This is a genomic window from Lysinibacillus sp. UBA5990, from assembly GCF_002429815.1.
In the GTDB taxonomy this organism is placed as follows: Bacteria; Bacillota; Bacilli; order Bacillales_A; family Planococcaceae; genus Lysinibacillus; species Lysinibacillus fusiformis.
The window spans coordinates 1-57,671 of record NZ_DJAY01000003.1; the positions used below are offsets into that span (position 1 = coordinate 1).

Below are 57,671 nucleotides of genomic sequence, written 5' to 3' on the forward strand. Positions count from 1 at the left end.
CCTGTGAGAGTAGGACGTCGCTAGGCGCAAAAAGTCGCTACTGATACACTCAGTAGTGGCTTTTTTTCTGTCTAAAATTCCAAAAAGTAGATAAAAAAGGAGGCATTTCTTTGAATGAAATGCCTCCTTACTATTTTAAACAGTTGCTGCTCGTAGTTCGATACGACGAATTTTCCCAGATGTTGTTTTTGGTAACTCATTGATAAAGACAATACTACGAGGATATTTATAAGGCGCTGTCAGTGCTTTTACATGCTCCTGTAGCTCCTTGATTAGTTCTTCTTCATTGTGTCCCTTATAGCCATCCCGTAAGATTACGTAGGCTTTGACAATATGTCCTCTAATTTCATCTGGAGCAGCCACAACCGCACACTCTTGTACAGCATCATGTTTGTTTAAGGCATCTTCCACTTCAAATGGGCCAATAGTGTAACCAGATGAGATAATAATATCGTCGCCCCGACCTTCAAACCAGAAGTAACCATCTTCATCACATTTTGCTTGATCCCCTGTAATGTACCATTCACCTCGGAATGCCGCTTGTGTGCGCTCAGGCTCACGATAATACTCTTTAAACAAGGCTGGTGATGATTTGTGTATGGCAATATCGCCAACCTCGCCAACAGGTGCCTCATTGCCTTCATTGTCGATAATACGGACAATATTACCTGGAGTTGGGACACCCATGGAACCAGGTCGTAGCTCCGTATTTTCCAAAGTACCAATGAGTAATGTATTTTCAGTTTGACCATAACCATCGCGGACTTTTAGACCAAAGTGATTGTTAAATGTTTCAATGACCGGTCTATTTAATGGCTCACCAGCAGAGACAGCGCTACGAAGAGATGATAGATTATAGTCATTTAAATTCTCAAGTTTCGCCATAATACGATATTCAGTTGGTGTGCAGCAAAGAACATTAACTTTTTCATTCTGCAACAGCTGAAGATATGTTTTTGCATCAAACCCACCATGATAAACAAAAGCAGTTGCTCCCAACATAATGGTAGAGAGGAACGGACTCCAAATCCATTTTTGCCAGCCTGGAGCTGCAGTTGCCCATACTAAGTCTCCTTCACGTACACAAAGCCACTGTGCAGCCGCTGTTCGAATATGCGCGTAGCCCCAGCCATGAGAATGAACGACACCTTTAGGCTTGCCTGTTGTTCCAGAAGTATAAGAAAGGAACGCCATGTCATCACGTTTAGTAGCAACAGCAGTAAATGTATTTGGCTGAGAGCTAGCCAATTCATTTAAAGAAGACCAATCTCCTGTAGCTGTTCCGATGACCATTTTGTTTTTTAAAGCATCTACAGAAGGCGAAATTTTGTCTACTTCATTAGTGAATACTTCATATGCGATAACAGCACTAGCAGAAGAATGCTCCATACGATACTCTAAATCACTTGCACGTAACATTTCTGAACAGGAAATAGGAACAATACCCGCTTTTAAACAGCCTAGGAAGACAAAATAGGCCTCTGGTAGACGAGGAATAATAACTAATACACGATCACCTTTTTGAAGCCCTTTCTTCGTAAAGGCATTAGCGTATTGATTCATTTTTTGAACAAGTTCTACGTAAGTAACGGTTTGTCTCTCTTCTTGTGTATTTAACCAACGTATGGCTTGGCGTTCACTATCTTGCGAAAACTTTTCTAATTCCTCTGTGATGTTATAAACATCCGGTGCAATTAAATCCTCTATTACCATTTGAACATTCCTCCCCCTAAAATGATAGAAAATTCATAAAACTATTTTTATTTTAACAATTGCAATAATATACAGCAAGAATATTTAATACACAAAATAGAAATTTTAGATTTAATAGAGAACTATTATGGTTTCTAAGTAAAATTCAAGAAGGCCTCGACAAAAAAATATAATATTTTACACAAATGTGTTGCATTATTTCGAATGCTTGCTATAATAATAAATGTACTTAAGAGGTCATCTAAGATCGATTTGAATAATATTGTTCCGAAGTAGCTCAGTTGGTAGTAGCACCTGACTGTTAATCAGGTTGTCGCAGGTTCGAGTCCTGCCTTCGGAGCCATTTTTTTGCTCATTTTTAAGATGGTTTTATACATAAAAAAATGTAGAAAAGTGTTGCAAGAATGTAGAAATAGTGTTATTATAATTCTTGTCTTGTTTAAGACATAAGTTTGGCCCCTTGGTCAAGTGGTTAAGACACCGCCCTTTCACGGCGGTAACACGGGTTCGAATCCCGTAGGGGTCACCATTTAAAATACATCATCATGATGTACAGGCTTTAAGAAGAAAATAAACTGTGATATAACACACCTGTTTCTATGGAGGATTAGCTCAGCTGGGAGAGCATCTGCCTTACAAGCAGAGGGTCGGCGGTTCGAGCCCGTCATCCTCCACCATTATTCTTGTGTTATTTCGGAGGGGTAGCGAAGTGGCTAAACGCGGCGGACTGTAAATCCGCTCCTTAGGGTTCGGCGGTTCGAATCCGTCCCCCTCCACCAGTTTTATAAATGATTGGGGTATAGCCAAGCGGTAAGGCAACGGATTTTGATTCCGTCATGCCTAGGTTCGAATCCTAGTACCCCAGCCATTTTTCTTTTATGAGCCATTAGCTCAGTTGGTAGAGCATCTGACTTTTAATCAGAGGGTCGAAGGTTCGAGTCCTTCATGGCTCACTTTTATAGAATAAAATATATTCAAAAGTGATATAATAAATACAGATAACTAATCTCTTACTGAAAACAGTAGGAGATTTTTTTATGCTATTTGTAATTGAATAAATATGCACATTTATGTTGAGTTGAGCCAAGTAGTAAGTAGGCTTTACAATAGTCTTATAACTTTTAGGGGGTATAAAAACATGAATAAACTTAATATTTCTATTATTGGAGTACCAACAGATTACGGACAAACACGCCGAGGTGTAGATATGGGACCAAGTGCTATTCGTTATGCAGGCGTTGTTGAACGTTTAGCCAGTATTGGACATGAGGTACAAGATCAAGGGGATATTCGTGTTAGTCAAAAGCATGCAAACGCGGCAGTAGATGAAAAGTTATTGAATTTAGAGGAAGTAGTAGAAGTTAGTACGGCTTTAGCTAATAGCGTACATGATGTAGTCGAACAAAAAAAATTCCCACTTGTATTTGGTGGAGACCATAGTATTGCTATTGGGACACTTGCAGGATTAGGAGAACATTATAAAAATCTAGGTGTTATTTGGTATGATGCACATGCAGATTTAAATACACCTGAAACTACACCTTCAGGCAACATACATGGAATGCCTTTAGCAGTTAGTATTGGGCTTGGACATGAACGTTTAGTTCAAATTCGTAATAATGTGCCAAAAATTAAGCCAGAAAACGTTATTATTATCGGAGCTCGTTCTGTAGATCCAGGTGAGCGTGATTTGATTCGTGAACAAGGAATTAAAGTGTACACTATGCATGAAATTGACCGACTTGGCATGACGCGTGTTATGGAAGATGCACTTGCCTATTTAAAAGAGCGCAATGTTGATGGATTACACCTATCGCTTGATTTAGATGGACTTGACCCTCTTTATACACCAGGGGTTGGAACACCAGTGCCAGGCGGAATTACGTATCGAGAAAGTCATTTAGCGATGGAAATGTTACAAGAATCTGGAATGTTAACTTCAGCAGAGTTTGTAGAAGTTAATCCGATATTAGACGAGAAAAATACAACAGCAAATGTAGCTGTTGCTTTAATGGGATCATTATTTGGAGAAACTTTAGTTTAAAGAAAAATTTTCAAAAAATTGCCTGTAGCCACATTGCATAAAAATCTTTTGCTATAATTGAAATAAAACGAAACTTTTCTTATCGGTGGGTCGTATAGTATAAGACAGTTGTAAAGGTGGAGAAGTCAACACAATGGATGCGTTAGTAAATAAGAGAATAAAACAAGTGCTTAAAGGCGATCAAAACGCATTTGCCGATATTGTGAGTCTCTATCAGCACAAACTGTACCAAGTATGCTATCGAATGTTAGGTAACAAACAAGAATCTGAAGATATTGCTCAGGAAGCTTTTGTTCGGGCATATATGAATTTGCATACTTTTGATCAGAAAAGAAAGTTTTCGACGTGGCTTTATCGCATAGCGACAAACCTCTGTATAGATCGTATTCGGAAAAAGAAACCGGATTATTATTTAGATGCAGAAGTAGCTGGTACAGAAGGGCTTGATATGTATTCACAAATCGCAGCAGACGACCAGCTACCAGAGGAGCAGTTAGAGCAAATGGAGCTGCAAGATCGCATTCAATACGAAATTGGACGTTTGCCGGATAAATACCGTTCGGTTATAGTATTGAAATATATAGAAGAGTTATCGTTGCAAGAGATTAGCGAGATTTTAGATATGCCGCTTGGAACGGTGAAAACGAGAATTCACCGCGGACGTGAGGCATTACGTAAGCAGTTAAACAATCTGTAGGAGGGGGAGCGTCATGAATACTTGTCCAGAGCATATTATTGATTATATGCATGATTATTTAGACGGTGACATTAGTCGTGAGCATGAGCAAGAGTTAAAGCAACACTTGCATACATGTAATGATTGTAAACAGTTGATGCATGAATTGAGTGAAACAATCGCCTTTGTGAAGAGTGCTTCCCATATTACAGCGCCTCCGGATTTTGAAGCAGCAGTAATGGCTCGTTTACCAAAACCAAAAAGTCGAGTAGGCATACAAAAGTGGATACGCCGACATCCATTTTTTGTGGCAGCAGCAGTATTTTGTTTATTTATGAGTGCTACCTTGCTCGGTAGCTTTATGGATGACCAGCATTTCTCTGTGACCAAGCAGCCCAATTTAGTTGTGGATGGTCAAACGGTTATCGTACCTGAAGGAGAAGTTGTAAAGGGCGATATTGTGGTGAAAAATGGCGATTTGGTTGTTGAAGGAGAAGTTGATGGTAACGTCACAGTCATAAACGGGCAATACATGGCATCTACAGCGGTAGTTTCAGGAAGAATTGAAGAAATTGACGAAGTATTTGAATGGTTATGGTATACAATTAAAAACTCAGTAAAATCAGCCATGACATTTGATGAAAAGGAAGAAACTAAATAACACTCTATACGTCCTAAAAAATAGTGCACGTGAGAGGCTGAAAGGTCTACTCTTCTGAGTAGACTTTTTATTTGAAAAAAGTTACATTTGATAAGAATGTGCTATACTTGAATGTGTATGGATTCGTAATGAAAAGTGGGGGATGCCACGTGCAAATTATTGAACATTTCACAGATTTAACGCCTGTGAATATTGTTATTAACTTCATCGATGTACTGCTAGTTTGGTACGTCGTTTATAAGGTCTTAACCCTCATTAAAGGTACGAAGGCTGTCCAATTACTTAAGGGAATTTTCGTCATTATTATTGCACGAATTGCAACAGACCTTTTAGGGTTACAAACGTTAGGCTGGATGTTACAGCAGGTCATTGAATTTGGTTTCTTGGCTATTATTATTATTTTCCAGCCTGAAATCAGACGAGGCTTAGAACAAATTGGTAGAGGTAAACTTTTCCAACGATCGTCTAGTCAAGAAGACGAGGAGCAAACAAGGCTTATAGAGGCTATGAAAAAATCTGTAAGTTATATGGCTAAACGTCGAATAGGTGCGTTAATTTCAATTGAAAAAGAAACAGGTCTTAACGAATATATTGAAACAGGTATAGGTCTAAATGCTGAAATTTCTTCAGAATTGCTAATTAATATCTTTATACCGAATACGCCACTACATGATGGGGCGGTTATTATGCAAAGAGATAAAGTTACAGCAGCAGCTTGTTATTTACCTCTATCTGAAAGTCCATTTATTTCAAAAGAGTTAGGGACACGCCACCGTGCTGCACTTGGCTTAAGTGAAGTTACGGATGCGATTACAATCGTTGTCTCAGAAGAAACAGGCGCTATTAGTATTACGTTGAATGGTAATCTCCATCGTAATCTTTCTCTAGAGGAGTTCGAGACACTATTACGAAAAATGTGGTTCGGATCAGCACAAGAGTCAAATGCAGCCTCTAAGTTAACTTGGAGGGGGAAAAAGAATGGATAAAATGATGGATAGCCCTTGGGTATTAAGAATCATCGCACTATTTTTAGCATTTTTGCTTTTTTTCTCAGTTCGTACCGAGCTATCTCCAATCAATACAACAACCACTACTGAACAGACTGATATTATTCGTGATGTGCCAGTAGATGTTTATTATGATAATGAGAATCTGATTGTAACAGGTTTACCTGAAACAGTAGATGTTAAGATAAAAGGGCCAATGCCTGTTGTTATAAAAACAAGAGCGACAAAGGATTTCTCCGTATTTGTTGATTTAAGTAATCTATTGATTGGCGAGCATGATGTAAAGCTACAATACGAAAATATTTCTGATAAGCTAAAGGTTACATTAGACCCTGCAACTATTCATGTAAATATTGAGGAAAAGGTCACAAAAGAGTTCCGAGTGGACCCTGAAATGAATACTCGACTAATCGAAGAAGGGTATATTTTGAAGGATATGGTAGCTGATCCACCGACTGTTTACGTGACAGGTGCAAAAAGTGCTATTGAAAGCATCAGCTATGTAAAAGCAACTGTTGCTGGAGAGCCAGGCTTGAAGCAATCCTTCTCACAGGACGCGGCAGTAAAAGTATTAGATCGAGACTTAAATAAGCTTGATGTGACAATTGAACCTGATACTGTTAATGTTCAAGTAGATATTGGGGAATATAGTCGGGAACTCCCAGTTGTTATGAGAGAAACAGGGCAAGCCTTGGAAGATATAACGATCAATTCTTTAACATTTACGCCAAAAATGATTAAAGTATATGGCAGAAAATCGATTATTGATGGTTTAACAGAAATTCCAATAACAGTGGACCTGTCAAAAATTACAGAGTCAAAAACTTATGAAATTGATGTAAAATTACCAGATGGTGTGACAAAAATATCTGATAAAAAAATAAAAGTGAAGGCAGATATTACACAAGTGGAGAAACAAGAAGAGCAGAAAACACCAGCTTCTACAGAGGAAACGCCACCTCCAACTGAAGAAACTGATGTGAAGGATGACAGTACAACTACTGATAAAAATACGCCAACCGAAGAAACGGAAGATATTGATTCTTAAACAATATCTGACTATAATTTTATTTTGATTCTAAATCAAAAATCCAACCGGAGTTTGTTTTGGTGGATAGATCGTAATATATTCACCCAACAAACTAACTGAGTGGAGTATTAAAAATTACCAATGAATGAATAAAAGCAGACTTTTCCAAAAGTAAGCGGACAAGTGTCTATTGATGAATATGACACAGTCTTGCATTGAAGGAGAGAATAAGTAGAATGGGTAAATATTTTGGAACAGATGGCGTCCGTGGCGTCGCCAATAGTGAACTAACACCGGAATTTGCATTTAAACTTGGCCGTATAGGTGGCTATGTTTTAACGAAGGATGCAACTGACCGTCCTAAGGTTTTAATTGGTCGTGACACACGTATTTCAGGCGAGATGCTAGAAGGTGCACTTGTTGCTGGTCTTTTATCTATTGGGGTAGAAGTAATGCGTCTTGGAATTATTTCAACACCTGGTGTGGCATACCTTACTCGCATTATGAGCGCAGATGCAGGCGTCATGATTTCAGCTTCGCATAACCCAGTAGCAGACAACGGCATTAAATTCTTCGGTCCAGATGGCTTTAAGCTAACAGATGCACAAGAAGAGGAAATTGAAGTTTTACTTGATGCTCAAGACGATACTTTACCACGTCCAATAGGAGCAGATTTAGGATCTGTAAGTGACTATTTCGAAGGCGGACAAAAGTATATTCAATACTTAAAACAAACAGTTGATGAAGAATTTGATGGTATCCATGTAGCATTAGACTGTGCACATGGTGCTACCTCCTCATTAGCGACGCATCTTTTTGCGGATCTAGAGGCTGACATTTCTACAATGGGTGCTTCTCCAACTGGTCTAAATATTAATGATGGTGTAGGTTCAACGCATCCTGAGGGACTAGCTAAGTTTGTATTGGAAAAGAATGCAGATGTTGGTCTAGCATTTGATGGGGACGGTGACCGTTTAATTGCTGTAGATGAGAACGGTAAAATTGTTGACGGCGATCAAATTATGTTTATTATTGGAAAGTATTTAAATGCAGTTGGTCGTTTAAAGAAGCAAACAATTGTTTCAACTGTTATGAGCAATATGGGCTTCTATAAGGCTGTCGAAGATAACGGTATGCAAAGTATACAAACGGCAGTAGGAGATCGTTATGTTGTAGAGGAAATGCGTGCTAATGATTACAATTTAGGTGGCGAACAATCAGGGCATATTGTTTTCTTAGATTTTAATACAACAGGCGATGGTCTACTAACAGGTATTCAGCTTGTCGACATTATGAAAGCAACAGGTAAGAAGCTGTCAGAGCTTGCTGCTGAAATGAAAATCTATCCTCAGCGTCTTGTCAATGTTCGTGTAACAGACAAGCATGCGGTGACTGAAAATACGAACGTGGCGACTGTGATTGCAGAGGTAGAAGCTGAAATGGCAGGAAATGGCCGTGTATTAGTACGTCCTTCAGGTACTGAGCCGCTTGTCCGTGTAATGGTGGAAGCTGCTACAGAAACAGATTGTGCACGTTTTGTTGAGCGTATTGCAGATGTTGTACGTGCAGAAATGGGCTTAACAGAATAGTAAATATAGAAACTTAACTCGATTTCCGTTTTTAGGAAATCGAGTTTTTCTTGTTTGAAAAGGATGTTTGAAATAGAAAAGATGGGGAACAGTAAAAAGGAGTCACAATAACAAGGAGTGTTTGATGGATATGGCTAAAATTGCTACAGTTATTACCGATATGTTCGAGGATAGTGAATTTACAAGTCCTAAAGAAGCTTTAGAAGCGGCTGGACATCAGCTAGTAACAATTGATACAGAGGCAGGAAAAGAAGTAAAAGGAAAACATGGGGAAACAGTAAAAATTGATAAAGGCATTGATGAGGTAAAAGCGACTGATTTTGATGCACTGTTTATACCTGGTGGTTTTTCTCCAGATATTTTACGCGCCGATGATCGTGTAGTGTCGTTTGTGAAATCCTTTATGGATGACATGAAACCAACCTTTGCCATTTGTCATGGACCGCAGCTACTAATTACGGCAAAAACACTAAATGGTCGTGACGCCACGGGTTATAAATCCATTCAAGTAGATTTAGAAAATGCAGGGGCAAAATTCCACGATGAAGAAGTATTCGTCTGTCAAAAGCAACTAGTAACAAGTAGAACACCAGATGACCTACCTGCCTTTAATAGAGAAATAGTAAATTTATTAGCTAGTAAATAATAAAAAGGGCACAAGCAGTTTTGGCTTGTGCCTTTTGCTATCTTTTGTATAATGCGATGAGCTCATTTGTGATTTGACCAAGGTTGATGTCCCTTCTGCGATATCCTCAAAGCCTATATTCTTAAGTCGTTTGACAATTTTATATCCATAAATTTCGCCACGACTAATGATTTCTAAAACAATTCACTCTAAAAAGCCTTTGAGCATTTCGCTCAAATTCTCCACAAATTCACCCCCGCCAACCAAAACAATTAGTACTAAGTAATGCTAAGTAGTGTGTTTGTCAAGGTTTTACAACCACTAGCAATTGTTCGTCTACATATTTGTCACGAAAAAGCAAGGGTACTAGGTATTTTTTATAACGAAAGTTTGACGGATAGCATATGATTGAGTATGATGGAGAAGTTGAAGACGAGGTCCGACCTTGTTCTTTAACGAACGCAAAAGGAGGAAAGAGAGCGTAAAATCGGAGAACAATTATAGCGCCTGAGCTGAAGAAATTGGACGAAATGGATCTTCAGCAGACGAGGTGGAGGTTTATCGAAAATTCGGCGGATACCTCCCGATCGACATACCCGATTGTCATTTTTCATTTTGAAAGCATTTGAGCGATTGAATGTACAGGAAGTGGAAAAGGTATCGTAAAGCAATAGATGAATAGAAGAAAACTTCACATATCGAATGCCCATTCAGATGGCTGAATGATTTGATTGCATGAACAGGAATGCTTTATTTTATATAAAAATAAAGCATGCTTGGCCATTCAATGATTTCGATAGATGAGGTCTACTTTGACATTGCGTTAAATTGACAATATCGGAGGACGAGAATTTATGTGTGGAATTGTAGGATATATTGGTGAATCAGATGCAAAGGAAATTTTATTAAAAGGTTTAGAGAAACTAGAATACCGTGGTTATGATTCAGCAGGTATTGCAGTCCGTAATGAGGAAGGCGTAACTGTTTTTAAAGAAAAAGGACGTATCGCAGATTTACGAGGGGCGGTAGATGAAGATGTTGCTGCGAAAATTGGTATTGGTCATACACGTTGGGCTACACATGGAGTACCAAATCGTTTAAATGCTCATCCGCATCAAAGTGCATCAGGGCGTTTTACGCTTGTGCATAATGGGGTCATTGAAAACTATCATCTATTACAAAAAACATATTTAAAAGGCATTCCAATGAAATCTGATACAGATACAGAGGTTATCGTGCAATTAGTAGAGTTGTTTGTAAAAGAAGGTTTAAACACAGCAGATGCTTTCCGTAAAACGTTATCTTTACTACATGGTTCATATGCGCTTGCACTATTAGATGCAGAAGCCGCTGATACAATCTTTGTAGCGAAAAATAAATCTCCACTTTTAGTTGGAATTGGTGAAGGCTTCAATGTTGTTGCTTCGGATGCAATGGCTATGCTACAAGTGACAGATCAATATGTAGAGCTTCACGACAAAGAGGTTGTAATTGTACACAAGGCTAGCGTTGAAATTACAAAACTAGATGGTTCTGTAGTTGAACGTGCACCATATACAGCAGAGCTTGATATGAGCGATATTGAAAAGGGGACATATCCTCATTATATGTTAAAAGAAATGGATGAGCAGCCTACAGTCATTCGCAAAATTATTCAAGCGTATGAGGGTGAAAATGGCGATCTAACAATAGATACAGAAATCTTAGAAGCATTGCGAGCTGCAGATCGTTTATATATTATTGCGGCGGGCACAAGCTATCATGCAGGTCTCATCGGTAAACAGTATTTCGAAAAAATGGCTGGTATCCCTGTAGAAGTTCATATCTCTAGTGAATTTGGCTATAATATGCCATTACTTTCAGAAAGACCTTTATTTATCTTTATTACACAATCAGGTGAAACAGCAGATAGCCGTCAGGTACTGGTGAAAATTAAAGAGCTTGGCTACCCAACATTAACGATTACAAATGTTCCTGGCTCAACTCTATCACGAGAAGCTGATCACACATTGTTATTACATGCAGGTCCGGAAATTGCGGTAGCTTCTACAAAAGCATATGTGGCGCAAGTAGCTGTCCTTTCTTTAGCAGCCTATGTAACAGCAAAAGCAAATGGCACAGGCTTAGAATTTGATTTAAAACAAGAGCTTGCGATTGCCGCAAACGGTATCCAAACAATTATTGACTCAAAAGATGTATTAGAAGACATCGCAGAAGACTACTTAAAAATCGCGCGTAACGCATTCTTCATTGGCCGTAATATGGACTTCTACGTGAGCCTTGAAGGGGCCTTAAAACTAAAAGAAATCTCTTACATCCAAGCAGAAGGCTTTGCTGGCGGTGAGCTTAAACATGGAACAATTGCTTTAATTGAAGAAGGTACACCAGTATTTGCACTTGTTACACAAGCATCAGTTGGGCTAAACATCCGTGGTAATGTGAAAGAAGTTGCTGCGCGTGGTGCATATCCATGTATTATTGCGATGGCTGGTATCGATGAGGATGGAGACCGTTTAGTCATTCCACACGTTCACGAATTACTAACGCCACTTGTTTCAGTAGTGCCATTACAGTTAATCAGCTACTATGCTGCACTTCACCGTCGTTGTGATGTGGATAAACCACGTAACTTAGCTAAATCGGTGACAGTTGAGTAATTATTCATTCGGGAAAAAAAATTCTGTTGAATTACAATAAAGATGTATACTAGACAAAAAAGTTGTATACTTTACAATAAAGTCTTATACTGGACAAAAAAGTTGTATACTGATTTCTTAAACAGAATACATGAGTGATTATAACTATGAAATACAAACCTTGGTACAGTGTGTTGCTGTATCAAGGTTTTTTTTACGGTTATTATTATGGGACACAAAATATATATACAATTACTCTGAAGAGATTGATCATACAACCTCATTCAATAATCGGGCCATATTATTGAATAACATTCTTTTATGAAAGGTTACCTTACAATGATTAAAAACCTCCCAAAACCACGCTTAATAGGAACCAGAACTATATAATTAAACCCATATGTGTTCATACACTCCAAACATCATGTGGCGGAGAACGTATTAAATAGAGCATTTACATCGAAAAAGCCCAATGAAAAATGGTGTACAGATGTCACAGAGTTTAAGTATGGAAATGGGAAAAAAGCTTATTTAAGTGCAATTATCGATTTATATGATGGTTCAATTGTGAGTTATGTGTTCGGTCATTCGAATAATAATTCCCTTGTTTTCAAAACAATAAAATCAGCTATTCAATCATTACAATCAGGCGAACAGCCATTAATACATAGTGATCGAGGTTTTCAATATACATCAAAGGAATTTAAGCGAATTGTGGAAACTGCCAATATGACACAGAGTATGTCCCGTATTGGTCGATGTATTGATAACGGACCAATTGAATCATTTTGGGGCACATTGAAGTGTGAGAAATATTATTTACATAAGTACGATTCATATAAGAGTTAAAACTAGCGATTGATGATTATATTCATTTTTATAATTACTATCGTTATCAGAAAAGATTAAGCGGCTTGAGTCCGTTAGAATTCAGGACAAGCCGCTTAATACATTTTTTATTATTTCCACTGTCTACTTGACGGGGTGCAGTTCAGAATGCTCTCCTGGTCCTTTTCTTATTTATCTATTTTGAGTAAAGCCTTTTCCATTTGACTCTCATTTTTGTACCCAATATACATCATTAAAGCATTTAATGGGCTAATTAAAAGTTTTTATTGATAATGATACCCTTCTATTCCTATTTGAGATACGTCATAACCATTTAGTTATATACCTTATGTGAAAAATATATTTCAGTAATGAACGGATGTAACATACTATTAATGACATATTAAAAATAATAACGCGGAGGCTTTTATTATGATTAAAGTTCTGTTAGGCATTACTTCTGTTACTCTCATTTGGGGATATACATGGGTTACAATGAAAATAGCCATAAGTGACATACCCCCATTTTTATTTACCTCTTTGCGTTTATTAATAGGGGCGATTGCTTTATTTATCATCCTCCTAGTACAAAGAAAAAGGCTCTCTATAGGTAAAGGTAATTTTAAAACCTATCTGGTAATGAGCTTATTAATGCCTTTAGGCTATATGGGAATAATGACTTATGGTATGCAATTTGTAGATTCAGGGAAATCTTCTGTTTTGGTGTACACAATGCCTATATTTGTCACCATTATTAGTCATTTTAAATTAAATGATAAAATTAATATGTATAAAATGATTGGATTGATATTTGGTCTAATCGGCCTTTTATTTATTTTAGGAATAGAATTTATTAATTTCGATAAAAAAGTAGTATTTGGAGAGTTATTATTATTAATTTCGGCTTTTAGTTGGGCATCAGCAAATGTTTATAACAAACTAAACTCCAAAAATAAAGACATCATTCATATGACTGCCTGGCAACTTATTATGGGAGCAATATTTTTATTCATTCTCTCTTTAATATTAGAACCAAACCCTTCAATCCAGTGGTCTAATGAAGCAATTTTATCAACATTATTTAATGGTTTATTTTCTACTGCCTTTACATTTGTAGTTTGGTATTGGGTACTAAATAAAATGGATGCTTCGAAAGCATCTATGGCATTAATGTTTGTTCCTATTTTAGGTCTTATATTCGGATGGCTACAACTTGGGGAGAAGATAACATTTAATATTATTATCGGAGCATTTTTTATATGTACTAGCATTTTTATGAATACCTATAGGTTTAAAAGAACTTCAATAAAAAAACTAAAAAAAGTGTCTTGAAAATGTTAGCTATCACCACACATTACTAATATATATATAAATTCTTACTTTTAAAATTTCAATTCGAATTGAAGAAGGGAAAGATAAATGGGTAGATAAAGTGAAAACAAGAACTAAAAATCGCTTAATTCAAGAGCTAAAGGGAGATGTTAATATGAAAGGTGTTATAGTAAAAAAAGCAGGTGGTCCAAATCAACTTGAACTTGTTGACCTACCAAATCCCCAACCTGGAGAGGGAGAATTGCTTATAAGAGTTCATGCAGCAGCGGTAAATCGCACAGATATATTAACGCGTGAAGGGAAAATGGGATATTTAACAAATCCTATCTTAGGCATTGAAATTGCTGGTACAGTGGTCCAAGTCAACGGTGAGAGTTCATTTTCTATAGGTGATAGGGTAATGGGTCTCGTCAACGGCGGTGGTTACGGTGAGTATGTAGCCATGCCAGCTAATCGGGCTATGAAAATTCCTAAGTCTTTATCGTTTGAAGAAGCGGCCGCTATTCCTGAAGTATTCCTAACTGCTTACCAAACGTTATTTTGGATCGGTAAGCTTCAAAAACAAGAAACCGTCCTAATTCATGCAGGTGCAAGTGGAGTTGGGACAGCAGCTATTCAACTGGCAAAAAAACTTTGCGACGCGAAGATTATCGTTACTGCTGGTTCTAAAAGAAAGCTTGCCTTCTGCCAAGAACTTGGTGCTGATGTACTTATAAATTACAAGGAGCAGTCATTCGACGAAGAGATACTAAAAGCCACTAATGGTAGGGGTGTAGACTTGATTTTAGACTTTATCGGCGCTGATTATTGGGAGAAAAACCTCGCAAGCATTAAAGTAGAAGGTCGGTGGGTCCTTATTGGTATACTGGGCGGAAGTGAATTGGAAAAGATAGACCTATTTACCTTGATGTCAAAGTGCATCCAATTAACAGGGACATTACTAACCCCAAGAAGTGATGAATACAAAGCTCTTTTAACCCATGACTTTGCTGAAATCGTAACACCTTATTTAGAACGCGGAGAAATAAGGCCTATTATTGACACGACGTTTTCTATCGAAACGGTAGGAAAAGCTCACACGCATATGGAAGAGAATCAGAATATTGGGAAAATTATACTTAAAGTTAAGGAGTAACTTTCCAAGGTTTGGGAGCAAAAAAAATTTGACAAACAAACCATTTACAAATCTAAGGCTCGCGGAGGAAAAAATGACCTGGGGAGGTACAGAAGTACCCTCCAGTTATTTTGCAGCCGGAGAAAACACAAATTTCCGCGAAACAAGAACCACAACCGGAGGTCGTCGCATGGAACATTGGCCTATGTATAAGTGTGCTCCCTTCGGTAAAACTAATTCCCTCAATCCGATCAAGTTTGATGCGGATTTTAACTGCTTTTTCGAAGTGAAAATCGAGCGTGAATAGAGTGAGGGAGCGGAGACTCGCTGCCAATCGAACCTTGGAATAACGGAGCCGTCCCCGGGGTCTTGTGGGGTTCCTTTGCCTGATTACAAGGAAAGGTCTAAATAGGAATCTGTGGAAAGGTGTTCAAAGAAGAAAACGCGTGGGTTTCCACGCGTTTTCTTCTTAACTTGATTTCCTTCGTTAAAACCCTTTCCTGTTTGTTGCATTTTTACTTTTTAGTTAATATCTTGATCAGAAAAAGTTTCAGATTTATGAAATTGATTCATGATGTTTATAAATTCTTTTGTAGCAGGTGTTACTTCATCAAATGAGTGTGCAATTATACCGATATCACGAGTTATCTTTGGATTAATATCTTTTACGAGTAAATTATGAGCTACAGAAGAAAGTGTAAAGTTTGAAGTAACACCTATACCTAAATTATTTTTCACCATAGTAATTAAAGTTTCGACATTTTGGACTGTTAGATTCTCTTTAAAATCAATATTATTTTTTTGAAACATGTTTGATATGGCGGTTTCGTGTCCTCCTTTGCAAAAAATAATTTCATTACAATATTTTTCTAGGTCAATAATTTTTTCTTGACTTAATTGATGATTATGAGGAAGTATTGCGACCATATAATCACGGTATAGTATTTCAAATTCATATGGATCAAAGGGAGATATACTAATCCCTATATCAACAGTTCGATCCTTCACCCATTCTTTTATTTGATTTGAGGTTCCTTCTGCTAATTCTATATTTACAAGTGGATATTTCGACATGAATAATGAGATGGGCTCAGGTAGAATATTTGTTGATGCAGCAGGAACAGAGCCAATTTTAACCTTACCACTGAGAAGTTTATTTTCCCGATTAGCAACTTGATATATTTTATTCCCAATACCTTTCAATTGTCTCGCTAATATAAGAATTTCTTTTCCCACTTCAGTGAGCGTTAGTCCATTTTTCTTATCCCTATTAAACAATTTAATATTCAGGGATTCCTCTAAATTTTTTACCGCCTTACTGACTGCTGGCTGTGAAATAAATAACTCTTTAGACGCCTCTGTAATATTCATTTTTTCTGCGACTTTCAAAAATATTTGAAGGTTATTCAAATTTATATTCATAACCAATTAGTTATACCTCCTATGTTAAGAGAATATCCCTTTAAATAGATATATAATGGTGTTTATGTGTGGCTTGATTTAAATTGCTAAGGTATTTAATTTTTGCACACAATAATATCATGAGCATGTCCCGTAAAGGTACGCCCGCTGATAATGCCCCCAACTTGACGTCCAAAAAGACTTCTTCCTTGTCTTTTACAATAGCGAGTATTTATTATTTTTAGTAAGTGAATACGACGTCAAAAAATGATAGTTCGCACAGATTATGCACTCCACCTGATTTCAACTGGAGCTAGATGAAGATACCGAAGAAATGAAGCTTACTTTGAATATGGATTTTCCTACCAAAATCCATATCCAATTCCACACCTCTACGTAGCGAAAGACTGCCTAAGCAGTCTTCTCACAAGTTTATCCTACATATGTTAGTTTTTCGTTGTTTTTAAACACTTCATCAATTGTACCGCCACCAAGACATACCTCGCCGTCATATAAAACAACTGCTTGTCCCGGTGTAATGGCACGAACCGGTTCTTCAAATGTAATATGTGTACGGCCATCTTCTAAAATCTCGACTTCAACCGGAGTATCTGTTTGACGATAACGGAATTTCGCTGTGCAAAAAAATTTACGAGGTAATTTTTTTGTCGAAGTATAGCTCATTTTCACTGCTGTTAATGAAGTAGAATACAATGCATCATGGTGAAAACCTTGGCCAACAAGCAATACATTACGCTCTAGGTCTTTTCCAAGAACAAACCATGGCTCACCGTCGCCACCAATACCAAGCCCGTGACGTTGACCAAGTGTATAGTACATTAGCCCGTCATGTTGTCCCATTACCACGCCGTCCATTGTCTCCATTTTTCCAGGTTGTGCTGGTAGGAATTTACTTAGGAACTCTTTAAAGTTACGTTCGCCAATGAAGCAAATGCCTGTTGAATCTTTCTTTTTCGCTGTTGCAAGACCTGCCTCTTCAGCAATTTTACGCACTTCTTTTTTCTCAATATCACCAATTGGGAACATAACATGTTTAAGCTGCTCCTGTGTTAATTGATTTAGGAAATACGTTTGGTCTTTATTTTCATCGACACCACGAAACATTAATACTTCGCCATCACCACTCCGTTCAATACGTGCATAGTGGCCCGTTGCCAGATAATCAGCACCAAGACTCATCGCATGTTCGAGGAAAGCTTTAAACTTAATTTCCTTATTGCACATAACGTCTGGATTTGGTGTGCGGCCTGCTTTATATTCTTCTAAAAAGTATGTGAAAACTTTATCCCAGTATTGCTTTTCAAAATTAACTGCATAATATGGAATACCAATTTGGTTACACACTTTAATAACATCATCATAGTCTTCTGTAGCTGTACAAACACCATTTTCGTCTGTATCATCCCAGTTTTTCATAAAAATCCCGATTACTTCATAGCCTTGTTGTTTTAACAGGTACGCAGCAACCGAAGAATCCACCCCACCCGACATGCCAACAACGACACGTATTTGCGAGGGGTCTTTTGTTTCTTTCATTAAGGTCACCTTTTCTTTTCTTAATTCACCAATCTTTTCACAATAGCTTTTTTCCACTGCCTGTTTTATATCTTCTTCTGTCAAGCCTTAACCGAAGCTAAAACGAATTCAATTACGTAATTTTTCAGCACCATGTCCACACATTGCCATCAAGACAAGTAACGGGCCAATCGAAGCTTCTGTGCACGACGATCCACTTGATGCACAATTACCCGCCATATTAAGATTTACTAAAAACGATTCAACACATCCTGCAAAGCTTACATTGAATGCATGCGGCTACACATTTGCGTATCACTATTAACGTGGAATGTAAGTGCTTCTTCTAAGCTTATACTTCCCGTGAATCTATTTCCTTTTCTCTACGCAATTTATCCGGTGTTACATCATTTCCTAGTGAATCGAGTACAGTCATTTTTGAAAAAGTTTCGCGAACTTGTCCGCGAATTTCGCGTAAGTAGTCTTTGCGTAATACTTGTTGCTCAATCCGTTCAGCACTTGTCAAACCTTCTTCACGCTGTTTTTTCGCTAATTCATTAATACGCCCTAAGTTATTTATCATCTTATTTCATCTCTATTCTCTTCATTAATTTTGCTTATAATTTATAGCATGAGTCACTTTTAAAGGTTTTGGTGCAAAAATATCTAAACAACAGCAATTGACCTCTAAAACATGGACATTATATTCTGTTCCTACTTTTTTACAATAAACAATAATAAAATGACATATTTCCTGTACTCAACAGAAAATATGTCACTTACCCTTTATATGCTGAGTCTTTTCTTCTCATCACCTACAGTTGTTTTACCACTATGACCATTATATAAAACAACGTCCTCTGGCAATGATAGAATCAAATTTAAACTTTGCATCAGGTCCTGTTCATTTCCACCTTCATATTCAGCGGTTCCAATACTACCTTTAAAGATTGTATCACCAACAAACGCTACATTATCCTGTGCATTATAATACATAACTTGATCCATTGCATGACCGGGTGTATGTGTCATCGTTACTTTAAAATTCGAATTAGCTGACAGTTCAAACGTTTCACCTGATTGTACATAGCGCACATCATCAACTATGATATGTCTATTGCATAAAGCTGATAAGTTCATTCTCGCATTTTGCACATATTCCCGCCCGAGTTCGTGCATATAAACAGGGATATTTAATTTATTTCTAATTTTATCGACTGCACCTATGTGATCAAAATGTCCATGTGTTAATAATATTTTTTCGATATGATAACCATTGGATTCTATCACATGTAATATTTTCTCTGCTTCTGCACCGGGATCAAATAAAAACCCATGTTTCGTATCCTGATCAATATATAAAAATGCATTTGCATAAAATACATCTTTTACTGTTAATTGATGTACAACGCTTCGATTATTAATTACATCCATCAATACCACAGCTCATTCCTGATAAATCATTATTCTGACTATCATCCTGCATTGCTTGTTTTAACGCCGTTTTAAATGTTTCGACATTCTGAGCACCACTCAAATTGATTTCTCCATTAATCAAGAAGTAAGGTACACCTCGGACTCCCATTACATATGCCTGCTTTTCATCTTTACGTACATCACTTTCAAATTCATCGGAATTCAAGACTTTTTCTACTTCATTTTCATCTAGTCCATTTTTTACAGCAATTTCTTTTAGTACATTTTTATCGCTCAACTCTAAATTATCAGTGAAATAGGCTTTGAATAAATCTTTTGCAATCGTTTTATTTCCCTGTTTTTCTGCATAATGTGTTAAGCGATGAGCATCCATTGTGTTTGTATATCGTGTAGTATAATATTTGAAATCAATACCTTCTCCTTTACCATACTGCTCTATTTGTCTAATTCTTTCTGCCGCCGCACTATTAGATAGACCATATTTTTTTGCGAAACGATCTTCTGTATTGGATACGACTTCGTAACTAGCGTCAGGGTCTAATTCGAAACTTCTCATTTCAATATTTACTTGATCATTAATTCCTAGCTCATTCATTGCTTTTTCCAATCTTGCTTCTCCAATATAACAGTAGGGACATGCATAATCTGACCATATTTCAATTTTCATTACTAGTTCCTCTTTTCCGATTTTTAGTATTATCTCAAAATTTATAGCTTCGTTTCGATAAAGTTTGCTAACTCATGTATCAGTTGCTCATTGCGTTTATAGTACGTCCACTTTCCGATGCGTCTTGCTTCGACCAGACCTGCACGCTGTAAAGTTGATAAATATTGAGATGTAGTAGACTGATTCATCTCAAGCTTATCTCTAATCAGGCTTACACAGACCCCTATTTCATCCATTTCCTCTATCGCTTGTCGCTTTGTATCAAAATGCGTTGTAGGATCTTTTAACCAGTATAAAATCTTCAGTCTCGCTTCATTAGATAATGCTTTAAATAAATCTACCTGATCAAATTGAATTTTCGTCACGACTTCACCTCACTATCATTTATATACATATCATCATATCACGATATTACGATATGTAAATATATAAGCTCACGATTTTTTGCATGGTGTTATCAAATTTTTTTACCTCATTTATTATTTCTTTAGCTAAAGCATTAACAATTGATCAGAAAGACTTCAGTATTAAAACCATTCAAAAACACCCCTCGATCTCTCGAGAGGATTTTTGAATTTACTGCTTGTTGGAGCTATTTTGATAGCAGCTCTTTATGTCGGTTTAAATCAAAGTTGAACTGTTTTGAAAAAGTCGCACCATTTTGAAGAAAGTTTAACCGTTTTAAGCCTATCAAAAATAGAGATTAATAAAGGTACTTTCTATTTTCCAAAGTCCTCAGGATTTGCGGAAGAATTTACTGACAGCGAAAAGCAGATTCTACAATTGCTAGCTAATGGGTATAAGCGTAAGGAGGTTGCTTCCATTGTTTTTACAAGCGAACGTACAGTTTCAAATCATATTCAGCATATATTCGACAAATTGAATGTGTCATCTTCGTTAGAAGCAGTAACTCAAGCGATTTAGTTAGGGTATATACAGCCTAATTATGAAGAATAGTATTTAACTTTCTTCAATTAAACTAGCAACTAAAAACTCTTATATGATCAAACTTTATTTCAAATCAACAATAAAAGTAATAGAGATGGAACCATACACTATTACTATAAATAATTGAGAAATACTCTATCTTCCAATGATAATGAAAATTAAAAGCAAAACCCCACAATAAAGGCGCTTTATGCTATATTGAGGATTTTTTAATTCCTAAGTATATAACTTTTTTGTAACATTTATATGGATATCTTATACCACAAAAAGAATTTTAGTATACATCTTTTTTGTAACATTTTATTATATCTAATAATAAAAATGCGTCATATAGCTTTTTAAAGTATAAGACTTTTTTGTAACTTAACAAATTCAGCTTATGACATTCAAAGGCTGTATAAGCTGAAATAAATAATATCGAAATTAAAACTCGATCCATTAACCATGGGTCGAGTTTTTTTACAATTATCGTAAATGAAATTTTAAAGAGTTTTGTAAATGTTTTCTAAAAATATTGTAGTCAGTTTCATGAATATAATAGTTAATTACTTTATATTTGGTTTGTTCTAAAAGACAAGATATTAGGGCAGCTGAAGGAAACCAGCTCATACCGTACAAATCATCGCTGTATCAATGGTTTTTTTAAATAATTCGTAAGTGTAGAAGCAAGGGGACCCAGCTCTTTCATAGCCATTGACAGCCGTATAGTGGACTGTAATTCCATAAATATCTTCAATAAAAATCCCCATTAGATAATACCTAACAGGGAAGATAGTAACTGATCACTTATGTGTAGTTACAGCTTTATTCTTTTGTTGTAGTGCTTCGTTTTTTTCGGCGAAGCGGTCGTTGTGGGAAGAAACGCCCGCCATTTTTGCTTCTGTAGGGTCCATGTATAATTTGGCGCTATTTACAGCGAGGACCGCATCATTAAATGCGCCTGCAATCAGTCTTATTTTCCCTTCGTTCGTTATAATATCGCCTGCGCCAAAGATGCCTGGCATACTTGTGCACATTTTTGGTGTAACGGAAATGCCCCATTCTTCAGAAGCTAAGCCCCAATCCATAATGGCGCCACCAAAGTTTCGGTCAAATCCGTGATTGACAAGCACTTCGTCTACTTCAATGTTTGTTGTATCATCTGAATGAACATGCTGTAATGTGACATGCTCGATTTTATTACCATTACCATGTAAACGAGAAACCGTATAGGGAACAAAGGTTGTGACGATAGACTTCATGCGCGTTACAGAAGATTCAAAGGCACTAAAGTCATCACGTCTATGCACGACATACACTTCTTTGGCGATAGGAGCCATTTCAATAGCCCAATCTACAGCTGAGTCGCCTCCACCAGAGATGAGTACACGTTTATCTTTAAATCTATTTATGTTCGTTACTGTATAATGAAGGTTGTTTAGTTCATAACGGTCAGCGCCTTCTACCGTTAATTTCTGAATGCGTGTAATGCCTCGTCCTGTAGCTATAATAATCGTTTTTGTATAATGTTTCTCGCCTGTTTTTGCTGTTAAGACGAAAATGCCATCATCGCGTTTTTGCATGCCAACAATCTCTTGGCCAAAGACGAATGTTGGATTAAATGTCGTCGCTTGCTTGATTAAGGAATGAATGATTTCTTCACATCGAACAGGCTCAATACCACCGACATCCCAAACTAATTTCTCGGGGTAGGTACGCATAAATCCACCTAGTTCATGCTTTACTTCGATAATTTTTGTTTTCATTTCACGCATGCCACTGTAAAAGGCTGCATACATGCCTGCTGGGCCTCCACCGATAATAATTACATCATAAATCTCTTGTTGCATTTAAGGCACCAACCTTTCAACTAAATAATCAAGGAATAGTGGAGAGCCAACTAAACCTTCACCTACAACGTAATCAGCTGTTTTTAATGGGTAAACATTGCCTGCCTTTACGGCATCCATTCCTTGCCACATTGGGCTATTCTCTAAATCCTTCATGGATTGTTCACTACTATAATTTTGCATTTGCCGTTGTTCGACAAAAATATGGTCTGCGTCAATCTCAGGTAAAACTTCTAAGGAAATAGGCGTGAACCAATCATGATTATCCTTCAGCTTAGTTGGAATACTTAATCCAAGTTGTGTATATAACATGTCACTACCAGGACTACCCTTTTCAGTGCCTAACACACGATATTGATTTTGTTCTACACGCAATACAAGAATTTTTTCGTCACCTATAGCCTGATGTAGTTTCTCTTTCGTATCTTCTATTTTTTCTCTAAACTTCTGTAGAGCCAGTTCTGCTTCTTTTTCTTTATTAAACAGTTCACCAAGCACAGGAACGTATTCATCTATTGCAACATCGGCTTCAACAGCTACCGTAGGGGCAATTTTACTTAATGCATCATATTTTTTAGCATCAATAGCTGCGCCTTGAGCAATAATGACATCTGGTGCTGCTTGAAGAATAACTTCTAAATTGTCTTCATATTGCACAGTTGGAATAATTTTAACATGGTTGTCATCGAATAATTTAAAGCGATATTCAGGTTCAATTTCTTCAACAACTGTCACCATTTGAGGCGTTACACCGATTTCAATTAGGTTTTCAGCATAGTTAGAACTAAGAACTAGTATATTTTTAGGTTCGGTAGGGATAGTGACATCACCGTAGGCATCTTTTACAACACGTGTTGTTGGCTCGCTTTTTTCTTTTGGATCCTTTGCTTCATTTCCGCTTTCTTTGTTAGTACTTGAGCAAGCAACTAAAGCTAAAGCAACTAGTATAAGAAGTATATAGGGCGTCATTTTTTTCATGGATTATTGCTCCTTTTTATTTGATAATGATTATCACTATCAAATAATAACAGGTAATGTTAAACCCTACTATGGCGTAAAGTGCCTTAAAAATTGGATTATTGTGTTCTAGATCAAACACTCCCTAAAATCGCTTGATCAATCTGTTGCATAATTTCCCTTTTGCCAAATACACTACAATTGTTAATCCATAAACCAGTATCCACATAAAAAACACGGTTATTTTTCACCGCATCTAAATTTGCCCATTGCTCACTATTTTGTAAAGTAGCTAGGCTTAAGTCGGCGGTATAATAGTCCATTATGCGTTTTTCAATAAATAAATATGTAGGATTGGCAGCCACTAATTGTTGTAAGGAACACATGTTGAAACTGTTTGCATTTGCGCGCAATACTTTAGGCATTTGCAAGCCCAGCTCCTGATATAAAAGGATAGCCGAGTCACTAGAAGATTCACCCAAATAGCGGTAACCTAGCTCCTCTACACGTAAGTATAGGACAGTAGCATCTTTTACTATATGATGTTGTATTTTACTTTTTAGAACCTCTACATATGTTGTAAGTTCGCGAATGATTTGTGCAGCTTCCTTCTCTTTATGAAACAATTTACCAAAATAACGGATGAGTGAATGTAAATCATAGGTTAGTCCACTGATAACAGGGGCGATAGTTTGGAACTGCTGTTTTGTCTCCTCTGTTAAGTCGACACCGATAATTAAATCGGGTTGTTGTTGTACAATTATGTCCTGCTGAATCACATATTGAGGCATTTCTAAAATGGTTGTACCAACTTCCTGAAAAAGTAGTTGTTGATACTTTGGAGTTAGGGAGTTAGTCACAGTAACACAATTAGGTACAACACCTAATGCAATCGCAATTTCTGCATGTGCAGGTGAGAGAAAGCAAACATGATATTCACTAACGGTCTTTTTGTATTGTTTAGGTGGGCGACCAACAATACGTTTAAATTGTCGGCTAAAGTTTTGCACATCATCAAAGCCCACTTTTTACGCGATATTTTGTGATAAATTCTCTGTGGTTAATAGCATTTCCTGTGCGCGGAAAATACGATAACTAATTAAATAAGCTATCGGTGTCTTATCATATAACTCAATGAATTTTCTTGAATAATACCATGGACTATATCCGGCGATAGCTGCCAATTCATCTCTTGTCATCATTTGATTATATTTTTTTTGCATATAAATAACGGTATGTTTAATTCTTTGTTCCAGGGTGTATTCATCTATTGGTCTCTCTTGTTGTAATTCTTTCAACAAGCTGTATAAAATAAATTGTTTAATAGTAATATGGAGATGATCTGTATTTACAGCGAGCGATATACGAATATCTGCGATGACCGTTTCAGGCACTCGGTGAATATAGTAACCATTTGTTGTATCGATAGACCAATTACAGGTTGATTTGATTTCTGTATCATATAGCTCAAAGCTAATTAAATAACCTGAAAAATCAAGTCTATTTGTATGTGTAAGTTGGATAACGGCATCATTTTCAAGGGCGATTAAATGCCCAAATACAATATGCTCATTGTGACCATTAATAGATAGAGTGGTTTGGCCATCCGTAATCAATAAGAGAGCCGCACGATCAAGATGTATCGTCGATTTTTGAAATAATGATTTGTCTAAATCATTTATTTCTGTGCAATGTGCCAGCCAATTAGGATTAGAATCAAGCATTTATGTACTCCTTTAGTTTGTTGTGATAAAAGTATACTACGGAATGTCACAACAAACGTCATAAAACGGTAAGAGCAAAATGAATACCATAAAAATTATGACGAAAACACCTCTGTGTTAAGGAGGTGTTTAGAAGGAGCGTTTACATATCAGGCTCTTTCTTGGAAAATGCCTGAAGCATTTTTTTTATATCTTCAACTAAAGGCGGAGGTGCTTTTTGTACAGAGCCTGTATCAAATGGAGGCTGTGGATCATATTCCAGTATTAACTGAACTCCCATACTAAGATCGTCACCAAATTCCCATGCAACTAGTTGCAGAGCCATATCAATGCCAGAAGAGACGCCAGCTGCTGTGACCATTTTGCTTTGGCGCACAACTCTTTCATCTGTTGGAATAGTGCCAAGTGATTGTAGGATGTCAAAGGAACCCCAGTGACTAGTTGCCTTCATCCCTTTTAATAGACCAGCTGCACTTAAAATAAGAGAGCCATTGCACACGGATGTTGTCCATCTGGTTGTTTGGTGTATGTTACGAATCCAATTGAGCGTTGTTTCATCATTCATAGGATTTTTGAAGTTAGGTGGACTACAGCCAGGAACAATAAGAATATCGGCAGAAGTTATGTCAGAAAAGCTATAGTCTGCATGCAAAAAGCCCATTTTTGAATCTAGTTTAATCGTTCCTTTATCTTTTGCAACAAATTTCACATGACATTGCTGTGTAGCTGCAAATACTTCGTATGGACCAATTGCGTCCAAAGCTGTAATCCCATCGTAAAGTAAAATTGCGATTTCCAATACTATCTCTCCTTAATAACATAATAAGACCGAACCGTCCGGTCCGTAAAATAATCTTATACGCAAATGCATCTGTTTTCAACAATATAATTATTACATTTTAGTGAAAACCAAGAGGTATTGTAATTTAAACCTCTTGGTTCTTTGGTGAGTACTGTTGTAAAAGGTATGTGATCTGTTCAATACTATGATTCATATGATCATTATTTAAAGCTAAACGACTAGACATGACAGCACCCTCTAAAGTAGAGAATAAGAAAGATGCTAGGGAATAAGCATTTATATGCTGGCTAAATTCTTTGGCTCGAATTCCTTCTTCAATGATTGATTGTAAAAAAAGTAGGGTTTCTTTATGTGCATTAGCTGCTAACTCATGTAGTTCTGGGAATCCATCATCACTTTCAATAGCTGTATTCAGTAGCGGGCATCCACCATCGACTGGTGGGGTATGAACTGCATCTTGATAAACTTCAAACATAGCAATTATTTTATCTGTCGCCGTTATTTTAGACTTTATTGCTTCAAAATAATGATCCCAAATAATCTTCATAGAATAGGTGAAGGAAGCCAGGGCTATGTCATTTTTATTTTCAAAACGTCTATAAATGGCACCTTTAGGTAATGCCGTAGCAGTCATAATATCTTGAATAGAAGTTTGGTTGTAACCTTTTTTATTAAATAAACTTAGAGAAGTTTGGATAATAAGATCACGTATTTGATCTTCTTTATTCATTGAATTTCCTCCATTTGCACAATGATAGCTTAAATTTAAAGTATGTCTTACTTACATTTAAAGTATTTTTATAAATTTAATCCAAATCTTTTTAGTTCAATGAAAATTCCTTCCAAGCTCTTTCCTTTTTCTGTTAGGGTATATTCTACGCGAGGGGGGACCTCAGGGAATACCTTTCTTTCTAATATTCCTTGATCCTCCAACACTTTAAGGCGGAGGGAAAGTGTTTTCGGGCTAATACCATCCATTGATTTCAATAGGTCACTAAAGCGCATCGTTCCTTCTATAAGCAGATCACGAATTATCAAAAATGTCCATTTAGTCCCAATCACCTCCAGCGTTTTAGCAATGGGACAAGTCTCACCTGGAGCTCCTTTGGTCAACACGACTGGCTCTATCACACTCATCAGAAACAGCCTCCTAAAATTTTTTTGTCTAATTCACCTTATATTATCACATTAGTATACTTCCAGAAACTTTATGAAATAAATATCACTACTTCCGAAAATGAAGTAACTATATATATAATATTGTTGGTTTTATTATTTCATTACTAGATTGAGGAGGTAATCAAATATAGTGAGACTTCAACGCAATATGAACCATCTACATGTGTAGATCTTATAATAAGTACTTTTATTATCAGTACCCATTATGAATTAATGCTTGATATACACATGCAAGAGAAATTGAATTTTAAATTTACTATTTGGAAATATAGGAGGTAAAAACATGTTAAAAGATAAAAAGGTTGTCATTATTGGTGGGAGCTCTGGGATTGGCTTGGAATCAGCGAAACAACTATTAGCCCAAGGTGCTGAAGTAATCATTGCAAGCCGATCTGAAGATAAATTACGGAATGCAAAAGAGCAATTGGGGGTGAATGCTATAGCTTACACACTAGATACAACAGAAGAACAGCAAGTAGTGTCTTTCTTTGAAAAAGTCGGTCCGTTCGATCATCTCGTAGTAAGCGCAGCAGAAACATCCGGTGGCTCATTCCTCCAAACAAGTACAGCTCAAGCTCGACAATTGTTTGAAAATAAGTTTTGGGGACAATATTATGCAGCTAAATACGGCGCGTTGAAAATTTTACCAAACGGGTCCATTACTTTGTTTTCTGGGGTCGTAGCCTATAAGTCTATGGTTGGTTCAGCAACTCTAGGTGCAGTCAATGCAGCTGTTTCGAATCTAGGACAAACTTTGGCATTAGAACTTGCTCCAATCCGAGTGAATATTGTTTCACCCGGTATCATTGATACACCTTCTCGTAATAAAATGCCAGAAGCAATACGGGATAATTTTTATGCTTCTGTTGAAAATAAACTTCCAGTAAAACGTATAGGAAGGGCTGAAGATGTTGCACAAAGCGTATTATACTTGCTACAAAATAGTTTCGTGACCGGAACCATTCTTCATGTAGAAGGAGGACACATTCTAGCATAATCAGTAACTAAAAGAAAAATTGGATTAAACATACCTCAAAAAAATTCGTTCGTTTTTTGATAGATAAGAATAATCCATTTTGAAAGAACAGTAGTGAAAGTGGATTATGCTCTAATGGATTTAAGTTACTAAGTTACTAATCCTTAGAGAGTCAATTGTTTTCAGATTTTAAGAATCATAATATAGAAAGCTTATTAATAAAAGGGTTCATTTGAAACCTGATTTAAAAGTATTAAAGATATTAGGATATTTGATTATGGAACTATATCATTTAACTTGTTATTAAAATATTCAGTTACTAATAATCATATTAAAAGGGGAAAGCTTCAATTTCATAAACAAAAGGTCTAGGAGATTAAATAAATGTAGCTAAGGGACAATAAGCTTTAATTAAGAGCCAAATATAAGGAATGCTATTGATATGCAGGATTTTTTTCTATTTTGAACAATATATCGAAATATTTATATGTAATTTTTGGTATAATTACATATAAATATATTAAGGAGTGTGCTCTATGAAAAAACTACTTATCATAACGAGTTATTTAGGCTTTTTTATATTAGGAGGTTTAACCTTCACCTATCTTTCAACGACAGAGGCAGCAAGCAGTTTGAAAAAGATCAATGTTTCTCAAGATACGATTCATTACTATGTAGATAAGGTTGAGAAAAAGCCAAAAGAGGGTCAATCTGGCTTTATTTATGAAGGAACTACTTATGTGCCGATGCGTTTTATTGCTGAGTCCTTAGGGAAAAAGGTGACATGGGATGGTAAATCAAAATCCGTTTATATTGGTGAGGCTCCAACCTTCATCTCTTTAAAAGATGTAAAGCCTATTGGGAGTGATGAAGATCATTTCTTCCATAACCCAAGCTCTATCGTTATTAGTACTGGAGAAAAGTTTGAACAATCCTATCAACTAGGTGGCTATCACGGCGGTGGGGCTGTACAAGATCATACAGTTGAATACATGGCTAATGGAAATTATAAATCATTTGAAACATACCTAGCGCCTGTTAAAAAGCTAGCGGCAGGTTCTTTCGGCATAGGCTATATGAAAATTTACGCAGATAATAAATTGATTTATGATAGCGGATCGATAAAAGATAAGATAAAGGTTAATGTAAATTTAGAAGGTGCTTCAAAAGTGAAGTTTGAAATTGAAGGCAGTGGTTTAGGTATAGTGGATCCTAAATTTACTCGATAAGCTTAACATTAAAAGGCGATGACAAGAACGAGTGTCATCGTCTTATTTAATGGGATGAAATAACTATTCAGACATAATTAAAGTCAATACATTTTTGTAAATTTTTTCACATTTACGTATAAAATAGTTGGTTTGTTTATGGTATAATTTCAAACGTTGTAGGTAAGGAAGTAGAAAAAGGGAGAGAAAATCTTATGATGAAAAAGATAATGAAACGTACAAGCGCTATTTTGCTTGGGGCTTCATTGATGCTGACAACGGTTGTACCTGTGATCCATGCGGAGGAGCAGTCACTACCTTTAACACCATCAATTAGCGAGTGGGCAATAGAAACATTAAATGAGGGAGAAAAATACGGAATCTTTCCAATGGAATGGTATTTCGATGGTTTCCTTCAAGAAATTTCGGTAGATAAAGTAAATGAATTATTAGCTTTAACTGAAAAGAAAATTGCTTCTCTAGGTTTAGATGAAAACAAACAATTTAAACCAGTGAGTGTGAAGAATGATAACACACGAGGGGATATTGTAAAACGTTTATATAATATTGTAGCTCGTTATGATTTACCGGTTGGTAAAGATCCTATTCAATTTATGAAAGAGCATCATATATTACAAGGCTCAGCAAACGGATTACAGTTGGAGAGCAAGGCAACGACTCAACAGGCTGTAATATTGGCTGTGCGTTTCATTCAGAGTACATATGCGCTAGCAGAGCAAGGATCGAACGGAGTAGCTTGGGTTGTTCAGGATGAGGATACACTTGTATACTTACTAGGTTCCATTCATCTAGGAACACCCGATTTATATCCATTCAATAACAAACTAGTAAAGGCATTCAATGAATCGGATGCACTATTAGTAGAGGCGAATATCCTGGATGCGGAAGCACTCGAATACTATGCAGAAAAAGCAATGTATACAGATGGCAAAACATTAAAAGATAATGTTGCACCAGAAACATATGCAAAGTTAGAACAAGTCGCAAAGCTTTACAATCTTCCAATGGAGGAACTAACAGTACAAAAGCCATGGATGCTTTCTAGTGCATTATCAATGCTGGCAATGGACGATTCCTTTGGAATGACGCCACAAGAAATGACAATGCACGGGATTGATATATACTTTTTATTGAACGCACAGTTGCAGCAAAAGCCAGTGATTGAATTAGAAGGTACAAGAGCGCAGGTAGATATGTTTGATGCATTGTCACCAGAGGCACAGGAGCAGTCATTAGTCGCTGTGCTGGATAATATCATCAATCCATCTGAAGAAAATCAATCCGAAATTCTTCAAGAATGGTTTACAAGCTGGCAGCAAGGGAATGTGGAAGAATTCGCAAAAAGCTTCCAAGCAATGGAGGGACCATCATCTGAGTTCAATGAAATGCTTTTCGGCTTACGTGACGAGCAAATGGCCAAGAAAATCATGAATGTTCTTGAAGAGAAAAAAGGGAAGTACTTTGTTGTAGTGGGATCAGGACATTTCCTAGTAGATAAAAACATTCGCTATCATTTGGAGCAAAACGGATACGATGTAAAGCCGTTTTATCAATAAAAATATAAAGGCAACCCAAAGCTATGAAATTAGCTAGGGTTGTCATTTTTAGTTGCACCACAATCATCGCTAGCTATCATTATCTTAAGATATACTTTTTTAAAAAAATAACTACCGTAATCAGCGGAAATATGAAGGAACAGAAATTTCTAGACCCAATGATGTCACTGCTTATTGCTGTCTACAAGCTAAAAACAGATGGTTTAGACGTCCTATAATGGACCTCTCTAATGCCATTTGTTTTCATTTTGAGGTTTTTAATTGAATTACATAACAAGGAAGTTCTAAAAAAGATGAACCATTTCTAGTAGTCATTTGTTTATAAAGTAGAACAGTCAGAAAGGAGTGACTCAGATTGACAGAACGAGAATTATTTGATTCATACAATAAGGATGTATACCGTACCTGTTACTACATGCTAAGAAATGCACAAGATGCGGAAGATCTCTGCCATGATGTATTTGTCACCGTGTTCCGTCAAGATTGGAAAAGCATTCAGCATACACGTGCTTGGATTATGCGCATTGCGATGAACCAATGCTTAAACTTGTTAAAAAGAAAGCAAGCTCAATTGAAAAAACAAGGTCAGGTTCAACTTCTACATGAGCAGAATACGGCATTGGTTAAGTCTGTAGACACAATTGTAATGGAGAAGGTAGCTGGGGAGGAATGGGAGGAATTGCTCAAGCAGTTGCCAGAAAAGCTTATGGCCGTTGTTACTCTTCGTTTTATCGGTGAATTGTCGTTAGTAGAAATCGCAGAAACGTTAAAAATTCCTGTAGGTACAGTAAAGTCGAGGCTGCATAAAGCATTAAAAATAATGCGCAAAAAATTGGAACAAAATCAACATCTATGGTTGAAGGGAGAGAATCAATTTGGAACGCACTGAACAGAAGCTGAAAAAAGGTATGAAGGCAGATCATAATATGGTGTATCCTGATTTCGAACAAATGTGGAGCTCTATTGAACAAGATGAGTTAAAGATTACCGAAGGTGAAACGATTGAAAAACGGCCCCGCAGAAGAAAGAAATTCGCTTTGGTGGCTGGACTAGCTGTCGCGCTAATGGCCACGCCAGTTTATGCAGCCCTGAATTATGATTGGTCAAACATTCTTTCATATAGAGCTGGTATTCAATCGGCATTAGCGCAAGGCTTAGGCCAGACAATTGAGCAATCTATTACGAAGGATGGGTTTACATTAACCGTACACACGGCGTTTATAGATGATAATAGAACCTTCCTGTTATATAGTTTGAAACCTGAAGCATCTTGGGATGGGGAGGAAATAGGCTTTGAATTTACCGGACTTAAAGATGCGAAGGGTAACTTTATTGAAGGGAATTATACACATTATTGGAATGAAGAGCTTGGTGTCTTCCAAGGATATTTTGAAACAGATTGGGTTGTAGAAGGCCAGATGGCAGATGTGGAGTTTACAATGGAGAATATGCAGTTCATCAGCAATGAGAAACATTTTATCAGCTATAATCCAAATGACTTGACTACGCAAGTGTTCCCATATCAAAAGGGTGGGATTGGCACCGTGACTATCCAATCTTTTGAACAAGATGAGGGTAAAGTATTGCTTAAATCAGCAGTTACGCTTACAGATTCAAAAGTACGGAATACAGGGATATTTATTGAGGCGATTAATGATAGAAAAAATTCTATTGAAAATGGGAAAAGATCTTTCTTGGGAAATCAAGGACCAAAAGGAGAATATTATAGTCAGCAACTATTCGAGTCTGATGCCTTACACCAAGAAGGTACTAAATTCCAAATTTCTTATAATCGAGTACTAGAAACAAAAGAGAGTGATTGGAGTATAAAACTAAATTTAAATAAAAAACAATTGGAAAATGCGTCATTTAAGCAAGTACTAGATATCCCAATTGACAATGTGCCTGGTGGAACTAAAATCCATGAAATGACGGTTACACCGACCCAAGTTCGATTGATTCTTACTCAAGAAAAATACGAGACTTTTCCATATAGGGATTATCAACTGGATGTGGGCGGAACTTTACTGACTGGTTATATGTCGGGTAAAGGTGGAAATCCTAATGAAACAGAGCTTCGCTTTGAAATGAATGGACTAAATGCAGCTTCTTTGGAAAATCAATCTGTAACTTTCGTTGCTAAGCACCGTGTTGAAGGTTTATACGGAGACGACAATTCAACCCGTTTAACGAACATATCAGCAAAGCCTCAAAGTGTAACATCTAATATTGCAGGGTATCCGATCTCATGGACTTATTACATGAAGGACAATAACCTTTATGTGGAATCATTAAGCTCTGATCCAGGATTTGCTGGAGTCAATCAAACATATTATTTAGAAGGCAAAGAAGAGATCTATGGAACGCCTGAATTTATGGGTATGCTTGAAAATAATAAAAGAATGGATGTTTATGAGAATTTTGACAAGAAGGAGCTTGAAATTCTCGTTTATAATTATCTAATTAACAAGCCAAATGATGAGTTACGTATGCCACTTATATCTGGAAAATAATAAACACAAAAAATAAATAAATCATCCCATCTATTGTATTCTTCAATTTTCAAATAGATGGGGTTTTTGTTTTTCTCGTAACAATTAAAACATTGCTTTACATACTAAAGAAGTCTATAATATAGTTTAGTTAACTTAAATAAATTATTTTATAGGAGAATGGTTCCATGAACCCTAACGAAAAAGCACATAAGCCCTTTGCTTATAAACTTGGAGTAGGCATTATTATTTTTTCTCTGTCACTATGGCTAATCCCAGTCATTACACCATTCACACCTATTCCTACGAAAGTAAAAGCAGGTATTATTCCAGGCAGCATTATTGTAGCTGAAATCTTATTTTGGTTGGGCGCTTTACTTGTCGGGAAAGAAGTAGCTAACAAATTTAAAAGCTATCTTAATCCTAAAAAATGGCGTGAAAAAGGTGATACTCAAAAAAATGAAGACTAACAATGTAGCAGAGCTAATTAATCATACAATTGAAGATATTTGGATTGTTCTTGAGAAAATGGAAAGAGACTATAGTAAGTTCAATTTAAATAATCAGCAAGCGGTCTTTTTGGCATTAGTGATTCGCCATCCTTCCATTTCACCATCAGAAATAGCTGAAAAAATGACGATTACCAAAAGTGCCGTGAGCCAGCAGATAGCAAAGCTTGAAAAGGATGGCTATATTATAAAAAGGCAGCATGTCGATGATAAGCGTGGCTATTCGATTGAATTAGGTGAGAAAGGTTTGCTGTATAAACAGGAAGGTGAAGCGTTTAATCAAGAAATCACTAAAAAATATCAAGCACATCTATCGGATGAGGAATTGGTGAATGTGCTAGAGGTACTAGAAAAATTAAAAAATGTACTTTTATAAAATTTTCGAAATAATTTGACATTTATTTCGTTTTGTCTTATAGTATCCCTTAACATAAAAGGGGGAATACATATGACAATGAACTTTGTCCAAACGTACACAACAAAACATCATCATAGTCAGTAGTCTTGCTATCTTTATTAATTAATTAATATTGAATAGGAAGACTATTTCTCATGTAATCGTATAAATAAAGCTGATGGAGAGCTTTATCGTATACGGTTTTTTTATTTGTCAAAAAATAAGGAGGCAAAAGTGATGAAAAAAATGGATTACCAAAATGTACGTGGTACACAAGATTATTTACCTGAGCAGGAGGTTACTCGTCGTGCTATTCGGCGCACTTTAGAAGACACGTTTATGGCTTATGGCTGTAAGCCGATAGAGACACCAATTCTTAATTATACGGAGTTGATGGCTTCTAAATATGCTGGTGGTGCTGAAATTTTACAGGAAATGTATACACTTAGGGATAGAGGTGAGCGTGATTTAGCGTTACGCTATGACTTAACAATTCCATTTGCAAAGATAGTAGCGATGAATCCCTCTATTACTATGCCATTTAAACGTTATGAAATTGGTAAAGTGTTTCGAGATGGGCCCATTAAGGCGGGACGTTTTCGTGAATTTACACAATGTGATGTAGATATTGTTGGGGTGACGTCACAAGCTGCTGAAGCGGAACTAATGATGATGGCGATAGATGCATTTGCTAAGCTTAATCTTCAGATTAACATCCAATATAATAATCGTAAGCTTTTAGTTGGTTTACTGCAATTATTTGAAGTAGAGCAGCAACAAATGAATCATGTTATTTTAATTTTAGATAAAATCGAAAAAATAGACCAAAAAACAATGCTATCAGAATTGAAGGAATTGGGAATTTCTGAAAACAGCATGACTAAAATAAAGCAATTTCTAGAGGCGCGACCTCAAATAAATATGGCCTATTTTAATGAGTTCGCTAATCAAAACATCATTTTGCAGCAAGGTATACAGGAATTAGTGGAGCTAACAGCTTATTTAAATGTACTTGGATTAAATGAGAAATGTACGTTCAATCCATTTTTAGCACGAGGGCTTGAAATTTATACAGGAACAATTTATGAAATCTTCTTAGCAGATGGAACCATTCGTTCGAGTATTGGGAGTGGGGGACGTTATGATCAGGCGATTGGTGGCCTTTTGGGGTCTAAGGAGCAATTGTATGCCACTGTGGGAATTTCTTTTGGATTAGACGTCATTTATACAGCCTTGGAGGTTATAGGGAGAATCGAGCAAAACGCTCCGATTGTGGATATTTATATTATTCCCCTTGGAACAGAAAAGTCGGCGCTGAAGTTGGCAGCAACATTGCGGCAACATGAATATAAGGTAGAAGTTGAGCTTAGTGGGAAAAAAGTAAAAAAAGCAATGGAGAAAGCGAATCGGGAAAATACACCAAAGGTTATAGTCCTAGGAGAAGATGAGGTCACGCAAAATATATATAAAATAAAAAATATGCAAAGTGGTAAGGAAGAAGTAATTGCATTTAAATTTTAAATTGAAAAGGCATGTAGTCATTCATTTGGCTATATGCTTTTATTTTTATTTCACAAAAAGGTAAATTTTACTTGCATATTTGCATCGATGTGTATATATTGTGTATAAAGTATATATACAATATTTAAAAAGAGGTATTTGCATGCAAATTATTATTTCGAACAGTTCTAAAGAGCCTATTTATGAGCAGATATATGCACAAATTAAAAAGCTAATTTTAACAGGGCAATTACAAGAGGGGCAGCCATTACCTTCCATGCGCCAACTTGCCAAAGATTTAGAGATTAGTGTCATTACAACGAAAAGGGCATATGAAGAGCTTGAAAAAAATGGATTTATTTATTCTATTGTTGGGAAAGGATCATTTATCTCTGAACAAAATTCAGAAATGATGAAGGAAAGAAAAATGAAGGCCATTGAGGAAAAATTGTTGGTGGCGATTCAAAATGCGAAGGAAATGGATATTAGTTTAGCAGAGTTAAAGGCTATGCTTACTTTATTGTATACGGAGGATGAATAAATGGAAAATGTTATTGAATTACAGCATATACAAAAGTCCTTTAATGGTTTTCAAATAAAGGATTTTTCTATCCATGTTAAAAAAGGGTTTGTCACAGGGTTTATTGGAGGGAATGGTGCAGGAAAATCAACGACCATTAAAATGATTATGAATTTATTGCAGCAGGATAGTGGGACTATTTCTATTTTCGGTAAAAGTTATAAGAAACATGAAAAAGAAATTAAAGAACGTATCGGTTTTGTTTATGATGAGAATATCTTTTATGAAAATATCACACTCAAGGATATGAAAAGGATTATTAAACCTGCCTATAGAAGATGGGATGACAAGGCATTTCAGCATTATGTGGAACAGTTTGAGCTGCCCTTGAACAAAAATATGAAGACCTTTTCGAAAGGGATGAAGATGAAAGCATCCTTAGCCATCGCGTTAGCACATCACGCTGAATTAATCATCATGGATGAACCAACGTCGGGGCTCGACCCTATTTTTCGCAGAGAATTACTCAATATTTTACATGAGTTAATGCAAGATGGAGACAAAACTATATTTTTCTCCACACATATTACGACAGATTTAGATCGCATCGCAGATTATATAACGTTTATTCATAATGGCGAGCATATTTTCACAAAGGAGTTTTATAAAATTCAAGAGGAATACGCTATTGTTAAAGGAACCTTGGATTTATTAGATCGTGAAACGGAGCAGGAATTCGTCGCCCTTCGTAAAACAAACAGAGGCTTTGAAGCATTAACAGCCAATAAACATCGAGCAGCTACTATATTTGGCGATACAGTGGTGGTTGAAAAGCCTACGCTTGAAGACATTATGTATTATACAAAGAAAGGGTGGTAAGGATATGTTGAACCTTATTTTAAAAGATATTTTAATTCAAAAAAACATCCTACTATTCTACATAGCAACTATTATTCTTTATTTAATGGTCAATGTTCCGTCGGTATATATAGTATTTATATATAGTATCGTTTTTGTTTTAAGTGCTTTTTCGAATGATGAAAAAGATAATGCAAATATTTTACTTAATTCATTACCGTATACAAGAAAAGAAATTGTTAGTTCAAAATATATTGGAGCTTTAATTTTTACAGGGCTCTTTATGTTCCTTACGTATTTGTTCGACTTTCTTTTAAATGGGAATCAGGTAGCTATATTATGGAAGGAAATAGTACTGATTATGGGCCTCGTTATGATTGTCATTTCGTTTATTTTACCGATGTCCTATAAATTCAAAACAAAGTATTTAACTATTGCTATCATGGGATTATTTGGAGTTTATATGGTAATCATCAATTATTTTGTCCCTAACTTAAATAAACAAATAAGAACCGTTGTACAAAATTTCATGACTGTACAGGAATTACAACTATACCTTATTATCTCATTACTAATCGTTGTACTCTATATAGGCTCATGGATACTCTCAGTAAGGATTTATAAGCGCAAGGCGTTTTAAAAGAAAACGGCCGGCCCCATATAAGGTGGGACTCGAGCCGTTTTTGTCATTTGAAAGCTAACTTCCATACAAGCATGTTGATGAAAAAAAGCACTATGAAATAAATAGTAGGTCCGAATGCCATTTGACTGGCAATAAAATAGTGTAGACCTGCCAAAATAGCTATAGGGATAAACAATAAAAAAGTTTTCCAGCCTTGAGCATCCCCAACCTCATCATATGGTTTGGTAAAAGGTATTTTATTGCTCATCGTTACGAAACAAAACAGTGTATATATCCAGCTTGTCACTAAAACTACTAGTAGGTCTGGGATAATTCGAATACCGTATATATAGCTAAAGACCAAACTTAGTACTAAAAATAATGGGATATACAATTTGATTAAAAATGCCTTTAAACTGCCTTTTTGTAAATTCGTATAATCTTTTAATGGAAGTATTTTGTATATCCACGCCGCTTTAAATTTAGCCGAATGACCAAGTAAAAGTACAGCAGCTGGAATAATCATCATACTAAAATAAATATTTAAGTAGCTCATACTAGTAGCGTAATCAATTTTTTCGGATCCGCTAAAGGTAAATATAAAAATAAATGGGATAATAAATGAAAAACCTAAAGAAGGGTAAACTTTGAGCTTAAACTCACGTTCTTGCTTCATCATAAGAGAGGCGAAACGAAAAAATGCTCTTTCTTCATGTGTTCTACATAGCAGCGTTAATAAAAGTACCTTCAGTCGATTGTTCTTCTCTTTTTTTGATTTACTTGTACTTAATAGTTTTTGAAGGTTACGTTCAAAGGTTGGGATGAGTTTAATATATAATCCAATCGAAAGTATCGGTATGATTACAGCAAAGATGCTGTATAGTACTGTTAATAACGAAGTATCGCCATTTAGTAATAAGTTAAAGGGTGCAGCGAACCACATCGGTATTAGGAAGAGACTCCACCAATGAAATGATACCGTCATATCCAAATTAACGAATTCAAAGGAGCGAATCAAAACCTGATAGCCAATCATGAGCATTAACGACAAGGCAATTTGTACATAGTTGATCATATCCTTCAGCTTTTCACCTACGAAGAAGCGTAAAATAGCAATATATAAAATGGCAGTGATCGCTACAATAAATAAATTAATCAATATAATCTCTAGAACGGTTAAAAGGAAAAATACAATTCCTTGCGTAAAAAGGCTGACGAGTAAAGGGATGCCTGTTAAGGCAATTGTTAAATAGAATAAGTAAATGAAAATATGCATAAATTTTGCTGCGTTAATGGTTCTAGCGGAAATCGGTTTAGTTGATAGTATGCTTTTGTCTCGTACATCTAAGAGTACTGAGGAAAAGTCAGAAATCAATGAAGTCATAATTAAAAAAATGATCATAGCAAACGCAATACTCATTTGAAATAAAAAGTTTTGACCAAATCCCATTAGTGGGATTAGTATAAGGCCGAATAAAACATAAATCCATAGCGATTTAATATAGCCATATTTTTGATTGTCCTTCTTTTTGTTCTGATTAAATAGTGTGGGTACTTTACGTTCATCCATTGTTAATTTGATATGAAGGATTTTTCTCATTAGGTCATAATCAATACCCATTTTTACAAAGAGCCAGCGGAATAAATCAAGCAATTGGAGTGTTTTAAAATCTGTCATGATTGTACTCCTCGAACGATGGATACAAATTTCTCACCAATTTCCTGATGCTCATGAAATCCTGTTAATTGATTAAAGATCCTTTCTAGCGTTCCTTCAGTGTTACCAGCTTGTAATTGGGCAAAGGTTCCGTCCGCTGCTATGTTGCCGTCATATAGCAGGATGATGCGACTACTGATCTTTTCAACGACATCCATAATATGAGATGAGTAAAATATTGTTTTTCCATTGGCTGCGAGCTGCGTTAAAATCTCTTTAAAAATCATTACACTGTTTGCATCTAAGCCATTGATCGGTTCATCTAAGAATAATAGGTCTGGATTATGTATAAGACTAGCAATGATTAATAGTTTTTGTCGCATGCCCTTCGAATACGAGGAAATTCTAGAATGGTACGCCTCTCCCACTCCAAACAACTCCATGAGCGATTTCGATTTGTCAGCTGCCTCCTCTAGCTCTAGCCCATATAACTGACCGATAAAGGTTAAATATTCATAACCTGTTAAGTTGTCATAAACATCAGCGATTTCTGGAACGTAACCAATTCTACGCTTATAGTCTATTTGATCTTGCCCAATGCTTTCACCAAAGAGCTTAATCTCACCACCATAATCACCTTCAAGCCCCAAAATAATTTTAACAGTCGTGCTTTTACCAGCACCATTTGGACCAATATATCCGATAATTTCTCCTCTAGTTGCATGGAGGTTTATTCCTTTTAATATTTCCTTGTTTCCATAACTTTTCGTTAAATTTGTAATCGTTAAAATGTCTTCCATTTCAGTGCACCTCCATAATTATAGAAAAAATATCCATTAATACACTATAACATATAAAAAGAAAATATATTCCTTTTGGTAAAATGAAACCAGTTCAATTCCATGTGGTTGGGGAAGGGTTATTAAATTAAGAAATTATATATTATAACGCCAATTTTTATTCTTTTGCTGTCACAAAACGGTAGTGAATTTAGTTATACAGATAGAGAGGAGGGAAGCTTGTGACTATATCAAATAAAACAGAGGAAACGTTACTAATAAAAGAGGTAGTTAAACAAGTTCAGGCTGGGGATACTCATGCCTACACAGAAATCATACGGTGCTTCCAAAAACAAATCTACCTTTACTGTTACTACCTATTAGGGAACAAAGAAGAAGCTGAAGATGCCTCACAGGATGTTTTTATAAAAGGTTTAGAGAATATTCGCCAATTCTCTTACTCAGTGTCATTTTCAGCGTGGCTCTATAAAATTGCTCATCATCATTGTATCGACCTACTGAAGAAGAAAAATAAGGGCTTTAGATTTTGGACAGGGTTTAAAAAGGAGCAAATGGTCGAGCAGGCATATGAATCCTATCATTACGAGGATTCGATTCATCAGTTATTAGAGAAATTAAATGTGGATGAAAAAAGAATTTTATTACTTCGATCTATTGAAGAGTATAGCTTTGATGAAATTGCCTCTATCATGGATTTGAAACCAGCTACTGTACGCAAAAAATATGAACGATTACGAAAAAAATTGTTGAAAGAAAAAAAGCAAGGGAGGGGATATTATGAGCGTTCGATCAAAACTGAAGGATGATGAATTGAACAAGCTAAAGAAGTACATCCGAGAAACACCCGTAGAAATTGATTTAGTTGACCGTGTTATGTATAAATATGACCATGATTCTAAAAAATTGATTACTCATAAAAAGAAGCCTCATAATGTGTTGATAGTGAAGGCTATGGCTACCGTAATCGTATGCTTGCTACTAATCACCCCCTTCATTTCACCTACAATGGCAGCAACTATAAAACAAGTTCCTGTACTATCCTCTATTTTCAGCCTAGCTGGTGATCTTGGTCTGAAAACAGCTGATGAAAAGGGGCTTTCAACGAAACCTAATGCAAGTGTCAGTCACGATGGATTTACATTAAGTGTATCGGAGGTAGCATATGATGGTACACGTGTCTCGATTGGGGTAGAGCGACCTCGAACAGCTAGTGAAACGGAGACATTAATGGAGCGCCTCGGCAATATTGAATTGTTTATTAATGGAGCACCTATCGATGATTTTGCTCCTAGTGAGTCAAATCGTATTGGGATCTTTCTACACCCAGGAAAAGATAAGGATTCTACAATAATTGAGTTTTCGGATAAGAGCAATCAGGGAGGACGACCTTTCCCGGAGCAATTCGATTTAACAGTATATGCTACTATTACGGGCGTACAGGCTCCTTTAAAGATTGATATTCCTGTGAAAAATAAAATTGCAGACTATGTGACTTTACAGCCAACTGTAAATCGACATTATAATAATATTCATTTTACAGTTGAACAGATCAAGATTACCCCTATTACAACCAATATAACGACGAGAACCATATTGACAGACAGCTCCACTTTTATTGAGCCATGGTTAACAATGGGGATAGATATTTTTGATGAGCAAGGGCGTAAACTTGCACTAATTAATGGGAATGGTTGGCATGAGACCAATGGAAGTGAAAAAATTATGGATCATCGCTTTACTCCTTTTGAATCTGTACCAGCATCCATAACGATCAAGCCTTATATCCATCTTTTTAAGGAGCATCCAAAAGGAAGCTTTCAAATGGATGAGAATAATGAACCGATAATTCAATATATTCCTGAGCTAGAAGTGACAATACCAGTAAAGTAATAAAAAATTATAAGTGAGAAGCAATGGTGTATATTGGTTATTTTGAAACTGGCTGAGTATATATCCGCTCCTATATAATAAAGCTTTAATAAGAATAAATCGAGGTGTGGAATGCTAATTAAATCCAATGAAGATTTGCTTATTTTACTAGATCATACTACGGGAGCCCCAACATTTTTGGAATAATTTTTATGATGATACATTTCGAAAGATTCCTTTCTTTGTTAATAAGCCTGATGAAAATCTAGTACACTATTTTGAAAAGGAAATGATTTTTCCGAGTAAAGTTTTAGAATTAGGATGTGGTGCAGGGCGTAATGCTATCTATTTAGCTAAAAAGGGATGTACAGTGGTTGGAGTGGATCTATCAGAAAATGCACTGGAATGGGCAAAAAAGAGAATATCTAAAGAAGATGTGAATGTAGAATTAGTATGTGCTAATATTTTTGATTTAGATTTTCAACAGGAAAGCTTTGATTTTATTTATGATTCGGGATGCTTTCATCATATAGCACCACATCGTCGTGTTAGTTATATAGAGATCATTAATAGGTTATTAAAGCAGGATGGATACTTTGCTCTATGTTCATTTGAGGAGAATGGTACATACGGTGGCTCAGCTCTGACAGATGAGGAAGTATATTTAAAGCGCAGTTTAGAGGGTGGGCTTGGCTATACCAAAAGTCAACTACAGGAAATTTTTAATTTTTTTGATGAAATTGAAATACGTAAAATGGTACCGATGTCTACAGTAGATCCGCATTTTGGATTAGAAGGTTTTATAGTAGGGTTATTCAAAAAAAATGATATTAAAAAGCCATTCTGAAAAAAACTAGAGAATGGCTTCTTCTATTATAGTGAACTATTTAGAGAGCTCGACGACAGAATCATTAAAAATAGTAGTGGCTATAATGATATCCTCATCGGAGCTGTATTCTAAGGGATTGTGGCTAATGCCGTCTTTTGAGCGGACAAACAACATTCCGATTGGAGCGATTTCAGCAATATTCATGGCATCGTGTCCTGCACCACTTATAAGAGAATAGGGACGTATCCCTTGCTTTTCAATACTTATGGCAAGTTGTTGCTGTAGCTTCTCATCCGCTTTTGCAGGTTTAATGCGCTGTAATATTTTCGAAGCCATTGTAACATTTCTTCGGTCTGCAATTTGTTGTAGTTGCTGCAAAATCGTAGTCTCTAGTGATCTCACTTTTTGTTCGTCTATATCTCGTAGATCAATTGAGAAAGTAACTTTGCCTGGAATCACATTTGTTCCATTCGGGGAGACAGTAAGCTTGCCGACCGTTGCAACCGCATCTGTAGTGTCATTTAATAGCCGTTCAATCGCTAAAATCATCTCGCTTGCCGCAGTTAGAGCATCCTGCCGAATGGGCATAGGTGTTGCACCAGCATGTTCACTGACGCCAGTGACAGTAATTTCTAACCATACAGGAGCGGCTATACCTGTTACAACACCTACAGGTAAACCTTCATTTTCTAACACCTTGCCTTGCTCAATATGCATTTCTAAATATGCTTTAATGTCATTTCGTTGAGCATTAACTACTAGTTACGGATTGTTCTTTCTTGTAACCGAGACGTTAGCAGAGACATGAAGTAGGCAGTAATGAAAAAGGTCAAACCCTTGTCATTACTGATTTTTTTGATTGAATCACTTTTTATTTTACATACAGAATTTTATACATTGTTGATTTGACAGCGTTTTTCAATTCAACTGCTAGCTGTATCATGTATAAATATTGCATAAAACTAAAAACAAATCCTCCTACCAAACGTAACTCCATCAGATTTTGCTATTTATATTCCCAGCTTTTATTTTTTGTCTTTCTAATTCGACTTTCTCCAATTCCACTTCTAGTTCCCTATGCTTAATCAAATACTCTTTTTTTATTTGATAAACCTTAATGAAGCTTAAAATCACAATAATAAAAGCAAATATCAACATTAACAATTGCATATTCGAGAAATACAAACAATACACCTCACTTTCTATATTATATATTATACATTTTTTTGGTTATTATGTATAATTAAGTGAATAATGCATTTAATTATACATAAATGTATTATTTTACAAAAAACACAAAAGGAGAATTAGGATGAAAAAGTTTAATGTTTTTATTTGCGGTTTGATACTAGCATTGATTGTATCTACAGTTTCACCAAGTTTTGTACATGCCAATGAAATAGCAAGTAAAGAAAGTGCTTTAGCCGAATCAGTATTATATAACTTTGATACAAAAAAATTAGAGTTTGATGAAGAGGCTGCTAAAGAAGAATATAATTTCACAGATGAAGAATTAAATTATTATGAATCTTCCATAGAATCACTAACTCCTGAAGAAGTTAATAACAAACTTTTAACATTAGGTATAGACATGGAAAATTATGATGGCAACATAATTTATAAAGAAGATGAAAATGGTGAAGTTCAAGGATTTGCCGTTATAGCGTGGCTTGCGGGGATTGGTTTTGTTTCATTTGTTGGATATTTTTTCTGGGATCGATATCTTACACATAAAGAAAAAATGAATTATATGAATAAATGCTTCGCTCAGGGCGGAAATCCAATAATTGACTCAAGAGATAAATCTGGTTTAAAAGGACAAACTAGTGCAGCAGAAGCTGAAAGAATTGGTGGATATAATTTTGCATGTGAAAAGCCATAAATCGAAATAACACCATATGAATAAGATATACGGAAAAGACCAAGGCTGTTATTTAAATCAGCCTTGGTCTTAAATTTATATTAAATGTAAAGAAAGAACATAAGGAAAAGGTGATAGGTGTTTTTTCTCAGAGCTCGTTGAGGGAAAGACGTTTGAAACTCAGGGGGTCATAATCACTCATATCGGTTTCATAACTTAAAGTAAATAACAGAATTATTTTTTTATCCTCAAGTTTCTTTGGTGTCATAACTTAAAGGATATGGCGACAATTGGAATTCCTTCATAGCTTCTTCAATGGAAATGCCAGCCTCATCTGTGTGCTGTAATTGTCCCTCCGTTAAAACCCCAGCCATCGCACTACTACCAAGTAACCCAAAGCCAAATCTCGTTCCCTCCTCATCCTTAAAAGCGACAACTTGTATCTTTTTAGAGGGTAGTATTTGTTGCTCATACATACTATTTACGACTTCAATAGCTGCCAATACCCCTAATGCTCCATCATATTTGCCGCCTTCTGGTACTGTATCAATGTGTGAGCCTAGCATAATGGTTTCATCGCCTTCACCATAAGTACCAATGAGATTTCCAACAGCGTCAACCGTTACTTTCATGCCAGCCTGTTCCATATAAATGGTCACTAGCTCAATAGCCTGTTTTTCTACTGGTGTAAAGGAGAAGCGATTAATCCCACCTGTTGCTTCATTGCAGCCGATTTGGCTTAAGTCTTGAAGATGTTGTAAGAGTCTACCTCCATTAATCATGACAATCACTCTTTCATCTGGAATTGGAAGTGGTACTGTCCTTCTCATAAGAAAAATTGGTCATGAACCACCTCTAAATTATTATTGTACCCTTTGGTAATAGTGGGGTGGATTACTTTGCAATGAAATTGGCGTATTTACCTGTTTCATTATCCGCCCCTTGTTGACCCGATGGACAATGGATAAATGTTTGTTGAACCTCGATTTCCTTATAACAGTTCGAGCTTAAATAAATTATTATGACCCTTATCGTAGTGTGGCACATAGTTAATATTGTGAACGATCTTCATCACGTTTGATACGTATAATAATTTTGAAATAAGATAGAAAGAAGAACAACCACTACAATAGGAAATTACATAATGAGTGGACCTTTTGAGTTCACTCTCGTTATGCAAGAATGAAGCAAGGGGGTCAGGGATTGTTTAATGATTTTAAGATGGTGGATGATCGTCCTGTTTATGTGCAATTGAAGGATTATGTTCAAGATATGATTGTCAAAGGGCATCTGTTAGAACATCAAAAGCTTCCATCTACGCGTGAACTTAGTAAGCTATTAGCAGTTAGCAGAAATACAGTGCTGAATGCATATGCTGAGCTAGAGCAGGACGGCATTATTTATGCAGTGAAAGGAAAAGGGAACTTTGTAGGAAAGGTTACTACTTTGAAAACGTCCCCTATTGAACTTGACTGGAAAAATAGGCTGAATACAGCAACTTTGTTAGCAGATGAAATCGATTTAGTACGACAAGATATTCAGTGGCAAAAAGGGATGATCTCCTTTACTAGTATTGCTCCAGAAGAAAAGCTTTTTGATGTTGAAAATTTCAAACGGGCTTTTCTTACACGTATGTCCCTTGAAGGCGATATTGTCTTGAATTATGGCTATGCAAAAGGGTATAAACCTTTAATTGATTATCTCCTTCGCTATATGGAAATGAAGGGTGTAGATATTTCTAATAAAGATATTTTAATCACTAACGGCTTTACGGAGGGACTCGATATTTTATTATCCTCAATAGCTAAAAAGTCTGGGCGTGTTCTATGTGAAAATCCTACACATCACGCAGCATTGAAGCTTTTTCGTTTACATGGGCTAGAAATTCATGGCGTTGATATGAGCGATGATGGCATTGATATGGGGCAGGTAGAAAAAACATTAGCCAAAATGGATTTTGATTTTGCCTATCTCATCCCGTCCTATCATAATCCAACTGGAATTGTCACCTCCTCTGAGAAGAGGAATGCTATTTTTCAGCTTTTTTCCAACTATCAAATACCTATCGTAGAAGATGGCTTTAATGAGGAATTAAGGTATTCCAGCTCTCATTTTGCACCACTAATTGCATTTAGTGGTTCAGGTAATAACATTGTCTATATTGGCAGCTTTTCTAAAATCCTTTTCCCAGGCTTACGTGTTGGCTGGATTTTAGCAGATAAGGAGCTAATTGCTAGCCTAGAAAGCATGAAAAGAGCGCGGACAATTCATACATCGACACTGGATCAGGCAGTGTTATATCAATATTTACAGGATGGTTATTTTGAAAAATATTTAAAGAAAGCAAGATCTGTTTATAAGAAAAAGTATGAGCTTGCTCGTCAAGCCTGCATGGAGTACATTCCATTTTGCAAAATCAGAGGGGATGGAGGACTGCATCTATTTATTGAACTAGAAGTGGGCATAGATGCTCGCAGATTATTAGAAAAATGTTATGACGAAGGTGTGGTGTTCTATCCAGGAGATGTATTTTATACAAATGGTCTTGGTAAAAACACATTTCGCCTAGGGTTTTCCCGTTTATCAGAAGAAGATATTGTCCGGGGTATTCAAATTATTGGGGATACATTAAGAAATGATAGAAGGGGTTGAAAAGATGAAAGTTGGCGTAATTATGGGCGGTACCTCCTCTGAAAAGCAGGTTTCGATTATGACAGGGAAGGAAATGGTTGCTCATTTAAATAAACAAAAATACGATGTTGTTGAAATAGTATTGGAAGACCATCAAGAGGTAATAGAAAAAGTGCAAGGTATTGATGTAGCTTTATTAGCACTGCACGGTAAGTTTGGAGAGGATGGCACGATTCAGGGTGTATTAGAAACATTGGGTATTCCTTATACAGGAAGTGGTCTTCTAGCAAGTAGTCTGTGCATGGATAAAAATATGGCCAAGAAAATACTGCGCTATGAAGGGATCGCCACACCAGATTGGATGCATCTCGTAAAGGGTGAGGAGCTGCCATTACAGGACATAGAGCTGATGGGTTATCCGATGGTCGTTAAACCAAATGCTGGTGGCTCTAGTGTAGGTGTTCAAATTGTCCATGATCGAAATGCCTTATTGACGGCTGTTGCAGAGGTATTGAAGTGGGATAACGAAATCATTATTGAGCAGTACATGATTGGTGACGAAATTACATGCCCAATCCTCAATGATAAGCTATTGCCAGTCCTTTCAATCAAACATACGGCAGTATTTTTTGACTACCAGGCGAAATATGATGATGCTTCTACAATAGAGGAGCCTGTGGAACTCCCACTTGCGATTCATGACCGTGTGGCAAAGGCTGCTATGACCAGCTATAAGTCTTTAAAATGTAGTGTGTATGCTAGAGTAGATATGTTAATTAAGGAGGGCGTTCCTTATGTGTTGGAGGTTAATACATTACCTGGCATGACCCAAAATAGCCTGCTACCAAAAAGTGCCCTTGCTGCAGGAATTAGCTATTCTGCCTTATTGGATAGCATTATTGATAGCTCCTTACAGATTGATAATAGGTAAATAGAAAAAACACCTTTTGTTTTCCTACAAAAGGTGTTTTGACTATCTTAAGATTTGGCTAATTCAATAAAGCCTTCTCCAAAAACATCTCTTACATCATGAATGGCAATAAAGGCATCCTTGTCGACTTCTTTGACAATTTTTTTAAGCTTTACAACTTCTTGCTTACTAATGACGATATACAAAATTTCTTTTTGTTCCTTTGTATAATAGCCATGACCGGAAAGTACCGTAACCCCGCGGTTCATATAAGCAGTTACCTGTCCAGCAATGTCTTCTGGTTTTTTAGAGATGATCGTAACTGCTTTTTTAGGATTAACCCCTTCGATAACGAACTCCATCACCTTAGTACCAACATAAAGCATGATTATTGTTAACATTAATGCCTCTGCTCCGATGATAAAATAAGATGAAAAAGCTACGATTAAATCAAAGAATAAAAGTCCGTAGCTAATACTCCAGCCAAGGTACTTGTTGGTGATTCTAGCTAAAATCGTAGAACCTGCCGTTGTACCACCGACTCTAATAATCAAACCAATACCGACCCCAGCAAATACTCCACCAAAAATCGTATTTACGATAATTTCATTTGAGGAAATCGACCAAGATTCTGTTAAATGTAAAAATAAAGAATGGAATGAGACCGCAATGATCGTATAAATTGTTGTTTGTCTATTTAGAAATTTATAGCCAACTAGTAGTAAAGCCGCATTCATAATAAAGCTGACAATACTCGGAGACCATCCGAAAAGATAATAGGCTATAATCGTTAAGCCCGTTACGCCACCTTCACCCAAATCATTTGGAATAACAAATAAGTTAACTGCTAGGGCAAAAAGCAGTGATCCAAGCATAATCATTAAAATATCTATTACGTATTTTTTCATTCACATAACACCACCATATCAAATTAGATTTTTTCTTAAATCCATACTATATCAGGTTTTCACCAAATGATATACTTTTTTTGTAATATTCATTTAGGATATATCGACCTTTTTTTGTATGTCTTTAGACTAAGAAGACCTTGACTAATTAAAATAAATATTTATAATAATCATAATACTTTTAAGGAGGATTATTAAAAAATGACATATTCTATGAGACTACGTTGCACCGTTTTGAACCAATAACTGAATAGGGTCAAAAACTCTGTTTGTGAAGCCAGAGTATACGGATAGTCTGTCCTTTTTTAATCATCTTCAATTGCGCAAGAAAGAGATCAGCTCACGCCTTTATTTAAAGAAGCTGCTTATTCTCTAATATATCCTAGTTACTTGGATCACAGGCAATTTGTCTGTGATTTTTTGTTTTATCCATAAGGAGGAATAGATTATGCATATGCTATTATTCTTTTGATACGAGCTTTAACTAGAGGCTCGTATCGGTACCATAGCTATCGATACGAAATGAGTTAATTTCGGGAGGTAGTCATATGGAAAAAGTTTGCTTTGAATTAGAACACGTAATTGTAAATTATTTAGATAAAGAGATTTTAAACATTGAAAAATTAGCCATTCATCAATTCGATCGAATCGGTATCGTTGGGAAAAATGGCGCTGGAAAAAGTACATTAATGAAGTTACTTGCTAGCAAGGTTCAGCCGACAAGTGGGATGGTAAATAGTCATGTACATTTCGGCTATTTTGAACAAATGGAAGCACCAACGTCTGTAAAGGCAGAGGCACAGTTATTAGGGAAATTAGCTATTCCAGCAAATTCTGAAGGACTAAGTGGTGGGGAGCAAACGAGATTAAAGTTAGCTCAATTATTTTCTTTCTATGAGGAGGCGCTGCTCATTGATGAGCCAACAACACATTTAGATCAAGAGGGTATTTCATTTCTAGTGGATGAATTGCGTTATTACTACGGTGCGCTCGTACTAATTAGCCATGATCGTGCGGTTCTGGATGATTTGGTCACAACAATTTGGGAGATTGATAGTGGCACAGTAAACATTTATTCTGGCAATTATAGTAATTATGCTTGGCAAAAGCAGCTGGAGCAAGATCAACAACGTCAGGCGCATGGCTTATACTTGAAAGAAAGAAGTCGTCTTGAACAAGCTGCCGAAGATAAAATGAAAAAGGCTGAAAAAATTACCCAAGCAGGTAACATGTCAAAAAGAGAAGCTCATGCAAAGCCGAATCGCATGTTTATGACAAAGTCCAAAGGTACAAGCCAAAAAAACGTACAACGGGCAGCCAAGGCAATAGAACAGCGAATAGAGAAGCTTCAGAAAGTAGATGCGGTGCAGGTAGACAGAAAAATAGTTTTCAGACAATCGAAAGCCTTGGAACTACACAATAAATTTCCGATTATGGCAGATCAATTCACTTTACACGTTCCAGGAAAAGTCCTATTGGATGTCGTAAGCTTTCAAATACCATTAGGTAAAAAAATTGCACTTGCAGGTAGTAACGGTTGTGGAAAAAGTACCTTACTACGACATATTGCAACTAATGGGGAGGGGTTAACCATTTCCCCTAAGGCCAAAATAGGCTATTTTCATCAAATGGGCTACCAATTTAAAAGTGAGGAAACGGTCCTCCAATTTTTAAAAAATCGCTCAGATTACGATGAAGGCTTTTTACGAAGCGTTCTAAGTTCCATGCAGTTTGTAGGAACTGATATACAAAAGGGTGTGAACTCTTTAAGTGGTGGTGAAGCGATACGCCTTCAGCTGTGTTATCTGTTTTTGGGAAGCTATAATATACTGTTATTAGATGAGCCAACTAACTTCTTAGATATTCAAGCATTAGAGGCGTTAGAGCAATTTATAACGGCTTATGAGGGAACCATAATCTTCGTGACGCATGATGAAAACTTTATTGAAAATGTAGCAGACATACAATTCACAATAAAAAATAATAAGATATTTTAACTGTAAAGATGCGATTCTACCATTAGGAGGAATCGCATTTTTTTATTAAAGTTTTAATAAAAGAGAGGGAAGAGGGAAAATTTGGCGAATGTGATAGATAGACACTATGAAAAGGATGATGATCGATGTTGAATACGGATGTGACGACTAAATTAAAAATCAAGCAGCCAGCTCATAAAGTTTTTGAAGCCATTATTTCTCCTACTGAAATCGGACATTATTGGTTTTCTAGTAGCTCTGAAAGATGGGCAGAGGGGAAGAGGATTACATTGAGATACGAGGAGTATAGCGCAGAAGGAATTATCTCAGTACTTGAAATAGAGACTAACAAAAAAATTGTATTTTCTTGGGGAGAGGAGCATGGTGAAGTGACGATTGTTACTATGACTCTTGAGGAATATCAAGGTGAGACAATCATTGAGGTAGTGGAATCAGGACTGAACGCACATGATCCGGAAATTGTGACGAAAATGATGGGCCAAAAAGAAGGCTGGATTTATACATTAACCTGTCTCAAAGGATACTTAGAAAATGGCATAAAAACTTTAAGAGCTTCATTAATTCATTAGAGTAGTATGATTGGATGACCTATTTTTGAGGTGATTTTTTGGATAAACAAATTTTTTCATTTTGTATCATTTTGATCGCTGTTATTTCGTTATTTAGTCCGACAATTGTTTCTAATTTAATGCTTCAACAAAGTACAATAATGGATACTCATTATTACATTCAATATATGGCTAATTTATCGAGTGTTTATCTAAGTTTATTCTTTTTGGCTTCATTAGCATTCGTTTTATTTCTGAAGAAAAATCGATGACTAAATTAATCAGTGCTTTGCTGAACATCCTTTTCTTACCTTCGGGGGTGAAGGATGAGGGAGAATTGACATTACGGCTACAAATTTGCTTCGAACCAATTTAGAAATTTCGTCTGCCTAGTTGTAGAAGTCATGCCACCTGAAGCTATTAATAGGCAATAGCGCTCTGATTAAATCATTCATCTACGACATAAAGGAGGGAGTGGTATGAAAAAGTGGGTTTGGCTAACTGGTGGCCTTTTAGTATGTACAGGGTTTGTCATAGGCATTGTATTTTGGAAAATCCAAAAAGAAGTCAAGAAAGACGACCCTGAATATATTGTGCAATTTATGAAAGAGAATAAGGGCAATAAAAATATTTCCGTAGCGATACAATATAATCGCCAAAGCTGGGTAGAGCAACATACAAAGGAACCACTGCCTTTAGCCAGTACGGTTAAAATAATCGTCGCTATCGCATATGCGCAACAAGCCGCAGGTGGACATATCAATCCTCAGCAACAAGTTCGCTTAAGGGAATTAGAGACATTTTATATCCCAAAAACAGATGGTGGCGCACATGAAGCGTGGCTAGCGCAGTTAAACCTCAATGGCAAGGGAAGTGTGCCGCTGAGCGAGGTTGCAAAGGGAATGATTACTTATAGTTCTAATGCAAATACAGATTATTTAATGCATGTACTAGGGCTTCAAACTATTAATGAGGTTCTCACTCAACTGGATGTAAAAGGTCATGAACTTCTGTATCCAATCGCAAGTGCTCTCTATATCCCCATTCAATTGCGAGATGAAAAGAGTCTAACGAAAAAAGAAACACTAACGGCTTTAAAAGATATGGGGATGGCTGAATATCGAGAACGGGCATTGGCTATTCATGAGAATTGGCTAGAAAAACCTTTAACAAAAGAGGAGAAAGCTCAGGCAATAAAAATACTCAATTTGGATGTTCAAAGGGTTTGGTCTGATCGTTTAATAAGGGCTTCTACTAGTGACTACATTTCTATTTTAGAAAAGTTGAATAGTAAAAATTACTTTACAGAAGATGTACATAAATACTTAGATCCTGTGATGGAACAATTGATGCAAAACCCTAGAAATCAAGGATGGCTTACACATGCAGGTCAAAAAGGAGGGTCAACGGCCTTTGTATTGACACTAGCCGCCTATGCGGAAGATAAAGAAGGGAATCAGACGGAGATAGCCTTTTTTGCTAACGACTTAAATACAATGGAACAAATTAAATTATCTACTAGTATGAATAGTTTTCAATTGAAATTTCTTACAGATGAGAAATTTAGGGTGCGTCTTCAAAGGGAATTAGCTGAATGGTGAATCGCCTAAAATTATCTATGTTCATCAAGTAATCTTTCAAGAAAATCGGAGAATGTAGGTGCATACTCATAAATCATGTGATTCATTAAGTCATAACACATGACGGGAAACTCCCCATCTTCATCTTTTGCGGATAAATCGAAGAAATAAAGCTCATCTGCGTCTGGGATAAATAAGTCCAATCTATTTGGATATTTTCTGTACCAATCTTCATCTGCCAAGTTCAGACGGTGAATATAGAGAATGTCGCTATCGTCGATATCTCTGTATTCAGGTTGACTGACCGTCAGGATGTTTCCTCCATTTAGTCGGGCATTGCCATAATTCATTAACCACCAGCAATAAGAGGGCGGTAATTGAAACCCTAGCTCTAATTCTGCTTCGGTTATCCAGCTATCTTTTACATTGCATCCAGGATGCCACTTAATCGATGTGGTATGAGCTAGCTTTTTTACTATATTCTCATACATCAAAAAAACCTCACTTTTTCATAATGACATCTAAAGAGCGCCCTTGTAGTTGAGGTAGCTTTTGTACATTCCTTCAACCGTCTGCATACTATACATTTATAATATGTGAGAGGATTGAGGTCAATGCATTACCCTTATTATCATAATTACCCCGTGTATAGTTACGGCTACCAGCCTGTTTATTGGGCTTATCCAACACAGCTAGAACAGAGAACCAGAAGTAATATGCGGAGAGATTATGGACCAGAGCCATTCGTTGTGGACATAGAGGACGTTACAAAGCAAAACAAAAATTACCGCACAGCTTTATGGACAGGGTCAAACTTACAAGTAACTGTAATGAGCATCAAAGTAGGAGATGATATTGGCTTAGAAGTGCATCCCCATGTCGATCAATTCATTTGTATTGAAGAGGGTAAGGGAGTTGCCCAAATGGGACCGACTAAGGATTATTTAAACTTTCAAAGAAATGTTTCTGAAGATACGGCCATCATGGTGCCCGCAGGGACATGGCATAATATTACGAATATAGGAAATGAACCATTAAAGCTCTACACGATTTATGCGCCACCCAATCATCCATCTGGGACTATTCATGTGACGAAGGCAGATGCAGTGGCTGAGGAAGCGGGCTATGGTCAAGAAAATTAAAAGAAAAAAAGCGTGTTTAATTAAACATGCTTTTTTCTCGTTATATGGTAGAATGTTTTTTAATTACAGATAATAAAGGTCCTTAATTAATGAAAGAAGGTAATGAATGATGAAATATTCAAAGGCAACAAACTATGCGTTACATACAATGGTGTTTTTGACGAATATACCTAAAGGAAAATCAATGAATGTTGAGACACTAGCTGACATGCAGAAACTATCTCCAACCTATCTTTCCAAAATTTTAACAAAGCTTGTAAAGGCGGGTTTAATCGAATCGAATCCAGGTGTCAATGGAGGTTATCGTATTTCGAAGCGCCCTCAAGAAGTTTCCTTTTTAGATGTGATTTACGCAATCGAGGGACAAACCACATTATTCAGCTGTTCCTCTGACCATGAGGATTCCTTTCATAACGAAGGTTGTCTCATTGAGCAAGTAATGGTGGATGCTGAGAACAATATGAAAGAAGAGCTTAGTAAGAAATTGATTATTGATATTGCTCATGAAATCGATAAAAAAATGAAGTAGGCGGATAGAATGTTGAAATGGACGGATAAGAACTAGGGGACTCTAGTTCTGTTGTTATTTCAATTGCATAAGAGCCCCAAAGTATTGCTGTGCGGTTGTGAAACAAATAAATGCCAGTAGTTCACTGATTTCAGCCTCTGTTAAATATTCTTTTAAGACAGCGGTGACATTGGGTGCGGTATGCCCTTTAGTGACTAAGAATGCTTCAGCAAAACCTGTACATACCGCTGTTTTCTCATCGTAATGTTGAGGGTCAGGTACACCTTTCGCCTGACAATATTGACAACCATTTTTTTGTGCCAATGTTTTTCGGACCTCTTCTTTTAAATGTGCAGATAAATGACCGTCCTTTTCGACTGCTTCCCCTAGTTGTAACCAATGCGACTGTATTCCCTCGTTATAGCCTAGTAGTTGTTGAAATGGTGTTAAGCCCTTGTCATATAGATGAATGAGTGTCATTAATCTTCCCTCCTATAATTAGTGTAAAATATGAATGGCGATGTTAACATACCAATTCGAAGGGAAATATTTTCTTTCTCTTTTAAAATGAAGGGAATTTTCTATAATGGATTTCATTAATGAAAAAATACTAAAAGAATTGAAAAAAGATAGCCGAATTTCTATGAGTGAGCTAGGCAGGAGAGTACATTTATCGGCCCCTGCAGTTCGTGAAAGGGTACGACATTTAGAGGAACAGCAAATCATAAGAAAATATACGTTAGACATTAATACAAAGGCGCTAGGCTTTCCCATTGAAGCTATAATTGAGGCAACAATTAAAAATAATCGCTATGCAGATTTTAAAGAACATATCCTGACATTTACAAACGTAGATTTTTGCTATCGAATATCGGGAGAAACTTGTTTCTTATTAAAGGCTCATTTTCAATCTTTTCCTGATGTAGAGCAATTTATTGATGAATTACAGCTATATGCACATACAAAAAGTAATTTTATTTTTTCTGATATATGTGAGGACTTATAAAAAAGGAGATCTTTATGGAAATCAAATTATTTACGGGTGAAATAGGTGCTTTAGTCCATTTACTAACTCAAAATATATGGATTTACCACACAAATCAGCATATAAAAGAAGAGACCGTTCGAGCAGCGTTCGCGGAGGGATATTATGAGAATGATTGTGAAACACATTGGTTACTGGAAAATGAAGAAAGAGTAGGAATTATCTTTATACATGATATCAGTGACACCATCCCATTGTTTGATATCCGCTTACATGCAAATTGTAGGGGAAAAGGATATGGCGTAATGGCACTTCGATGGTTACAAGAGTATCTATTTGAGGTAAAGGGTAAGATTCGTATTGAAGGCTATACAAGAGTTGATAATATAGGAATGCGGAAATGTTTTAGCAAAGCTGGTTTTGTGAAGGAAGGCTATTTACGAAATGCTTGGGAAAATGAAGATGGCACAGTGACCGATAGTATTGTCTATGGTGCTATTAAAGAAGATTGGGTTCTAGGAAATCCAACGCCTATAAATATAGATGACGTTCCATTTTAAGGAGACATGTATGGAGAAAAATGTATTAAATGCTTTAAGGCAATCTTGGTCGGCTCAATCAAGTTCTAAATGGAGCGTTGAAAACCCTGCAAAAGGGCAATGTGGTGTTACTTCTCTAGTGGTGCAAGATATTCTTGGCGGGGAAATTAGGAAAACAAGTTTGGATGAGGGCTGGCACTTTTATAATGTAATAAATGGAGAGAGAATGGATTTTACGAAAGAGCAATTTTTATCTGAAATTGATTATCAAGACCTTGACTCGAATAGGGCAGAGGCTTATCAGGATACAAATAATGCTCAATATAGCTGTTTAAAATCACAAGTTAATAGACATTTAGCAAGGGCAGAGGGATAGATTCCTCTGCCTTTTCAAATTAGTAAAACAAAGGTGTTGACGATTAGGAAAGTGGCGTGTTATTATTATCTCGAATTCAAGATAACTAAATTCAAGATAAACGAATTCAAACCTTTAACTTTCGTAAGGAGGTACAA

The 57,671-nt window shown here is 36.3% G+C and carries 60 protein-coding genes, 6 tRNA genes and 1 pseudogene; 45 read left to right on the plus strand and 22 right to left on the minus strand.

The annotated features are described in order from the left end of the window. Window positions 1-135 precede the first annotated feature (135 nt). Window positions 136-1,713 (minus strand): acyl-CoA synthetase MbcS, encoded by a 1,578-nt coding sequence (gene mbcS, locus B3D94_RS01375; RefSeq protein ID WP_069483031.1) that lies wholly within the window; start codon window positions 1,711-1,713, stop codon window positions 136-138. A gap of 266 nt (window positions 1,714-1,979) precedes the next feature. Here mbcS and B3D94_RS01380 point away from each other — a divergent pair. The 18 genes and pseudogenes from B3D94_RS01380 to B3D94_RS01470 all read left to right on the plus strand — a co-directional run bounded on the left by B3D94_RS01380 (window position 1,980) and on the right by B3D94_RS01470 (window position 15,562). Continuing rightward, window positions 1,980-2,056: transfer RNA gene (locus B3D94_RS01380), tRNA-Asn, on the plus strand. 111 nt (window positions 2,057-2,167) lie between these two features. Next, window positions 2,168-2,242, plus strand: a tRNA-Glu gene (locus B3D94_RS01385). A gap of 72 nt (window positions 2,243-2,314) precedes the next feature. Continuing rightward, window positions 2,315-2,390: transfer RNA gene (locus tag B3D94_RS01390), tRNA-Val, on the plus strand. 18 nt (window positions 2,391-2,408) lie between these two features. Beyond that, window positions 2,409-2,492 (plus strand) — tRNA-Tyr (locus tag B3D94_RS01395). Between the two features lie 14 nt (window positions 2,493-2,506). After that, a tRNA-Gln gene (locus tag B3D94_RS01400) sits at window positions 2,507-2,581 on the plus strand. Window positions 2,582-2,593: 12 nt separating this feature from the next. Next, window positions 2,594-2,666, plus strand: a tRNA-Lys gene (locus tag B3D94_RS01405). Window positions 2,667-2,851: 185 nt separating this feature from the next. Beyond that, window positions 2,852-3,757 carry an arginase gene (gene rocF, locus B3D94_RS01410; protein WP_069483030.1) on the plus strand — a complete coding sequence of 302 codons (906 nt, stop codon included), beginning with the start codon at window positions 2,852-2,854 and terminating at the stop codon, window positions 3,755-3,757. A gap of 133 nt (window positions 3,758-3,890) precedes the next feature. Continuing rightward, the gene (sigW, locus tag B3D94_RS01415; RefSeq protein ID WP_004225410.1) at window positions 3,891-4,454 is read left to right on the plus strand and encodes an RNA polymerase sigma factor SigW; all 564 of its coding nucleotides are present in this window, start codon (window positions 3,891-3,893) and stop codon (window positions 4,452-4,454) included. Between the two features lie 13 nt (window positions 4,455-4,467). Beyond that, window positions 4,468-5,094, plus strand: coding sequence for an anti-sigma factor family protein (locus B3D94_RS01420; protein ID WP_069483029.1), 627 nt, complete (start codon window positions 4,468-4,470; stop codon window positions 5,092-5,094). 149 nt (window positions 5,095-5,243) lie between these two features. After that, complete coding sequence (gene cdaA, locus B3D94_RS01425; RefSeq protein WP_012296035.1) at window positions 5,244-6,080, plus strand: diadenylate cyclase CdaA; 837 nt, start codon at window positions 5,244-5,246, stop codon at window positions 6,078-6,080. Next, on the plus strand, window positions 6,073-7,149 hold the full coding sequence (locus B3D94_RS01430) for a CdaR family protein (RefSeq protein ID WP_069483028.1): 1,077 nt from the start codon (window positions 6,073-6,075) through the stop codon (window positions 7,147-7,149). Before cdaA ends, B3D94_RS01430 begins: the two co-directional genes overlap by 8 nt. A gap of 218 nt (window positions 7,150-7,367) precedes the next feature. Next, entirely contained in the window at window positions 7,368-8,720 is a 1,353-nt protein-coding gene (gene glmM, locus B3D94_RS01435) for a phosphoglucosamine mutase (RefSeq protein ID WP_069483027.1), read from the plus strand. A gap of 130 nt (window positions 8,721-8,850) precedes the next feature. Beyond that, the gene (locus B3D94_RS01440; protein WP_069483448.1) at window positions 8,851-9,366 is read left to right on the plus strand and encodes a type 1 glutamine amidotransferase domain-containing protein; all 516 of its coding nucleotides are present in this window, start codon (window positions 8,851-8,853) and stop codon (window positions 9,364-9,366) included. Between the two features lie 833 nt (window positions 9,367-10,199). Further along, window positions 10,200-12,002 carry a glutamine--fructose-6-phosphate transaminase (isomerizing) gene (gene glmS, locus B3D94_RS01450; RefSeq protein WP_069483026.1) on the plus strand — a complete coding sequence of 601 codons (1,803 nt, stop codon included), beginning with the start codon at window positions 10,200-10,202 and terminating at the stop codon, window positions 12,000-12,002. A 402-nt stretch (window positions 12,003-12,404) separates the two neighbouring features. After that, window positions 12,405-12,961, plus strand: a pseudogene (locus B3D94_RS01455) (IS3 family transposase); the annotation flags it as partial. A gap of 280 nt (window positions 12,962-13,241) precedes the next feature. Next, window positions 13,242-14,141, plus strand: a complete 900-nt coding sequence (locus B3D94_RS01460; protein ID WP_038190414.1) for a DMT family transporter — start codon at window positions 13,242-13,244, stop codon at window positions 14,139-14,141. A gap of 154 nt (window positions 14,142-14,295) precedes the next feature. Beyond that, window positions 14,296-15,276: an NAD(P)H-quinone oxidoreductase gene (locus B3D94_RS01465; RefSeq protein WP_291754427.1), complete on the plus strand. Its 981-nt coding sequence runs from the start codon at window positions 14,296-14,298 to the stop codon at window positions 15,274-15,276. Window positions 15,277-15,304: 28 nt separating this feature from the next. Next, window positions 15,305-15,562: a hypothetical protein gene (locus tag B3D94_RS01470; RefSeq protein ID WP_143690971.1), complete on the plus strand. Its 258-nt coding sequence runs from the start codon at window positions 15,305-15,307 to the stop codon at window positions 15,560-15,562. A gap of 215 nt (window positions 15,563-15,777) precedes the next feature. On the opposite strand, the gene B3D94_RS01475 is transcribed toward B3D94_RS01470, so the two are convergent. From B3D94_RS01475 to B3D94_RS01500, 6 genes are all read right to left on the minus strand, one after another. Then, window positions 15,778-16,677 (minus strand): LysR family transcriptional regulator, encoded by a 900-nt coding sequence (locus B3D94_RS01475; protein ID WP_291754429.1) that lies wholly within the window; start codon window positions 16,675-16,677, stop codon window positions 15,778-15,780. A gap of 411 nt (window positions 16,678-17,088) precedes the next feature. Further along, window positions 17,089-18,213: a tRNA 2-thiouridine(34) synthase MnmA gene (gene mnmA, locus B3D94_RS01480; protein WP_291753905.1), complete on the minus strand. Its 1,125-nt coding sequence runs from the start codon at window positions 18,211-18,213 to the stop codon at window positions 17,089-17,091. A 331-nt stretch (window positions 18,214-18,544) separates the two neighbouring features. Beyond that, window positions 18,545-18,775, minus strand: a complete 231-nt coding sequence (locus B3D94_RS01485) for a DUF896 domain-containing protein (RefSeq protein WP_038190423.1) — start codon at window positions 18,773-18,775, stop codon at window positions 18,545-18,547. Between the two features lie 203 nt (window positions 18,776-18,978). After that, window positions 18,979-19,626: an MBL fold metallo-hydrolase gene (locus B3D94_RS01490; protein ID WP_291753909.1), complete on the minus strand. Its 648-nt coding sequence runs from the start codon at window positions 19,624-19,626 to the stop codon at window positions 18,979-18,981. Then, window positions 19,613-20,296, minus strand: a complete 684-nt coding sequence (locus B3D94_RS01495) for a DsbA family oxidoreductase (protein WP_291753912.1) — start codon at window positions 20,294-20,296, stop codon at window positions 19,613-19,615. The genes B3D94_RS01490 and B3D94_RS01495 overlap by 14 nt, the downstream gene beginning before the upstream one ends. 41 nt (window positions 20,297-20,337) lie before the next feature. Beyond that, on the minus strand, window positions 20,338-20,652 hold the full coding sequence (locus tag B3D94_RS01500; RefSeq protein ID WP_291754431.1) for an ArsR/SmtB family transcription factor: 315 nt from the start codon (window positions 20,650-20,652) through the stop codon (window positions 20,338-20,340). Between the two features lie 286 nt (window positions 20,653-20,938). On the opposite strand from B3D94_RS01500, the gene B3D94_RS01505 reads away from it, so the two are divergent. Continuing rightward, window positions 20,939-21,220, plus strand: coding sequence for a response regulator transcription factor (locus tag B3D94_RS01505; RefSeq protein ID WP_349679764.1), 282 nt, complete (start codon window positions 20,939-20,941; stop codon window positions 21,218-21,220). Window positions 21,221-21,849: 629 nt separating this feature from the next. Here B3D94_RS01505 and B3D94_RS01510 read toward each other — a convergent pair. From B3D94_RS01510 to B3D94_RS01545, 8 genes are all read right to left on the minus strand, one after another. Then, window positions 21,850-21,993 carry a hypothetical protein gene (locus B3D94_RS01510; protein WP_175423089.1) on the minus strand — a complete coding sequence of 48 codons (144 nt, stop codon included), beginning with the start codon at window positions 21,991-21,993 and terminating at the stop codon, window positions 21,850-21,852. Window positions 21,994-22,026: 33 nt separating this feature from the next. Further along, window positions 22,027-23,073, minus strand: a complete 1,047-nt coding sequence (locus tag B3D94_RS01515; protein ID WP_069483025.1) for an NAD(P)/FAD-dependent oxidoreductase — start codon at window positions 23,071-23,073, stop codon at window positions 22,027-22,029. Beyond that, window positions 23,074-24,051 (minus strand): ABC transporter substrate-binding protein, encoded by a 978-nt coding sequence (locus B3D94_RS01520; RefSeq protein WP_069483024.1) that lies wholly within the window; start codon window positions 24,049-24,051, stop codon window positions 23,074-23,076. It lies immediately after the preceding gene. Between the two features lie 113 nt (window positions 24,052-24,164). Continuing rightward, on the minus strand, window positions 24,165-25,040 hold the full coding sequence (locus tag B3D94_RS01525; RefSeq protein ID WP_291753918.1) for an ABC transporter substrate-binding protein: 876 nt from the start codon (window positions 25,038-25,040) through the stop codon (window positions 24,165-24,167). Window positions 25,041-25,058: 18 nt separating this feature from the next. Further along, window positions 25,059-25,754 (minus strand): AraC family transcriptional regulator, encoded by a 696-nt coding sequence (locus B3D94_RS01530; RefSeq protein WP_291753920.1) that lies wholly within the window; start codon window positions 25,752-25,754, stop codon window positions 25,059-25,061. 142 nt (window positions 25,755-25,896) lie between these two features. Beyond that, the gene (locus tag B3D94_RS01535; protein ID WP_069483022.1) at window positions 25,897-26,553 is read right to left on the minus strand and encodes a DJ-1/PfpI family protein; all 657 of its coding nucleotides are present in this window, start codon (window positions 26,551-26,553) and stop codon (window positions 25,897-25,899) included. A 127-nt stretch (window positions 26,554-26,680) separates the two neighbouring features. Beyond that, on the minus strand, window positions 26,681-27,286 hold the full coding sequence (locus tag B3D94_RS01540) for a TetR/AcrR family transcriptional regulator (RefSeq protein WP_069483021.1): 606 nt from the start codon (window positions 27,284-27,286) through the stop codon (window positions 26,681-26,683). 68 nt (window positions 27,287-27,354) lie between these two features. Next, window positions 27,355-27,693, minus strand: coding sequence for a winged helix-turn-helix transcriptional regulator (locus B3D94_RS01545; protein ID WP_069483020.1), 339 nt, complete (start codon window positions 27,691-27,693; stop codon window positions 27,355-27,357). Between the two features lie 325 nt (window positions 27,694-28,018). Between B3D94_RS01545 and B3D94_RS01550 the strand changes: the two genes are divergently transcribed. From B3D94_RS01550 to B3D94_RS01600, 11 genes are all read left to right on the plus strand, one after another. Further along, a complete protein-coding gene (locus B3D94_RS01550; protein ID WP_069483019.1) occupies window positions 28,019-28,732 on the plus strand; it encodes an SDR family oxidoreductase in 714 nt (237 codons plus the stop codon). 515 nt (window positions 28,733-29,247) lie between these two features. After that, window positions 29,248-29,940: a stalk domain-containing protein gene (locus B3D94_RS01555; protein WP_036121507.1), complete on the plus strand. Its 693-nt coding sequence runs from the start codon at window positions 29,248-29,250 to the stop codon at window positions 29,938-29,940. A 194-nt stretch (window positions 29,941-30,134) separates the two neighbouring features. Further along, window positions 30,135-31,496 (plus strand): TraB/GumN family protein, encoded by a 1,362-nt coding sequence (locus B3D94_RS01560; protein WP_241605211.1) that lies wholly within the window; start codon window positions 30,135-30,137, stop codon window positions 31,494-31,496. A 355-nt stretch (window positions 31,497-31,851) separates the two neighbouring features. Beyond that, complete coding sequence (locus tag B3D94_RS01565) at window positions 31,852-32,385, plus strand: RNA polymerase sigma factor (protein WP_069483018.1); 534 nt, start codon at window positions 31,852-31,854, stop codon at window positions 32,383-32,385. Continuing rightward, entirely contained in the window at window positions 32,372-34,009 is a 1,638-nt protein-coding gene (locus B3D94_RS01570) for a DUF4179 domain-containing protein (protein ID WP_069483017.1), read from the plus strand. The genes B3D94_RS01565 and B3D94_RS01570 overlap by 14 nt, the downstream gene beginning before the upstream one ends. 167 nt (window positions 34,010-34,176) lie before the next feature. Further along, window positions 34,177-34,458, plus strand: a complete 282-nt coding sequence (locus tag B3D94_RS01575) for a transporter suffix domain-containing protein (protein WP_069483016.1) — start codon at window positions 34,177-34,179, stop codon at window positions 34,456-34,458. Further along, the gene (locus B3D94_RS01580; protein ID WP_291753936.1) at window positions 34,448-34,873 is read left to right on the plus strand and encodes a MarR family winged helix-turn-helix transcriptional regulator; all 426 of its coding nucleotides are present in this window, start codon (window positions 34,448-34,450) and stop codon (window positions 34,871-34,873) included. Before B3D94_RS01575 ends, B3D94_RS01580 begins: the two co-directional genes overlap by 11 nt. A 258-nt stretch (window positions 34,874-35,131) precedes the next feature. After that, on the plus strand, window positions 35,132-36,415 hold the full coding sequence (locus tag B3D94_RS01585; protein WP_291753937.1) for a histidine--tRNA ligase: 1,284 nt from the start codon (window positions 35,132-35,134) through the stop codon (window positions 36,413-36,415). A gap of 142 nt (window positions 36,416-36,557) precedes the next feature. Next, window positions 36,558-36,935, plus strand: a complete 378-nt coding sequence (locus B3D94_RS01590; RefSeq protein ID WP_008175490.1) for a GntR family transcriptional regulator — start codon at window positions 36,558-36,560, stop codon at window positions 36,933-36,935. Then, window positions 36,936-37,793 carry an ABC transporter ATP-binding protein gene (locus B3D94_RS01595; protein WP_193833393.1) on the plus strand — a complete coding sequence of 286 codons (858 nt, stop codon included), beginning with the start codon at window positions 36,936-36,938 and terminating at the stop codon, window positions 37,791-37,793. It begins immediately after the preceding gene. Window positions 37,794-37,797: 4 nt separating this feature from the next. Then, the gene (locus tag B3D94_RS01600) at window positions 37,798-38,412 is read left to right on the plus strand and encodes an ABC-2 transporter permease (RefSeq protein WP_069483012.1); all 615 of its coding nucleotides are present in this window, start codon (window positions 37,798-37,800) and stop codon (window positions 38,410-38,412) included. A gap of 46 nt (window positions 38,413-38,458) precedes the next feature. Here B3D94_RS01600 and B3D94_RS01605 read toward each other — a convergent pair whose 3' ends face one another. Both B3D94_RS01605 and B3D94_RS01610 read right to left on the minus strand, forming a co-directional pair. Continuing rightward, complete coding sequence (locus tag B3D94_RS01605; RefSeq protein WP_291753950.1) at window positions 38,459-40,072, minus strand: hypothetical protein; 1,614 nt, start codon at window positions 40,070-40,072, stop codon at window positions 38,459-38,461. Then, on the minus strand, window positions 40,069-40,851 hold the full coding sequence (locus B3D94_RS01610) for an ABC transporter ATP-binding protein (RefSeq protein WP_008175483.1): 783 nt from the start codon (window positions 40,849-40,851) through the stop codon (window positions 40,069-40,071). Before B3D94_RS01610 ends, B3D94_RS01605 begins: the two co-directional genes overlap by 4 nt. A gap of 221 nt (window positions 40,852-41,072) precedes the next feature. Between B3D94_RS01610 and B3D94_RS01615 the strand changes: the two genes are divergently transcribed. From B3D94_RS01615 to B3D94_RS01625, 3 genes are all read left to right on the plus strand, one after another. Continuing rightward, on the plus strand, window positions 41,073-41,657 hold the full coding sequence (locus B3D94_RS01615; protein WP_291753954.1) for an RNA polymerase sigma factor: 585 nt from the start codon (window positions 41,073-41,075) through the stop codon (window positions 41,655-41,657). Beyond that, entirely contained in the window at window positions 41,629-42,741 is a 1,113-nt protein-coding gene (locus B3D94_RS01620) for a DUF4179 domain-containing protein (protein WP_291753956.1), read from the plus strand. Before B3D94_RS01615 ends, B3D94_RS01620 begins: the two co-directional genes overlap by 29 nt. 211 nt (window positions 42,742-42,952) lie before the next feature. Next, window positions 42,953-43,567 carry a class I SAM-dependent methyltransferase gene (locus B3D94_RS01625; protein ID WP_254664378.1) on the plus strand — a complete coding sequence of 205 codons (615 nt, stop codon included), beginning with the start codon at window positions 42,953-42,955 and terminating at the stop codon, window positions 43,565-43,567. A gap of 36 nt (window positions 43,568-43,603) precedes the next feature. On the opposite strand, the gene B3D94_RS01630 is transcribed toward B3D94_RS01625, so the two are convergent. Next, window positions 43,604-44,284: a hydantoinase/carbamoylase family amidase gene (locus B3D94_RS01630; RefSeq protein ID WP_291754434.1), complete on the minus strand. Its 681-nt coding sequence runs from the start codon at window positions 44,282-44,284 to the stop codon at window positions 43,604-43,606. Between the two features lie 577 nt (window positions 44,285-44,861). Between B3D94_RS01630 and B3D94_RS01635 the strand changes: the two genes are divergently transcribed. Beyond that, a complete protein-coding gene (locus tag B3D94_RS01635) occupies window positions 44,862-45,431 on the plus strand; it encodes a hypothetical protein (RefSeq protein ID WP_069483006.1) in 570 nt (189 codons plus the stop codon). A 227-nt stretch (window positions 45,432-45,658) separates the two neighbouring features. Here B3D94_RS01635 and B3D94_RS01640 read toward each other — a convergent pair whose 3' ends face one another. Then, window positions 45,659-46,192: a M20/M25/M40 family metallo-hydrolase gene (locus B3D94_RS01640; RefSeq protein WP_291753959.1), complete on the minus strand. Its 534-nt coding sequence runs from the start codon at window positions 46,190-46,192 to the stop codon at window positions 45,659-45,661. 421 nt (window positions 46,193-46,613) lie between these two features. Between B3D94_RS01640 and B3D94_RS01645 the strand changes: the two genes are divergently transcribed. Beyond that, a complete protein-coding gene (locus B3D94_RS01645; RefSeq protein ID WP_291753962.1) occupies window positions 46,614-48,062 on the plus strand; it encodes a PLP-dependent aminotransferase family protein in 1,449 nt (482 codons plus the stop codon). Window positions 48,063-48,066: 4 nt separating this feature from the next. Beyond that, window positions 48,067-48,972, plus strand: coding sequence for a D-alanine--D-alanine ligase (locus B3D94_RS01650; RefSeq protein ID WP_193833384.1), 906 nt, complete (start codon window positions 48,067-48,069; stop codon window positions 48,970-48,972). A gap of 47 nt (window positions 48,973-49,019) precedes the next feature. On the opposite strand, the gene B3D94_RS01655 is transcribed toward B3D94_RS01650, so the two are convergent. Further along, window positions 49,020-49,859: a YitT family protein gene (locus B3D94_RS01655; protein ID WP_025113579.1), complete on the minus strand. Its 840-nt coding sequence runs from the start codon at window positions 49,857-49,859 to the stop codon at window positions 49,020-49,022. Window positions 49,860-50,407: 548 nt separating this feature from the next. Between B3D94_RS01655 and B3D94_RS01660 the strand changes: the two genes are divergently transcribed. The 4 genes from B3D94_RS01660 (at window position 50,408) to B3D94_RS01675 (ending at window position 54,005) form a co-directional block, all read left to right on the plus strand. Next, window positions 50,408-51,856, plus strand: a complete 1,449-nt coding sequence (locus B3D94_RS01660) for an Msr family ABC-F type ribosomal protection protein (protein WP_291753970.1) — start codon at window positions 50,408-50,410, stop codon at window positions 51,854-51,856. Window positions 51,857-51,981: 125 nt separating this feature from the next. Continuing rightward, a complete protein-coding gene (locus B3D94_RS01665; protein WP_291753972.1) occupies window positions 51,982-52,425 on the plus strand; it encodes an SRPBCC family protein in 444 nt (147 codons plus the stop codon). A 38-nt stretch (window positions 52,426-52,463) separates the two neighbouring features. Then, window positions 52,464-52,676, plus strand: a complete 213-nt coding sequence (locus tag B3D94_RS01670) for a hypothetical protein (protein WP_139133752.1) — start codon at window positions 52,464-52,466, stop codon at window positions 52,674-52,676. A gap of 207 nt (window positions 52,677-52,883) precedes the next feature. Next, on the plus strand, window positions 52,884-54,005 hold the full coding sequence (locus tag B3D94_RS01675; protein WP_291753979.1) for a serine hydrolase: 1,122 nt from the start codon (window positions 52,884-52,886) through the stop codon (window positions 54,003-54,005). Between the two features lie 11 nt (window positions 54,006-54,016). On the opposite strand, the gene B3D94_RS01680 is transcribed toward B3D94_RS01675, so the two are convergent. Continuing rightward, window positions 54,017-54,475, minus strand: a complete 459-nt coding sequence (locus tag B3D94_RS01680) for an SMI1/KNR4 family protein (protein WP_291753982.1) — start codon at window positions 54,473-54,475, stop codon at window positions 54,017-54,019. Between the two features lie 123 nt (window positions 54,476-54,598). Between B3D94_RS01680 and B3D94_RS01685 the strand changes: the two genes are divergently transcribed. Together B3D94_RS01685 and B3D94_RS01690 are read left to right on the plus strand one after the other, a co-directional pair. Continuing rightward, window positions 54,599-55,126, plus strand: a complete 528-nt coding sequence (locus B3D94_RS01685) for a cupin domain-containing protein (RefSeq protein WP_291753985.1) — start codon at window positions 54,599-54,601, stop codon at window positions 55,124-55,126. Window positions 55,127-55,232: 106 nt separating this feature from the next. Beyond that, complete coding sequence (locus tag B3D94_RS01690; protein WP_291753988.1) at window positions 55,233-55,655, plus strand: Rrf2 family transcriptional regulator; 423 nt, start codon at window positions 55,233-55,235, stop codon at window positions 55,653-55,655. Window positions 55,656-55,709: 54 nt separating this feature from the next. Here B3D94_RS01690 and B3D94_RS01695 read toward each other — a convergent pair whose 3' ends face one another. Further along, a complete protein-coding gene (locus tag B3D94_RS01695; RefSeq protein WP_291753991.1) occupies window positions 55,710-56,114 on the minus strand; it encodes a carboxymuconolactone decarboxylase family protein in 405 nt (134 codons plus the stop codon). Window positions 56,115-56,220: 106 nt separating this feature from the next. On the opposite strand from B3D94_RS01695, the gene B3D94_RS01700 reads away from it, so the two are divergent. From B3D94_RS01700 to B3D94_RS01710, 3 genes are read left to right on the plus strand one after another with little or no spacing between them, the layout of a single operon-like run. Then, window positions 56,221-56,640 carry an Lrp/AsnC family transcriptional regulator gene (locus B3D94_RS01700; RefSeq protein ID WP_291753994.1) on the plus strand — a complete coding sequence of 140 codons (420 nt, stop codon included), beginning with the start codon at window positions 56,221-56,223 and terminating at the stop codon, window positions 56,638-56,640. A gap of 14 nt (window positions 56,641-56,654) precedes the next feature. After that, window positions 56,655-57,179 carry a GNAT family N-acetyltransferase gene (locus B3D94_RS01705; protein ID WP_291753997.1) on the plus strand — a complete coding sequence of 175 codons (525 nt, stop codon included), beginning with the start codon at window positions 56,655-56,657 and terminating at the stop codon, window positions 57,177-57,179. Window positions 57,180-57,189: 10 nt separating this feature from the next. Further along, window positions 57,190-57,534: a YunG family protein gene (locus tag B3D94_RS01710; RefSeq protein ID WP_291754000.1), complete on the plus strand. Its 345-nt coding sequence runs from the start codon at window positions 57,190-57,192 to the stop codon at window positions 57,532-57,534. Window positions 57,535-57,671: the final 137 nt, after the last annotated feature.

Bases quoted from the DNA above. Each gene is read 5' to 3' on its own strand.
- mbcS (WP_069483031.1), bottom strand. From the start codon at position 1,713: ATGGTAATAGAGGATTTAATTGCACCGGATGTTTATAACATCACAGAG.
- rocF (WP_069483030.1), top strand. From the start codon at position 2,852: ATGAATAAACTTAATATTTCTATTATTGGAGTACCAACAGATTACGGA.
- sigW (WP_004225410.1), top strand. From the start codon at position 3,891: ATGGATGCGTTAGTAAATAAGAGAATAAAACAAGTGCTTAAAGGCGAT.
- B3D94_RS01420 (WP_069483029.1), top strand. From the start codon at position 4,468: ATGAATACTTGTCCAGAGCATATTATTGATTATATGCATGATTATTTA.
- B3D94_RS01430 (WP_069483028.1), top strand. From the start codon at position 6,073: ATGGATAAAATGATGGATAGCCCTTGGGTATTAAGAATCATCGCACTA.
- glmM (WP_069483027.1), top strand. From the start codon at position 7,368: ATGGGTAAATATTTTGGAACAGATGGCGTCCGTGGCGTCGCCAATAGT.
- B3D94_RS01440 (WP_069483448.1), top strand. From the start codon at position 8,851: ATGGCTAAAATTGCTACAGTTATTACCGATATGTTCGAGGATAGTGAA.
- glmS (WP_069483026.1), top strand. From the start codon at position 10,200: ATGTGTGGAATTGTAGGATATATTGGTGAATCAGATGCAAAGGAAATT.
- B3D94_RS01460 (WP_038190414.1), top strand. From the start codon at position 13,242: ATGATTAAAGTTCTGTTAGGCATTACTTCTGTTACTCTCATTTGGGGA.
- B3D94_RS01465 (WP_291754427.1), top strand. From the start codon at position 14,296: ATGAAAGGTGTTATAGTAAAAAAAGCAGGTGGTCCAAATCAACTTGAA.
- B3D94_RS01475 (WP_291754429.1), bottom strand. From the start codon at position 16,677: ATGAATATAAATTTGAATAACCTTCAAATATTTTTGAAAGTCGCAGAA.
- mnmA (WP_291753905.1), bottom strand. From the start codon at position 18,213: ATGAAAGAAACAAAAGACCCCTCGCAAATACGTGTCGTTGTTGGCATG.
- B3D94_RS01485 (WP_038190423.1), bottom strand. From the start codon at position 18,775: ATGATAAATAACTTAGGGCGTATTAATGAATTAGCGAAAAAACAGCGT.
- B3D94_RS01490 (WP_291753909.1), bottom strand. From the start codon at position 19,626: ATGGATGTAATTAATAATCGAAGCGTTGTACATCAATTAACAGTAAAA.
- B3D94_RS01495 (WP_291753912.1), bottom strand. From the start codon at position 20,296: ATGAAAATTGAAATATGGTCAGATTATGCATGTCCCTACTGTTATATT.
- B3D94_RS01510 (WP_175423089.1), bottom strand. From the start codon at position 21,993: ATGGGGATTTTTATTGAAGATATTTATGGAATTACAGTCCACTATACG.
- B3D94_RS01515 (WP_069483025.1), bottom strand. From the start codon at position 23,073: ATGCAACAAGAGATTTATGATGTAATTATTATCGGTGGAGGCCCAGCA.
- B3D94_RS01520 (WP_069483024.1), bottom strand. From the start codon at position 24,051: ATGAAAAAAATGACGCCCTATATACTTCTTATACTAGTTGCTTTAGCT.
- B3D94_RS01530 (WP_291753920.1), bottom strand. From the start codon at position 25,754: ATGCTTGATTCTAATCCTAATTGGCTGGCACATTGCACAGAAATAAAT.
- B3D94_RS01540 (WP_069483021.1), bottom strand. From the start codon at position 27,286: ATGAATAAAGAAGATCAAATACGTGATCTTATTATCCAAACTTCTCTA.
- B3D94_RS01545 (WP_069483020.1), bottom strand. From the start codon at position 27,693: ATGAGTGTGATAGAGCCAGTCGTGTTGACCAAAGGAGCTCCAGGTGAG.
- B3D94_RS01550 (WP_069483019.1), top strand. From the start codon at position 28,019: ATGTTAAAAGATAAAAAGGTTGTCATTATTGGTGGGAGCTCTGGGATT.
- B3D94_RS01555 (WP_036121507.1), top strand. From the start codon at position 29,248: ATGAAAAAACTACTTATCATAACGAGTTATTTAGGCTTTTTTATATTA.
- B3D94_RS01560 (WP_241605211.1), top strand. From the start codon at position 30,135: ATGATGAAAAAGATAATGAAACGTACAAGCGCTATTTTGCTTGGGGCT.
- B3D94_RS01575 (WP_069483016.1), top strand. From the start codon at position 34,177: ATGAACCCTAACGAAAAAGCACATAAGCCCTTTGCTTATAAACTTGGA.
- B3D94_RS01580 (WP_291753936.1), top strand. From the start codon at position 34,448: ATGAAGACTAACAATGTAGCAGAGCTAATTAATCATACAATTGAAGAT.
- B3D94_RS01585 (WP_291753937.1), top strand. From the start codon at position 35,132: ATGAAAAAAATGGATTACCAAAATGTACGTGGTACACAAGATTATTTA.
- B3D94_RS01590 (WP_008175490.1), top strand. From the start codon at position 36,558: ATGCAAATTATTATTTCGAACAGTTCTAAAGAGCCTATTTATGAGCAG.
- B3D94_RS01595 (WP_193833393.1), top strand. From the start codon at position 36,936: ATGGAAAATGTTATTGAATTACAGCATATACAAAAGTCCTTTAATGGT.
- B3D94_RS01600 (WP_069483012.1), top strand. From the start codon at position 37,798: ATGTTGAACCTTATTTTAAAAGATATTTTAATTCAAAAAAACATCCTA.
- B3D94_RS01605 (WP_291753950.1), bottom strand. From the start codon at position 40,072: ATGACAGATTTTAAAACACTCCAATTGCTTGATTTATTCCGCTGGCTC.
- B3D94_RS01610 (WP_008175483.1), bottom strand. From the start codon at position 40,851: ATGGAAGACATTTTAACGATTACAAATTTAACGAAAAGTTATGGAAAC.
- B3D94_RS01620 (WP_291753956.1), top strand. From the start codon at position 41,629: ATGAGCGTTCGATCAAAACTGAAGGATGATGAATTGAACAAGCTAAAG.
- B3D94_RS01635 (WP_069483006.1), top strand. From the start codon at position 44,862: ATGAAAAAGTTTAATGTTTTTATTTGCGGTTTGATACTAGCATTGATT.
- B3D94_RS01640 (WP_291753959.1), bottom strand. From the start codon at position 46,192: ATGATTAATGGAGGTAGACTCTTACAACATCTTCAAGACTTAAGCCAA.
- B3D94_RS01650 (WP_193833384.1), top strand. From the start codon at position 48,067: ATGAAAGTTGGCGTAATTATGGGCGGTACCTCCTCTGAAAAGCAGGTT.
- B3D94_RS01655 (WP_025113579.1), bottom strand. From the start codon at position 49,859: ATGAAAAAATACGTAATAGATATTTTAATGATTATGCTTGGATCACTG.
- B3D94_RS01660 (WP_291753970.1), top strand. From the start codon at position 50,408: ATGGAAAAAGTTTGCTTTGAATTAGAACACGTAATTGTAAATTATTTA.
- B3D94_RS01665 (WP_291753972.1), top strand. From the start codon at position 51,982: ATGTTGAATACGGATGTGACGACTAAATTAAAAATCAAGCAGCCAGCT.
- B3D94_RS01675 (WP_291753979.1), top strand. From the start codon at position 52,884: ATGAAAAAGTGGGTTTGGCTAACTGGTGGCCTTTTAGTATGTACAGGG.
- B3D94_RS01680 (WP_291753982.1), bottom strand. From the start codon at position 54,475: ATGTATGAGAATATAGTAAAAAAGCTAGCTCATACCACATCGATTAAG.
- B3D94_RS01685 (WP_291753985.1), top strand. From the start codon at position 54,599: ATGCATTACCCTTATTATCATAATTACCCCGTGTATAGTTACGGCTAC.
- B3D94_RS01690 (WP_291753988.1), top strand. From the start codon at position 55,233: ATGATGAAATATTCAAAGGCAACAAACTATGCGTTACATACAATGGTG.
- B3D94_RS01695 (WP_291753991.1), bottom strand. From the start codon at position 56,114: ATGACACTCATTCATCTATATGACAAGGGCTTAACACCATTTCAACAA.
- B3D94_RS01700 (WP_291753994.1), top strand. From the start codon at position 56,221: ATGGATTTCATTAATGAAAAAATACTAAAAGAATTGAAAAAAGATAGC.
- B3D94_RS01705 (WP_291753997.1), top strand. From the start codon at position 56,655: ATGGAAATCAAATTATTTACGGGTGAAATAGGTGCTTTAGTCCATTTA.
- B3D94_RS01710 (WP_291754000.1), top strand. From the start codon at position 57,190: ATGGAGAAAAATGTATTAAATGCTTTAAGGCAATCTTGGTCGGCTCAA.